This window comes from Streptomyces sp. NPDC090442 (genome assembly GCF_044769405.1).
GTDB lineage: Bacteria > Actinomycetota > Actinomycetes > Streptomycetales > Streptomycetaceae > Streptomyces.
The window spans coordinates 113,744-171,414 of sequence record NZ_JBIVXW010000003.1; the positions used below are offsets into that span (position 1 = coordinate 113,744).

Below are 57,671 nucleotides of genomic sequence, written 5' to 3' on the forward strand. Positions count from 1 at the left end.
GCGGGCTGGGCGTCGCCGTCGCCGCCGCGCTCGGCAACGCCGACACCTCCGCGCTGCGCGAGAAGGCCGCCGACGCGGTCGGACTGGCCGGCGCCGACGTGCACCACGTCAGCCACACCGTCTGGCCCTGGGTGGCCGCCGCCGGCGGTCTGCTGCTGCTCCTCGCCGGCGTGCTGGCCCTGGTCTTCGGCCGCTCCTGGCCCGGGATGTCCGGCCGCTACGAGCGCACCCCCGGCGGCGCCCGCGGCCCGCGGCGCGCCCCGGCCGCCCCGGACCTGGACCGCCCCGAGGAGATCTGGAAGTCCCTGGACCGCGGTGAGGACCCCACCCGGTAAAAGGGTTCCGCCCGGCATCGGTGACAATGGACGACGACATTCCTGCGCCCGCACCCCGGCGCGACTTCAGTAACGAGGAGCACTCCATGTCGAGCAGTGGCCACGGACACACCCCCGCCGCCTGGACCGGCGTCATCATCGCGTTCATCGGCTTCTGCGTGGCCGGTGCCTTCATTGTGGTGGCCAACGTGCCCGGTTTCTGGGCCGGCATGGCGCTGATCGTCGCCGGTGCCGTCGTGGGTGGCGTGATGCGCGCGGCCGGCCTCGGCCAGACGCCGAAGCGTTCCGGCCAGCCCGTCGCGCAGGCCAAGGCCCAGCCGCAGGAGGGCTGAGCCCCGCTCGCCCAGGAGCCCCCGAAGGCGCCGCTTCCCGCCCCGTACGGCCCGCGTCCCGTACGGCGGCGATGAAGCTGCGCCTTCCCGCGTCCGGTAGCACCATCGGCACCGTGAGTGATCCCCTGGTCCCGGCGCGGCCCGCCGGCCCGCTGCGCCGCCTCGCGGCACCGGTCGGCACCCTGGCGGCGGCCGTCGTCGCCTTCGCCTACGTCGGCACCGTCGACCCCAACGAGCCGGGCCACTACCCCGTCTGCCCGCTGCGCCACCTCACCGGCCTGCTCTGTCCGGCCTGCGGCGGACTGCGCAGCGCCCACGCCCTCGCGCACGGCGACCTCGCCGCCGCGCTGGGCGCCAACGCCCCCGCGGTGGCCGGCTACGCCGTGTTCGCGCTCTTCTGGCTCGGCTGGGTGGCCCGCGCGGCGCGCGGCCTGCCCACCGCGGGCCCCCGCCCCCGGCCGGTCCACTGGTGGGCGCTGGGCGGGCTGCTGCTGGTCTTCACCCTCGTCCGCAACCTCCCCGTCGGCGCCGTGCTGCGGCCCTGATCCCCGGCCCTCGCCGCCCCCGGAACGTCCAGGTTGTGGGACCGAGGTCAACCGGATGTGAGACCTGCACCCCGCGGCGGATACCATCGAAAGAAGCCGTCCGGGAACAGCAGGTGCGGTACCCGGACGCTGTCCACCTCCACCGTTCAAGAAGGAGGCCGCTCGCGTGAGCGTGCTCGATGAGATCATCGACGGAGTCCGCGCCGACCTCGCCGAGCGACAGGCGCGCGTCAGCCTCGACGAGCTCAAGGAGCGGGCCCGCAAGGCGCGCCCGGCCATGGACGGCGCCGCCGCCCTGAAGGGCGAGGGCGTGCGGGTGATCTGCGAGGTCAAGCGCTCCAGCCCCTCCAAGGGTGCGCTGGCCGCGATCGCCGACCCCGCGGGCCTGGCCGCCGACTACGAGGCCGGCGGCGCCGCGGTCATCTCCGTCCTCACCGAGCAGCGCCGGTTCGGCGGCTCGCTCGCCGACCTGGAGGCGGTCCGCGCCAAGGTCGACATCCCGGTCCTGCGCAAGGACTTCATCGTCACCGCCTACCAGCTCTGGGAGGCCCGGGCCTACGGCGCCGACCTCGCGCTGCTGATCGTCGCCGCGCTGGAGCAGGAGGCGCTGGTCTCGCTGATCGAGCGGGCCGAGTCGATCGGGCTGACGCCGCTGGTCGAGGCGCACGACGAGGACGAGGTCGCCCGCGCGGTGGCCGCCGGTGCCCGGATCATCGGGGTCAACGCCCGCAACCTCAAGACCCTGGAGGTCGACCGCGGCACCTTCACCCGCGTCGCCCCCGAGATCCCCGACCACATCGTCAAGGTCGCCGAGTCCGGCGTGCGCGGCCCGCACGACCTGATCGCCTACGCCAACGACGGCGCCGACGCCGTCCTGGTGGGCGAGTCGCTGGTCACCGGCAAGGACCCCAAGGCCGCGGTCGCCGACCTGGTCGCGGCCGGCTCGCACCCCGCGATCCGGCACGGCCGGGACTGACCTCCCCCACCACGACAGGGACCCCGACATGACCGCCGTCCCCCGCCGCCCCGAGGCCCGGGTCAGCGCGCTGCCCTCGTGGCACCGCGGCTGCCGGGCCCCCGCGCGGCGGGTGCGGGGGCGTCGGGTCCGGTACCACATCGGCTCCGAACCGGGCCAGATCAACGGGATGCGATGGCGCCGGGGGACCGCGCGCCCCGTGCGGTCGTCCCCGTAAGCGGCGACCCACCGCGACACCGCGCGCACCACCGTCACGTCACCTCCCGCATCACCGGTACCCCCGGGGCGAGGCGCCCCGGTCGAGGAGTGCTCAGATGTCCGTAGGCAGTTCCCGTTTCTTCCTTCCCGATCCGGAAGGCCAAGTCCCCACCGCCGAGGGGTACTTCGGCGCGTTCGGCGGCAAGTTCATCCCCGAGGCGCTGGTCGCCGCGGTGGACGAGGTCGCCGCCGAGTACGAGAAGGCCAAGGCCGACCCGGCGTTCGCCGCCGAGCTCGACGACCTGATGGTCAACTACACCGGGCGCCCCAGCGCGCTCACCGAGGTGCCGCGGTTCGCCGAACACGCCGGCGGCGCCCGGGTGTTCCTCAAGCGCGAGGACCTCAACCACACCGGCTCGCACAAGATCAACAACGTGCTCGGGCAGGCCCTGCTCACCAGGCGCATGGGCAAGACCCGGGTCATCGCCGAGACCGGCGCCGGCCAGCACGGTGTCGCCACCGCCACCGCCTGCGCCCTCTTCGGCCTCGACTGCACCATCTACATGGGCGAGGTCGACACCAAGCGGCAGGCCCTCAACGTGGCCCGGATGCGGATGCTGGGCGCCGAGGTCATCTCCGTGACGTCCGGCAGCCGCACCCTCAAGGACGCCATCAACGAGGCGTTCCGCGACTGGGTCGCCAACGTCGACCGCACCCACTACCTCTTCGGCACGGTCGCCGGCCCGCACCCCTTCCCGGCGCTGGTCCGCGACTTCCACCGGGTCATCGGCGTCGAGGCGCGCCGGCAGATCCTTCAGCGCGCCGGCCGGCTGCCGGACGCCGCGCTGGCCTGCGTCGGCGGCGGCTCCAACGCCATCGGCCTGTTCCACGCCTTCCTGCCCGACACCGACGTCCGCCTGATCGGCTGCGAGCCCGGCGGCCACGGCGTCGAGACCGGCGAGCACGCCGCCACCCTCACCGAGGGCACCCCCGGCATCCTGCACGGCTCCCGCTCCTACGTCCTCCAGGACGAGGACGGCCAGATCACCGAGCCGTACTCGATCTCGGCCGGCCTGGACTACCCCGGCATCGGCCCCGAGCACTCCTACCTCAAGGACGTCGGCCGCGCCGAGTACCGCGCGGTCACCGACGACGAGGCGATGCAGGCCCTGCGGCTGCTCTCCCGCACCGAGGGCATCATCCCGGCCATCGAGAGCGCCCACGCGCTGGCCGGCGCCCTGGAGGTCGGCCGGGAACTGGGCCCCGACGGCCTGCTGCTGGTGAACCTCTCCGGCCGCGGCGACAAGGACATGGACACCGCCGCCCGCTACTTCGGGCTCTACGACGACAGCCGCACCGACGAGGGGGACAAGTGATGGCGGGCAACCTCGAACTCCTCGCCTCCGTACTGGCGCAGGCCAAGGCGGAGGACCGGGCGGCCCTGGTCGGCTACCTGCCGGCCGGCTTCCCCACCGTCGACGGCGGCATCCGGGCGCTGACCGCGATGCTGGACGGCGGCTGCGACATCGTCGAGGTCGGACTGCCGCACAGCGACCCGGTGTTGGACGGCCCGGTGATCCAGACCGCCGACGACATCGCGCTGCGCGCCGGCGTCAAGATCGTCGACGTGCTCCGCACGGTCCGCGAGGCGCACGCCGCCACCGGCGCCCCGGTGCTGTGCATGACGTACTGGAACCCGGTCGACCGCTATGGCGTCGAGCGGTTCGCCGCCGATCTCGCCGAGGCCGGCGGTGCCGGCTGCATCCTGCCGGACCTCCCGGTCGAGGAGTCCGAGGTCTGGCGGAAGGCCGCCGAACAGCACGGCCTGGCCACCGTCTTCGTGGTCGCGCCGAGCAGCCGGGACGAGCGGCTGGCCAAGATCACCGCGGCCGGCAGCGGCTTCGTCTACGCGGCCTCCCTGATGGGCGTCACCGGCACCCGCGAGTCCGTCGGCCGCGAGGCGGAGGACCTGGTGGCCCGCACCCGCGCCACCACCGACCTGCCCGTCTGCGTCGGACTCGGCGTCTCCAACGCCGAACAGGCCGCCGAGGTGGCCCACTTCGCCGACGGTGTGATCGTCGGCTCGGCGTTCGTCAAGTGCCTCCTGGCCGCCGACGGCGACCTTGACGCCGGCCTCGCCGCGGTCCGGGCGCTCGCCGGCCAACTCGGCGAAGGGGTGCGCCGGGGCGGCGCGACCGGTAACTGACGCACCACGCTCGCTCGTTCGGGCGAACCTTGGAGCGGAGGGGTGCGACTGCGCCCCTCCGCTTCGTTGTCCCCGGGCGTGAACCAGAAGAACCATGACGGCCAGAACCGTGACGGAACGAGCAGCGCCCGCGAGCGACTTCAGGCAGAGCGGGTCAAGGAGAAGACGCGCGACCGGCGGGTCCGCCAGGCGGTCGTCGCCGGGGCGGTGATGGTGACGCTCGCGGTGGCCGGCGGGATCGCCGTCTGGGTGTCCTCCGGCGGCGGCACCGGCAGCATCACCGACAGCGCGTTCGCCCTCCCCAAACAGGCCAGCGACGGCGACAAGCCCGCCGTCAAGGTGGGCGTGGCCGGTGCCCGCTCCACCCTCACCGTCTGGGAGGACTTCCGCTGCCCGGCCTGCCAGCAGTTCGAGACCGGCTTCCGCCCGGTGATCCACGAGCTGGAGGACGCCGGCAAGCTCAAGGTCGAGTACCACCTCGCCACCCTCATCGACGGCAACGGCGGCGGCAGCGGCTCGCTGAAGGCCGCCAACGCCGCCCTGTGCGCCCAGGACGCCGGGAAGTTCCGCCAGTACCACGACGTGCTCTACGCCAACCAACCGCCCGAGCAGCAGGACCGCTTCAGCGACAAGAACTACCTGATCCAACTGGCCGGCAAGGTCGGCGGCCTGGTGAACGACACCTTCACCTCGTGCGTCAAGAGCGGCCGCTACGAGGGCTTCGTCCGCAAGTCCAACGCGGCCTTCACCGCCGGCGGCTTCCGCGGCACCCCGACCGTGCTGCTCAACGGCAAGGACCTGGCCCAGACCAAGGGCGGCCGACTCACCCCCGCCGACCTGAAGAAGATGGTCGAGGAGGCCGACCAGGGGAAGCCGCACGGCAAGGGCTGACCCGGCCGGCGGTCACCGCCGGTCCCCACCGGGGTCGTTACGCAGCCGTAGCCGGGCGGGTTGTCGTCAACCCGGCCCGGCGCGGTAGCGTCGGTCCTGCCATGGACCTCGCATTCATTCCCAGCCCGTCGACCGGTGTCGTCCACCTCGGTCCGATCCCGCTACGCGGCTACGCGTTCTGCATCATCATCGGCGTGTTCGTCGGCGTCTGGCTCGGCAACCGGCGCTGGGTGCAGCGCGGCGGCCGCTCCGGCACGGTCGCCGACATCGCCGTGTGGGCGGTGCCCTTCGGCCTCGTCGGCGGCCGCCTCTACCACGTCATCACGACGTACGAGCCGTACTTCGGCAAGAACGGCCACCCGCTCGACGCCTTCAAGGTCTGGCAGGGCGGCCTCGGCATCTGGGGCGCGGTGGCGCTGGGCGCGCTCGGCGCCTGGATCGGCTGCCGCCGCCGGGGCATCCCGATGCCCGCCTACGCCGACGCGCTGGCGCCGGGCCTGGCGATCGGCCAGGCGATCGGCCGCTGGGGCAACTGGTTCAACCAGGAGTTGTACGGCAAGCCCACCGACCTCCCGTGGGCGCTGAAGATCGACCCGGACCCGGCGATCGGCCGGATCGGCGGCACCTACCACCCGACGTTCCTCTACGAGTCCCTGTGGTGCCTGGGCGTCGCGGCCCTGGTGATCTGGGCGGACAAGCGCTTCCGCCTCGGCCACGGCCGGGTCTTCGCGCTCTATGTCGCCGCGTACTGCGCGGGCCGCGCCTGGATCGAGTACATGCGCGTCGACGAGGCGCACCACATCCTCGGCCTGCGGCTCAACGACTGGACGTCGCTGATCGTCTTCGTCCTGGCCGTCGTCTACCTGGTCGTCTCCGCGAAGAGGGCCCCGGGCCGCGAGGAGATCGTCGAGCCGGAGTGGCAACTCGGCGAGGGCGCGCAGGACGGGGCCACGGGGACCGGGAGCAGCAAGGGCGCCAAGGACAGCAAGGACGGCGGCAAGGGGGCGGACGCCGAGCCGGGCGCCGCGTCCGAGGCGCCGAAGGCCGCCGGGAGTTCGGGCGGCGCGAAGCCCTGACGCCGACACCGGCCACTCTGCCGACCGGAGCGCCGGGCGGACCCGCTCACACCGGGACCGCCCGGCGCTCCGCCGTCTGCGCGGGCGCCCCTCAGCGCCCGCTGGCCTCGGTCATCGCCACCCGCGCCGCGAGGGTGGTGAACGCCTGCTCGTGGCGGAGCCGGCGGCCCTGGTCGCGGGCGAAGACCTCGCGGGCGACGGCGGCCAGCGCGGCGGCCGGCGCGTGCAGGTCGAGCCGGCCGGCCCGGGCGACCTCGGCGCTCCACTCGGCGGGCACCGCCGCCGCGCCACCGAGGGCGCCGGCGAGCGCGCCGGCCATGGTCGCGATGGCGGCGCAGCCCCGCCCGTAGTTGACCGCGCCCAACACGGTGGCCCGGTAGTCGCCGTCGGCGGCCAGCAACAGGCCCAGCGCGACGGGGAGTTCCTCGACGGCGTGTAGCCGGGAGGGCCGGCGGGCGCCCAGCGACGGTTCGCGGTAGTCGGGGCCGACAGTGTCGAAGGGCGCGACCGCGGCCCGCAACGGCACCAGCGCCGACGCGTGGTCGGTGCCCGCCGCGGCGACGTCACGGACCGCCTCGATCGCGGCCCGGGTGCCGTCCTTCGCCAGCCGCAGCGCATGCTCGACGACCGAGGCCGGGGTGGCGTCCGGGAGGAACGCGGCGGCCACCGCGGCGGCGAACGCCCCGGCCGCCTCCCGCCCGTAGGAGGACTGGTGGGCGCCGGCGACGTCCAGCGCCTCGGCGTAAGCCCGGTCCGGATGGCCGGCGTTGACCACACCGACCGGTGTCATGTACGTCGCCGCACCGCAGGTGACGGTGTTTCCGACGCCGGCCTCGCGCGGGTCGGCGTGGCCGTAGTGCAGCCGCGCCACGATCCACTTCTCGGCGAGGAAGATCCGCTGCAACGGCGGTGCCTCCGCCTCCGGTTCGGGGATCCAGCGGGGAGTGCCGATCAGGTCCGGGACGAGGCGGTCGGCGACGGCGTAGGCGTCGAGGTGGTCGCGGACGGTCTCGTAGACGCGGACCAGGGCGTGGGTCATCAGGGTGTCGTCGGTGGGGTGGCCATGGCCCTTGGGGCGCGGGGAGTGGGGGCTGGCGGTGGGCCGGTCCTGGTGGAGCGGGCCGACGATGCCCTCGACGCGGCCGCCGTGCCGGGCCACGATCTGCTCCGGCGTCAGGCCCTCGACCGGTGCGCCGAGCGCGTCGCCGACCGCGGCCCCGACGAGCGCGCCGGCCGCCCGGTCCTCCAGGGGCGCGACCTCGGGCGGTGCGGCGGCGTGGGGGATCGGGGGCCGGGTGGGATCCGGGGGTTCGGGGTCCGGTCGGGTGGTGGCGGTGGCGTCGGTCATCTGTGGTCGTGTCCTTTCGACGGAGTCCCTTCGCGGTGGGCCGGGCGGGGTGCGGTCACCCGGATCCGGTATCCGTCCCCCGCGGCGGCCCGGCTCTCCTCCCGGGGGCGGCAGGGTCACCCGGATCGCCTCCCGCGGGCGGGCGCGGGGGAGTCAGGTGAGCCTTTGTGACCCGGATCACGAACTTCTCGCCTCGATGAAACCGCAGGTCAGCGCGGTAAGTTCGGCCTTCCTTGCTAGCGGAGGAGGGTAATTCGCGCATAGCTTCGAGGTGTTGAAGGGGGAAGCGCCGTCATCGGCCCACACCTCGCAGAGCAGGGAGCAGGTCCTGATATGTCGGTCATGGAGATCATGGATGTCGGCGCCGCGACGCATGTGGCGCACCGCGACAACCACACCCACCGCGACGTCAACGGCGGCTGGCTGCGCCCCGCCGTCTTCGGCGCGATGGACGGCCTGGTGTCCAACCTCGCGCTGATGACGGGCGTGGCCGGCGGCGCGGTGTCGCAGCAGACGATCGTGATCACCGGGCTCGCGGGGCTGGCGGCCGGCGCGTTCTCGATGGCCGCGGGGGAGTACACCTCGGTGGCTTCGCAGCGTGAACTGGTCGTCGCGGAGCTGGACATCGAGCGGGCCGAGTTGCGCAAGCACCCGAAGGACGAGCAGGCGGAGCTGGCCGCGCTCTACGAGTCCCGCGGGGTGGAGCCGGAGCTCGCCCGGCAGGTCGCCGAGCAGCTCTCCCGCGACCCCGAGCAGGCGCTGGAGATCCACGCCCGCGAGGAGTTGGGCATCGATCCCTCGGACCTTCCTTCCCCCACCGTCGCCGCCGTCTCCTCCTTCGGATCCTTTGCACTGGGTGCGCTCCTGCCTGTTCTTCCCTTCCTGCTGGGCGCCAGTGCGCTCTGGCCCTCGCTGCTGCTGGCGCTGCTCGGGCTCTTCGCCTGCGGCGCCGTGGTGGCGCGCGTGACGGCCCGCTCCTGGTGGTTCAGCGGGCTGCGTCAGCTCGCGCTGGGCGGCGCCGCGGCGGCCGTGACGTACGGCCTGGGGTCGCTGTTCGGGACGGTGGTGGGTTGACGTCTCATACGGGTGACCGCATGATGGCCGCGTTACCCAGCGGTTTCGGCTCGTTGACGACCGGGCATAAGCCCCTGGCGTCGCGGGCAACGTCGCTCGCCGAACGCCACCGCTTCAGGGCGGCCCGTGTCCGTCCGCATTCCCCTTAGATTCGCCTCGCCATCGGTGCGGCGTCCGTATGTTGGAAGGCATCTTCCGCTTTTCGGGAAGCGGGCCATCCTGTAACCTGCACGAAATTTCAGCGGAGGGCCAGCGTCGTCCCTCGGCACCGCCAATGCCACGACGACGTTGGGAGCGCCGATGCGCCACGCGTCCACGCACTCCGCGACCACCAGCAGCGCCGCCGCCTGGTCGCCCATGGACGGCCGCCCCGCCCAGCAGGGGATGTACGACCCCCGGAACGAGCACGACGCCTGCGGCGTCGGCTTCGTGGCCACCCTCACCGGCGAGGCCAGCCACGACCTGGTCGAACGGGCCCTGACCGTGCTGACGAATCTGGAGCACCGCGGCGCCACCGGCTCCGAGCCCGATTCGGGCGACGGTGCCGGCATCCTGCTCCAGATCCCGGACGCGTTCCTGCGCGAGAACGTCACCTTCGAGCTCCCCGAGGCCGGCGGCTACGCCGTGGGCCTGGCCTTCCTGCCGTCCGACGCCCACGCAGCGGCCGAAGCCGTCTCACGGATCGAGACGCTCGCCGTCGAGGAGGGCCTTGAGGTCCTCGGGTGGCGGGTCGTCCCGGTCGCCCCGCAGCTCCTCGGCAACGGCGCCCGCGCCACCATGCCGGCCTTCTCCCAGCTCTTCGTCGCGGACAGGCACAGCGACACGGACCGCAAGAGCACCGGGCTGGCGCTGGACCGCAAGGCGTTCGCGCTGCGCAAGCGCGCCGAGCGGGAGGCCGGGGTCTACTTCCCCTCGCTGTCCGCCCGCACCCTCGTCTACAAGGGCATGCTCACCACCGGCCAGCTGGAGCCCTTCTTCCCGGACCTGTCCGACCGCCGGTTCGCCACCGCCATCGCCCTGGTCCACTCCCGGTTCTCCACCAACACCTTCCCGAGCTGGCCGCTCGCCCACCCGTACCGGTTCGTCGCGCACAACGGCGAGATCAACACCGTCAAGGGCAACCGCAACTGGATGCGGGCCCGCGAGTCGCAGCTCGCCTCCAAGCTGTTCGGCAGCGAGGACCTGGAGCGGCTGTTCCCGATCTGCACGCCGGACGCCTCCGACTCCGCCTCCTTCGACGAGGTCCTGGAGCTGCTCCACCTCGGCGGGCGACCGCTGCCGCACGCGGTGCTGATGATGGTCCCCGAGGCGTGGGAGAACGCCGCCGCCATGGACCCGGCCCGGCGGGCGTTCTACCAGTACCACTCCACGATGATGGAGCCCTGGGACGGCCCGGCCTGCGTCACCTTCACCGACGGCACCCAGGTCGGCGCGGTCCTGGACCGCAACGGCCTGCGCCCGGGCCGCTACTGGGTCACCGACGACGGCCTGGTCGTGCTCTCTTCCGAGGTCGGCGTCCTGGACATCGACCCGTCCAAGGTCGTCCGCAAGGGCCGCCTCCAGCCGGGCCGGATGTTCCTCGTCGACACCGCCGAGCACCGGATCATCGAGGACGACGAGATCAAGGCCCAACTGGCCACCGAGCACCCCTACCAGGAGTGGTTGGACGCCGGCCTGATCGACCTGGCCGACCTGCCCGAGCGCGAGCACATCGTGCACACCCACGCCTCGGTCACCCGCCGTCAGCAGACCTTCGGCTACACCGAGGAGGAGCTGCGGGTCATCCTCGCGCCGATGGCCAAGTCCGGTGCGGAGCCGATCGGTTCGATGGGCACCGACTCGCCGATCGCCGCGCTCTCCGAGCGCCCCCGGCTGCTCTTCGACTACTTCACCCAGCTCTTCGCGCAGGTCACCAACCCGCCGCTGGACGCCATCCGGGAGGAGCTGGTCACCTCCCTGATCTCCTCCCTCGGCCCGCAGGGCAACCTGCTGAGCCCCACCGCGGCCTCCTGCCGCAGCGTGTCCCTGCCGTTCCCGGTCATCGACAACGACGAGCTGGCCAAGCTGGTCCACATCAACGCCGACGGCGACATGCCCGGCATGAAGGCCGTGACCCTCTCCGGCCTCTACCGGGTCTCCGGTGGCGGTCAGTCGCTGGCCGACCGGATCGAGGAGATCTGCGCCGAGGCCGACGCCGCCATCGCCGACGGCGCCCGGCTGATCGTGCTCTCCGACCGGCACTCCGACGCCGAGCACGCGCCGATCCCGTCGCTGCTGCTGACCGCCGCGGTCCACCACCACCTCATCGCCACCAAGACCCGCACCCAGGTGGGGCTGTTGGTCGAGGCCGGCGACGTCCGCGAGGTGCACCACGTCGCGCTGCTCATCGGCTACGGCGCCGCCGCGGTCAACCCGTACCTGGCGATGGAGTCCGTCGAGGACCTGGTCCGGGCCGGCACGTTCATCCAGGACGTCCCGGGCTCGGACGCCGACGCCGCCATCCGGAACCTCATCAAGGCGCTCGGCAAGGGCGTGCTCAAGGTGATGTCCAAGATGGGCATCTCCACCGTCGCCTCCTACCGGGGCGCGCAGGTCTTCGAAGCCGTCGGCCTGGACGAGGAGTTCGTCGCCAAGTACTTCCACGGCACCGCCACCAAGATCGGCGGCGCCGGCCTGGACGTCATCGCCCAGGAGGTCGCGGCGCGGCACGCCAAGGCGTACCCGGCCACCGGCATCACCGCCACCCACCGCGCGCTGGAGATCGGCGGCGAGTACCAGTGGCGCCGCGAGGGCGAGCCGCACCTGTTCGACCCGGAGACCGTCTTCCGGCTCCAGCACGCGACCCGGGCCCGCCGCTACGACATCTTCAAGAAGTACACGGAGCGGGTGAACGAGCAGGCGGAGCGGCTGATGACGCTGCGCGGCCTGTTCTCCTTCGCCTCCGACCGTCCGTCGATCCCGCTGGACGAGGTCGAGCCGGTCTCCGAGATCGTCAAGCGGTTCTCCACCGGCGCGATGTCCTACGGCTCGATCTCCCGCGAGGCCCACGAGACCCTCGCCCTGGCCATGAACCAGCTCGGCGCCAAGTCCAACACCGGCGAGGGCGGCGAGGACCCGGAGCGCCTCTACGACCCGGCGCGCCGCTCCAGCATCAAGCAGGTCGCCTCCGGTCGGTTCGGCGTCACCTCCGAGTACCTGGTCAACGCCGACGACATCCAGATCAAGATGGCCCAGGGCGCCAAGCCCGGCGAGGGCGGCCAACTGCCCGGCCACAAGGTCTACCCGTGGGTGGCGAAGACCCGGCACTCGACGCCGGGCGTGGGGCTCATCTCCCCGCCGCCGCACCACGACATCTACTCCATCGAGGACCTCGCCCAGCTCATCCACGACCTGAAGAACGCCAACCCGGCCGCCCGCATCCACGTGAAGCTGGTCTCCGAGGTCGGCGTCGGCACGGTCGCCGCGGGCGTCTCCAAGGCGCACGCGGACGTGGTCCTCATCTCCGGCCACGACGGCGGCACCGGCGCCTCGCCGCTCACCTCCCTCAAGCACGCCGGCGGCCCCTGGGAGTTGGGCCTGGCCGAGACCCAGCAGACGCTGCTGCTCAACGGCCTGCGCGACCGGATCGTGGTGCAGACCGATGGCCAGCTCAAGACCGGCCGCGACGTGGTCATCGCCGCGCTGCTGGGCGCCGAGGAGTTCGGGTTCGCGACCGCCCCGCTGGTGGTCTCCGGCTGCGTCATGATGCGCGTCTGCCACCTGGACACCTGCCCGGTCGGCATCGCCACCCAGAACCCGGTGCTGCGCGAGCGGTTCAACGGCAAGGCCGAGTTCATCGTCAACTTCTTCCAGTTCATCGCCGAGGAGGTCCGCGAGCTCCTCGCCGAGCTGGGCTTCAGGACCCTGGACGAGGCCGTCGGCCACGCCGAGGTCCTCAACGTCGCCCGCGCGGTCACCCACTGGAAGGCCCAGGGCCTGGACCTCGCGCCGCTGCTGCACGTCCCCGAGCTGCCCGACGGCGCGGTCCGGCACCGGATCACCGAGCAGGACCACGGCCTGGCGAAGGCGCTGGACAACGAGCTGATCAAGCTGGCCGCCGACGCGCTGGCCGCGGACACCGCCGAGGCCGCCGAGCCGGTCCGCGCCCAGGTCCCGATCCGCAACATCAACCGGACCGTTGGCACCATGCTCGGTCACGAGGTCACCAAGAAGTTCGGCGGCGCCGGCCTGCCCGACGACACCATCGACCTCACCTTCACCGGCTCCGCCGGCCAGTCGTTCGGCGCGTTCCTGCCCCACGGCATCACCCTCCGCCTGGAGGGCGACGCCAACGACTACGTCGGCAAGGGCCTGTCCGGCGGGCGGATCGTGGTCCGCCCGGACCGCGGCGCGGACCACCTCGCCGAGTTCTCCACCATCGCCGGCAACACCCTCGCCTACGGCGCCACCGGCGGCGAGCTGTTCCTGCGCGGCCGGGTCGGCGAGCGGTTCTGCGTCCGCAACTCCGGCGCCACGGTGGTCTCCGAGGGCGTCGGCGACCACGGCTGCGAGTACATGACCGGCGGCAGTGCCGTCGTCCTGGGCGAGACCGGACGCAACTTCGCGGCCGGCATGTCCGGCGGCTTCGCCTACGTCATCGACCTCGACCCGGCCAACGTCAACAAGGAACTGGCCGATGCCGTCCGCCCGTTGGACGACAACGACAAGCAGTGGCTGCACGACGTGGTGCGCCGCCACCAGGAGGAGACCGGCTCCACCGTGGCCGCCAAGCTCCTCGCCGACTGGGATGCCGCCGCGGCGCGCTTCTCCAAGGTCATCCCGTCCACGTACCAGGCAGTGCTCGTCGCCAAGGAGGCCGCCGAGCGGGCCGGGCTCTCCGAGCCCGAGACCCACGAGAAGATGATGGAGGCGGCGACCCATGGCTGACCCCAAGGGCTTCCTGAACCACGGGCGCGAGGTCGCCGAGACCCGGCCCGTCGAGGAGCGCGTCAAGGACTGGAACGAGGTCTACCAGCCCGGCTCCCTGCTGCCGATCATCACCAAGCAGGCGTCGCGCTGCATGGACTGCGGCATCCCCTTCTGCCACAACGGCTGTCCGCTGGGGAACCTCATCCCCGAGTGGAACGACTACGCCTACCGCGAGGACTGGACGGCGGCCAGCGAGCGGCTGCACGCCACCAACAACTTCCCGGAGTTCACCGGGCGGTTGTGCCCCGCGCCCTGCGAGGCGGCCTGCGTGCTGGGCATCAACCAGCAGCCGGTCACCATCAAGAACGTCGAGGTCTCCATCATCGACAAGGCGTGGGACGCCGGCGACGTCACCCCGCAGCCGCCGGAGCGCCTCTCCGGCAAGACCGTCGCCGTCATCGGCTCCGGGCCGGCCGGTCTGGCCGCCGCCCAGCAGCTGACCCGGGCCGGCCACACCGTCGCCGTCTACGAGCGCGCGGACCGGATCGGCGGCCTTCTCCGCTACGGCATCCCCGAGTTCAAGATGGAGAAGCGGCACATCAACCGCCGCATCGAGCAGATGCGCGCGGAGGGCACCAAGTTCCGCACCGAGGTGGAGATCGGCCGCGACATCGACGCGGCGAAGCTGCGCAAGCGGTACGACGCGGTGGTCATCGCGGCCGGCGCCACCACCTCCCGCGACCTGCCGGTGCCCGGCCGCGAGCTGAACGGCGTGCACTTCGCCATGGAGTACCTGCCGCTGGCCAACAAGGTCCAGGAGGGCGACCTGACGGTCTCCCCGATCACCGCCGAGGGCAAGCATGTGATCGTCATCGGCGGCGGCGACACCGGCGCGGACTGCGTGGGCACCGCGCACCGCCAGGGCGCCGCCTCGGTGACCCAGTTGGAGATCATGCCGAAGCCGGGCGAGGAGCGCAGCGCGGGCCAGCCCTGGCCGACCTTCCCGATGCTCTACAAGGTCACCTCCGCGCACGAGGAGGGCGGCGAGCGGGTCTACTCCGTCTCCACCACCCACTTCGAGGGTGACGAGGACGGCAACGTCCAGTGGCTGCACCTGATCGAGGTGGAGTTCAAGGACGGCAAGCTGGAGCAGAAGCCGGGCACCGAGCGCCGCATCCCGGCCCAACTGGTCACCCTGGCCATGGGCTTCACCGGCACCGACCGGGAGAACGGCCTGGTCGAGCAGTTCGGTCTGGAGCTGGACGAGCGCGGCAACGTCGCCCGGGACGCCGACTTCGCCACCAACGTCCCCGGCGTCTTCGTCGCCGGCGACGCTGGTCGCGGCCAGTCGTTGATCGTGTGGGCCATCGCCGAGGGCCGCTCCGCCGCCCGCGGTGTGGACCGCTTCCTCACCGGAGCCAGCGCCCTGCCGGCCCCGATCAAGCCGACGGACCGCGCCCTGACGGTGTGAGCGTCCGTCACCGGATGTCCCGTACAGCGTCGTACGGAGGCACGGGGGCCGGGTGAACAGCCCGGCCCCCGTAACAGCGACGCCTGTCCCTCCACCCCGACCGGAGGGCAGGCGCCGCGCTGTCATGTCGGGCGCCCGGCTGTCCCGTTGGGCGCCTAGCCGTCCCGTTGGGCGGGGAAGCGGCGGCCCAACTGCCGGGCCAGATCCCGGGCGGGTACGGGGACGGCCCGCGGCGGGGGAGTGACCGGCGGCCGGAAGTCGTGCACCGGCGCGCTCCAGCCCGACATGTCGAGGGAGCCGTCGCCCAGCGGCAACACCCGGCGCGGGTCCGCGTGCACCCGCAGCACCTGTGCCTCGATCTGCGTCCAGGCGCCGTCGGTGAGCGTCCGCTCGCCGACCCGGCGGGCCTCCAACTGGACGGGACAGTGCGTCAGTCGGGGCGGCCGGACCAGCTCGGACGGCTCGGTCCAGGGCTCCTCCGCCTCGGGGCCGATGCGCGTCCCCTCCTCGGCGGCCCCCTCGGGCGGCAGGTTGAAGACCACGTCCGGGCGTAGCGCGAGATTCTGTGCGGTGCGGCCGCGGGCGGGTAGCCAGACGCTCACCACCGGGCCGAGTTCCCACCGGATCTGCAGCGCCACCAGCACGAACGTTCCGTCGTCGTTCTCCGTGGACAGCAGCGCCGGCACCACCGAACTGCTCTTCTCCAGCGCGGATTTCATGTTCCAGAGGATAGAAGCCGGACGATTCGGTTCTCACCGAAGTGTTATATGTGATTACGCTCTGCACATGATTCGATGGGACGCCGATCACGTAAACACCGCCGAAACCCCCGATCTGGCCGCCCTGGCCGCGCTGCTCGCGGACCGCACCCGCGCCGCCATCTGCATCGCCCTGCTCGACGGCGGCACCTGGACCGCCGGCGAGCTGGCCGAGTACGCCGGGGTGGCCCCGTCGACCGCGACCGAGCACCTCAACCTCCTGGTGACCGGCGGCCTGTTGGCCGAGGAGCGGCAGGGGCGCCGGCGCTACGTCCGGCTGGCCGGGCCGGACACCGCCGAGACGCTGGAGAACCTCGCCGGCCTCGCCCCCTACCGCCAGGTGCGGATCCGCTCGCTGGCCGAGGCCAACCACCGCCGGGCCCTGCACCACGCCCGCACCTGCTACGACCACATCGCCGGCGCGCTGGGCGTGGCCATCGCCGCGACGATGACCGAACGCGGCCTGCTGGCGCGGCAGTACGGGCTGGAGCTGACCGCCGCGGGCACCGCATGGCTGGCCGACCTGGGCATCCCGGAGGCCGGCCACTCGCCGGCCCACCGGGCGCACGTGCGCACCTGCCTGGACTGGACCTCGCGCCGGCAGCACCTCTCCGGCGCGGTCGGCGCCGCCCTCTACCGGCACGCGGTGGAGCAGCGCTGGATCATCAAGGCCCCGGCCAGCCGGATCCTCGCGGTCACTGAGGCCGGCCGGGCCGGCTTCCGGAGTCAACTGGGGCTGCCCGCCGAGGTGCTCACGCCCGCCCCGGCGGTGGCGCCGGCGCGCGAGCGGACGTGAGGAGGTGCCGCGCCGGCCGGGCCCCGGCCCTCAGCCCTCGCCGACGTGGGTGATCCGGTCGTCGCCCAGCCGGTGTTGGACGTCCTGGAGGAGGAGCCGTAGCAGCCCGGTGAGCTGTTCCTGCTGCGCGGGGTCCAGGGACTGGAGCAACTCCGCCTCGCGGCCCAGGACCTGGTCGACGGTGGACTCGACCAGGTCGTGGCCGGCCGGGGTGAGCTCGACCAGGACGGTGCGCGGGCGCCCCTCGCCGGGCCGGCGGGCGACCAGGCCCTCGCGCTCGGCGCGGGCCACCCGTTGGGAGATCGCCCCGGCGGTGATCAGGGAGCGCCGGCTCAACTCCCGGGTGCTCAGGGTGTACGGCGGGCCGCCGCGGCGCAGCACGCTCAGCAGGTCGAGGGTGGCGGTGTCCACCCCGGCCCGGGCCAGCACCCGCCGCCGGTCGTCGCCCAGCAGCTTCGCCAGCCGCCACAGGGGCGTGACGATCCCGATGGAGGAGACCGGCGTGCCGGGCCGCTCGCGCTGCCAGGCGGCGGCGATCTCCTCCACGGGGTAGGGCGAAGTGCGGTCCGGCGTACGGTCGTTGTCGCCGTCCGGCGGCTTGGGTGTGCTTGCCACGGGGCCTCCCGGGGGTGTTATGTTCAGGTCTAAATTTAGCCCTGAACATAAGGGTCGCACCACCCCGCGTACGGAGATCCACACAAGACGGACGGAGCTCACCCCATGGCACGCACTATCCTGGTCACCGGCGGTGGCACCGGCATCGGCCGCGCCCTCGTCGAGCACTTCGCGGCCCACGGCGACCGGGTCTTCCTCACCGGCCGCCGCCCCGGCCCCCTGAAGGACGTCACCGAGGCCCTCCCCGCGGTGACGGCCCTGGTCTGCGACCACACCGACCCCGCGGCGCTCACCGACCTCGTCGCGGCGCTGCCCGAACGCCTCGACGTACTGGTCAACAACGCCGGCGGCAACACCGACTTCGACGCCGACGGCTCGGCCGACCTGGCCGCCTACGCCCGGGACTTCCGCGCCAACCTCGACGCCAACCTCGTCAGCGCCGCGCTGACCACCCGGGCCCTGAGCGGCCGACTGGCGGCCGACGGCGCGGTGATCCACATCGGGTCCATCGCCGCCGACCAGGGGGCGGGCGCCTACGGCGCGGCCAAGGCCGGGCTCGCCTCCTGGAACGTCGACCTGGCCCGGGAGCTCGGCGCCCGCCGGATCACCGCCAACGTCGTCTCGCCCGGCTACATCGCCGGCACCGAGTTCTTCCGCGACCGCCTCGCCGACGCCCGCCGGGAGCAGCTGATCGCGGCCACCGCCACCGGCCGCCCCGGCGCCGTCGACGACATCACCGGCGCGGTCGCCTTCCTGGCGTCCCCGGCCGCCCGGCACCTCACCGGCCAGGTGCTGAACGTCAACGGCGGTGCGCACCCCACCCGTTGACGTCCGGCCGGTGCCGGGTCAGGCGCCGTCGCCCGCCACCAGCCGGGCCGGGAACCCGCCGGTCGCGATCGGGCCCCAGCGCCGCGGGGTCACCCGGATCAGGGACTTGCCCTGCTTGCGCATCGCGGCGCGGTACTCGTCCCAATCCGGGTGCTCCCCGGCGATGTTGCGGTAGTACTCGACCAGCGGCTCGATGGAGTCCGGGGCGTCGACCACCTCGGCCTCGCCGTCGACCTGCACCCACGGTCCGGTCCACTCGTCGGACAGCACCAGCACGCTGACCGACGCGACCCGGCGCACGTTGCGGACCTTGGCCCGCTCCGGGTACGTCGACATCACCAGCCGACCCGAGTCGTCCACCCCGCAGGTCAGCGGCGAGCCCTGCGGGGTGCCGTCGGAGCGGCGGGTGAGCAGGATCGCGTGGTGCCGGGGGCGGACGAACTCCAGCAGCTCGGACAGGTCGACGCGGGTGGTGGTGGCGATGGAAGGGCTCATGGACGCGAGCCTAGGGCTTCGAGGACGCTCCATGGCGAACCCCGCGGCTGCCCGCCACCCGGGTCGCGGCCCCGGGCTTGCCGGCTCAACCCTTCAGCAACTGCCTGCCGGTGGCCGCGTCCACCACCTTGCGGCCCGCCAACGGACCGTTCAACCGCACCTGCGTCTTGTGGGTGGCCAACTGGTCGGTGCACATGGCCTTGGGGTTCTTCTTCGTGCCCCAACCGGAGACCACCACCAGGTCCTTGGACTCCAGGACGCGGGCGCCGTAGTCGGCGTCGCAGGCGCTGTGGCCGACGGTCACCGTGAGCGCCCGGGCGTCCGCGGTCGCGGGGCGGTCGGCGCCGGCCAGCGGCAGCAGCGCCTCCTGCCGGCCGGGAACCGGCGCGACCTTCGGCCAGTCCCGCACGATCTGCGCGGCCCGCTTGTCGAAGGCGTCCGCCTGGTGCTGCGGCGGCGAAGTGTGCACGGTCTGCGTGGCCCTGCCGCAGCCGGCGAGCGCCAGGGCGCCGGTCGCGGCGAGGCAGCCGACCAGGGTGGTGGTCAGGGTGCGGGAGCGATGCGTGGTGTGCTGCATGACGTGCCTCCTCGGGGTCGGTCGCGGATGGGACGTGACAGGGGCACGACGGGTTCCGCCCCGGTCGCCCGGCCGTCCCGTTTCGTCGTGCGCTCAATCCGCCCAGGGCGCAAACCCCGCCGCACCCGGCCGACGGCGGTTAGCGTCCGATCATGGACGCACTCACCCGGATCACCTCGCACATCTGGCAACTCCCGTTCCCCGTGGGCCATGTGTACCTCGTCGCTCTGACCGACGGCGGCTTCGCCGCGGTCGACACCGGCATACCGGGCTCGGCCCCGGCGATCCTCGACGCGCTGGACCGGCTCGGCGGCGGCCCCGCCGCGCTCCGGCAGATCGTGCTCACCCATCACCACCTCGACCACATGGGCTCCGCCGCCGACCTGGTCGCCGCCACCGGCGCCCGCGTCCTGGCCGGCGCCCTCGACGCCCCTGTCATCAGCGGCGCCCGCCCCGAGCCGCCGCTCGACCTCGTCCCCGGCGAACGGGTCGTGCACGAGGGCGTCATGGCCGGACTCGCGGCCGGCGCGATGCCGCCGCTGCGCCACGTCGGGGTGGACACCCCACTCCACGAGGGCGACACCCTCGACGACTGGCCCGAGCCGGTCCGGGTGCTGCACGTCCCCGGCCACACCGAGGGCGCCCTCGCCCTCCATCTCCCGCAGAACCGGCTGCTGTTCCCCGGCGACACCATCGCCACCGACCCCACCGGCTCCCGGGTCCTGTTCGGCCCCTTCAACGTCGATCGCGCGCGGGCCCTGGCCTCGTTCCGGCGGCTGACGACGCTGGACGACGTCGATACGGTCTGCGTCCCGCACGGCGTGCCGATCCGCACCGGCGCCCGCGCGCTCCTGGCGGCGGCCACACCGGAGACGGACTGGCGGTGAAGTCGCGGTGGTGCGGCGGAAGTTGACGGGGAAGCCGCTCGGATCCGCGGCCGGGGCGCGCGGTGGGGCGCGGCCGGCGCCGCGCCGCTTACGCCCTCCCCACCACCGGCACGTGTACTTTCGGCCGTCACGGCCCCACCGGGCCGTCAGCGGGCCCGGAGCGGGCGGCAGACGAGCGGGAGAGAGGCACGGCATGCAGTTGCACACCCACGAGTGGGGCGCCGGCGACCGGATCGCGGTGCTGATCCACGGGATCATGTCCGACCACCGCACCTGGCACCGGGTCGGCCCGGCCCTCGCCGACCGGGGCTACCGCGTCATCGGCGTCGACCTGCGCGGCCACGGCCGCAGCCCGCGCGGCGACTACGGCCCCGAACTCTTCGCCGACGACCTGGTGGACACCCTGCCGACCGACGTCGAGGTCGTCGTCGGGCACTCGTTGGGCGGGCTGGCGCTGGCCCTGGCCGTCGAGCGGCTGCGGCCGCGGCGGGCGGTCTACTGCGACCCGGCGTGGTCGCTGGCGGGCGTGGGGCAGGCGGTCGACCCGGCGGTGTTCGTGACGTTCAAGACCGCGGACCAGGCGCGGGTGCGGGCCTTCAACCCGGGCTGGGACGACGCCGACGTCGACGTCGAACTGGCCACCCTCGCGGACTGGGACACCGGGACGGCGCTGGCCCTGTCCGGCGGCCATCTGCGGGACCGGACGCCGGCGCGGCCGATGGTGCCGTCGCTGGTGCAGATCGCGGGGAGGGGGTTCCTGTTCACCGAGGAGGCGGCGAAGGAACTGGCCAGCCGGGGCTTCACGGTCCGGACCGTGGCCGGCGCCGGGCACACCATCCACCGGGACGACCTGCCGGGGTTCCTGGCCGGGCTGGAGGGCTGGATCTGAACCGTCGCGCTGCCCGGCGCGGCGTCAGGTGTCGCAGTCCAGCAGGGTCTTGCACAGGCCGCAGCGGGCCTGGAGGCGGCCGCGCACCGGGACCCGGATGCGTTGGCAGCAGGTCGGGCAGGGGAACGAGACCCGCAGCGTCGTGCCGGGGCCCGCGGACTCGAAGGCGTAGCCCCCGCCCGGGCCGGCGGTCGGCGCGGTGGTGCGGGGGCGGGCCTGGACCGCGCGGCGGTCCTTGGCGTAGCGGAGCCGGGCGGCGAGGCCGGCGCCGGCCAGCGGCGGCCGGCGGGCGTCCTGTCGGGACCGGGCCCGCCCCGCGGTGTACGCGTCGTACGCCTGCGGGCTGGTGAACCACGGCGACGGGTCCTCGTCGAAGAAGTCGGCGCGCTTGGCCAGCACATAGCCGAACTCCTCGGGCGTGAGGTAGCCCAACTTCTGGGAGAACGGGCCGTGTTCGCGGTAGGCGTCGAGCAGCAGCCAGCCGGCGCCGAGGTAGGTGGCGGCGGTGTCGGTGAGGATCTCGTTGTCGCGGGTGCCGGGGAAGGACAGGTCCAGCCGGTGCAGCCAGACGTGGGTCACCTCGTGGGCCAGGGCGGCGCCGATGTCCTTGCGGTGCCGGCGGAAGCGGTCGTTGAGCTCGATGAAGTACTCGGGGCCCGCGGTCAGTTCGACGGTCGCGGCGTGCTCCATCTCGCGGAAGGTGAGCACGATCCGGGCGTCCGGCAGATGCAGGTGGCGGACCATGGCGCGGGCCACCCGCTGGGCGCCCAGGTGGATGTCCTCGGCGTCGTCGAAGGCCACGTCGACGGGGAGCACGCTGGTGGGAAAGGTGCTCACGGTGTCGTGGGACAGCCGGCGGAAGAGCGCGGTGAGCGCCGCGCGGGCGGTGTCGAGATGGGGGAAGCCGTGCGCGATCCCGCTGCCACCGGTGGTCATCCGCTCACTCTACGACCGGCGCCGGCGCGACGGCACCGGGGCCCACCGGGCGCGCGGGGTGCGGGAGTTGGCCGGATGTTGACCCTTGTCACTCTGTTCCCGCACTCCACATAATCACAGGGCGCTTTACGGGTTCATTGCCAAGGCGCCCGGATGTTTTGCCGGGTACTGCCGTCGTACCCACGGATTTTGCGGGGCCGTGCCCGGCGCCGGGTTTGGCATGAGCCTGCCATGACGCTTCGTTTCTCCACCCCCCACGGAAGGAAGCACGTTGCGCACCCACCACAAGCACCTCAAGAGAGCCACCGCCGCCGGCGCGATCGCCCTGGCCGCCGTCAGCCTCCAGCCCGTCGCCGCCCAGGCCGCCCCCGCCCCCACCCCCGGCGGCTCCGTGCACTCCCACGTCGTCGGCGGCACCCGCGCCGACCAGGGCGAATTCCCGTTCATGGTGCGGCTGTCGATGGGCTGCGGCGGCGCCCTCTACGCCAAGGACATCGTGCTCACTGCCGCGCACTGCGTCGACGGCAGCGGCCCCGACACCTCCCTCACCGCCACCGGCGGCGCCGTCGACCTCCAGGACCCCGCCGCCGTCAAGGTCAACTCCACCCAGGTCCTCCAGGCCCCCGGCTACAACGGCAAGGGCAAGGACTGGGCCCTCATCAAGCTGGCCAGGCCGATCGACCAGCCCACCCTCAAGACCGCCGACAAGGACACCTACAACAAGGGCGACTTCACCATCGCCGGCTGGGGCGCCGACAAGGAAGGCGGCGACCAGCAGCGCTACCTCCTCAAGGCCGCCGTCCCCTTCATCGACGACGCCGCCTGCCAGCAGGCGTACGGCGACTCGCTCACGCCCGGCGAGGAGATATGCGCCGGCAAGCTGGACACCGGCGGCACCGACACCTGCCAGGGCGACTCCGGCGGCCCGATGTTCCGCAAGGACGACGCCGGCCAGTGGATCCAGGTCGGCATCGTCTCCTGGGGCGAGGGCTGCGCCCGGCCCGGCAAGCCCGGCGTCTACACCGAGGTGAGCACCTTCGCCGCCGACATCGCCAAGGCCGCCGGCCAACTCGGCTGACCCCGCACCACCGGCGCAGGGGCCCGGCCACCCCCCCCCGCGGGCCCCTGCCCGTACCACCATCCGCCGCCGCGGCTTGCGGGCCGCCACCGCCACCGGTCCGATGGAGCCATGCCGATCAGCGTGGTCATCGCCGACGACCAGGAGATGGTCCGGACAGGCTTCCGGATGATCCTGGAGAGCCAGCCCGACATCGAGGTCCTCGCCGACGTCACCGACGGCGACGCCGCCCTGGAGGCCGCCGAACGCCTCCGCCCCGACGTGCTGCTGCTCGACATCCGGATGCCCGGACCCGACGGCCTGGAGGTCACCCGCCGGCTCGCCGAACGCGCCGCCGATCAGCCCGAACTCCACGGCCGCCCCAAGATCGTCATCGTCACCACCTTCGACCTCGACGAGTACGTGCACGCCGCCCTCCGCAACGGCGCCTGCGGCTTCCTCCTCAAAGACGCCAGCCCCGCCCTGCTCGTCGAGGGCGTCCGTGCCGCGGCCGCCGGAGACGCCCTGGTCTCACCCGCCATCACCCTGCGCCTGCTGCGCCAACGCACCCCCACCACCGGCCGCGCCCCCGCCCGACAGCCCGCCGAACCCCTCACCGACCGCGAGGAACAGGTCGTCCGCGCCCTGGCCACCGGCCGCACCAACGCCGAGATCGCCGACGCCCTGCACGTCTCGCTCTCCACCGTCAAGACCCACCTCGCCAACGTCCAGGCCAAACTCGCCGCCCGCAACCGCGTCGAGATCGCCGCCTGGGCCTGGGAGACCGGGCTGGCCACCGAGGAATGAGCCCGCTGACCGGGTGGGCCCGCGCGCACCCCCACAAGGCCACCGCCGCCAAGGCCGCCCTCGCCGCCGTCCTGCTCTTCCTCGTCGGCTTCGAAACCGTCGCCCTGGCCCGACAACCCACCCACCCGCACGCCATCGTCGTCGCCGCCGCCGTCGTGGTCTGCCTGTGCGCCGTCCCCTCCCGCCGCATCCCGCTGACCCGCCGCGCCGGCCTCGCCGTCGCGGTCTCCCTCGCCGCCTCCGTCGTCCTCATCGCCGGCCAGCACGCCCTGCGCGTCTGGGGCCTGGGCGAGGGCATCGCCCTGCTCGTGCTGCTCACCGCGGTGGTGCAGCGCGCCCCCGCCCGCACCGCCGCCGTCCTCGGTCCGCTGCTCGGCCTGTCCTGCGTCCTCGCGCCCATGCGGGACATCCGGATGGGCGTCTTCACCGTCGTCTACGGCGTGCTCACCGTCGTCGTCACCGCCTACTCGATGATCCTGCGCTGGCAGGACGCCGCACGGCTGCGCGACCTGGCCGCCGTACGGGACGCCGAACGCCTGGAGTTGGCCAGGGAACTGCACGACGTCATCGCCCACCACGTCACCGGCATCGTCGTCTCGGCCCGCGCCGCCCGCTTCACCGCCCTCGACGGGCCGCGCGCCGGCGACGCCTTCGCCCGGATCGAGACCGCCGGCGACGAGGCCCTCGGCGCCATGCGTCGCCTGGTCCGGGTGCTGCGCGAGGGCGAGGCCCGCACCACCCCCGTCGCCGGACTCGCCGAGGTCCGCACCCTCGCCGACGCCTTCACCCGCACCGGCCCGCCCGTCACCCTCGACCTCGAACCCGGCCTCGACCGCGCCCTGCCGCCCGAAGTCGCCGCCGCCGTCCACCGCATCGTCCGCGAATCCCTCACCAACGTCCGCAAGCACGCCCCCGACGCCACCGCCGTCCGCGTCACCGTGCACGCCACCCCCCACGGCACCGAACTGCGCATCGCCAACGACGGCGGCACCCCCGCCCGCCCGACCGAACAGCAGTCCCGCGGCGGCGGCTTCGGACTGGCCGGCCTCACCGAACGCGCCGAGGCCCTCGGCGGCACCCTCACCGCCGGCCCCGCCCCCGAAGGCGGCTGGCAGGTCACCGCCCTCCTCCCGCCGGCCGGCCGCACCGACCACTGAGCCGCCCCCGGTCGCATCTGTCCAACACCCGGCACCCCTCAGTCCATGGGCTCGCGCCCCGCCCTGCCCGCACGCTGTCCGCCGACAAGGCCGCACCGCCACCGAGGAGGACGCGCGTGAGAGCACAGCCCGGACCCAGCCGCAGACAACTCGTCGCCGCCACCGCACTCGCCGGTGTCGCCACCGCCCTCCCCCTCGGCACCCGCACCGCGACCGCCGCACCCCGCACCGCCCCGACGGTCCTGCGCTCCACCGCCCTGGAGGTCCGCGTCGACCCCGCCTTCCCCCGCATCGTCTCCTACACCGACCGCGCCACCGGCGCCGTCCTGCACGGCCAGGAAACCCCCGTCAGCCAACTCCTCGTCGACGGCCGCCCGCACACCCCCCGCGTCACCCAGCGCGCCCGCACCGACCGCGCCACCTACACCCTCGCGCTCGACGGCGGCACCACCCTCACCGTCGAGATCGCCGTCCACGACTGGCAGGTCACCTGGCGCCTGACCGACCTCACCGACACCCCCCAACTCCGCGTCGGCACCCTCCAGATACCCGACCTCGCCCTACTCAGCGTCCGCAGCGACCAGCCCGGCGCCCACCTCCTCGCCGCCCGCCTCCAACTCGACAAGGCCACCAGCGGCGACACCCTCATCGAGCTCACCGACCACACCCCCGTCGAGGCCGCCCCCACCGGCTGCGCCTACGCCGTCGTCGCCACCGGCCAACTCGCCGCCGCCATCGAGACCAACACCGTCTACGACACCCCCACCGCCCCCACCGCCTGGGAGAACGGCCGCCTCTGGCACCAGACCCGGCGCGTCGACGACCACCTGACGGCCCGACTCGCCCCCGGCCAATGGACCCACCGCGCCGCCGGCCAACCCACCGACGCCACCGAACCCCTGCCGTACGCCACCGTCATCCTCACCCGCGACCGCAACGGCGACGGCCGCACCGACTGGCAGGACGCCGCCCTCGCCCTCCGCGACATCATGGTCAACCCGCTCGGCGCCGACACCCAGCACCTCCGCGTCGTCCCGCACATCCCCTTCAACTTCGCCAGCCAGGCCACCAACCCGTTCCTCGCCACCCTCGACAACGTCAAACGGATCGCCCTGGCCACCGACGGCCTGCGCCAGTTCACCCTCCTCAAGGGCTACCAATCAGAGGGCCACGACTCCGCCCACCCCGACTACGGCGGCAACTACAACGAGCGCGCCGGCGGCCTCGCCGACCTCAACACCCTGCTGCGCGCCGGGAAGAAGTGGCACAGCGACTTCGCCGTCCACGTCAACGCCACCGAGTCCTACCCCGTCGCGCACGCCTTCTCCGAACGGCTCGTCAACAAGCACGACAAGCAGTGGGACTGGCTCGACCAGTCCTACCGCATCGACGCCCGCCGCGACCTGGTCTCCGGCGACATCGCCGCCCGCTTCGCCCAGCTCCGCCGGGAGACCGACCCCGCCCTGAACACCGTCTACCTCGACGTCTTCCGCGAATCCGGCTGGAACTCCGACCGCCTCCAACGCCATCTGCGCGACCAGGGCTGGCGGGTCGCCACCGAATGGGGCCACGGCCTGGAACGCTCCGCCCTCTGGTCCCACTGGGCCAACGAGACCGACTACGGCCCCGACACCTCCCGCGGCATCAACTCCCAGCTCATCCGCTTCCTCCGCAACCACCAGAAGGACGTCTTCGCCGACAAGTGGCCCACCCTCCTCGGCGCCCCCCGCATGGGCAACTTCGAGGGCTGGACCGGCAAGAACGACTGGAACGCCTTCCAGGCCATCGTCTGGAACGACGCCCTGCCCGCCAAATACCTCCAGGCGTACCCCATCCGCACCTGGAGCGCCCACGAGATCACCTTCGAGGGCCCCACCCGCACCGCCGTCACCGACACCGGCGGCACCCGGCGCATCACCACCGACGGCCGTCTCGTCTACGACGGCGGCAGCTACCTGCTGCCCTGGGAACCCCGCCGCGCCACCGACCCCGCCAAGCTCTACCACTACAACCCCCGGGGCGGGCGGACCAGTTGGCGACTGCCCCGCGGCTGGACCGGCACCCGGACCGTCCACGCCTACCGCCTCACCGACCAGGGCCGCACCGACCACCGGTCCGTCCCCGTCACCGGCGGCCGGATCACCCTCACCGCCCGCCCCGACACCGCCTACGTCCTCTACCGCACCGAGGCCCCGGCCCCGCCCGACCCCCACTGGGGCGAGGGCACCCCCCTGACCGACCCCGGCTTCCACGCCGGCGACCTCACCGCCTGGCGGACCACCGGCCCCGCCACCGTCCAACGCAACGACCGCGGCGACTACGAACTCGTCATCGGCCCCGGCCCCGCCGCCACCGTCGCCCAACGCCTGGCCCGCCTCGCCCCCGGCGACTACGCCGCCTCCGTCCAGGTCGAGGTCGGCGCCACGGCGGGGGAGCGGCGCCGGGCCGCCCTGGAGATCCGCACCCCCGACGGCGTCACCGCCGCCAACTGGACCGAGACCTCCACCGCCCCCAACCACGTTGCCGCCGACCGCAAGACCGGCACCCGCTTCCAGCGCCTGACCACCCGCTTCACCGTCCCCGACGGCGGCGGTCCCGCCACCCTCGCCCTCACCGCCGCCCCCGGCCGCCCCCGCGTCCGCTTCGACAACGTCCGCATCGTCCCCGCCCCGCGCCCCACCACCGGGCCCGGCACCCTCGTCCACGAGGACTTCGAGGCCGTCCCCCAGGGCTGGGGCCCGTTCGTCAAGGGCGACGCCGGCGGCTCCACCGACCCCCGCACCCACCTCGCCCAGCGCCACGCCCCGTACACCCAACGCGGCTGGAACGACAAGGCGATCGACGACGTCATCGACGGCACCCAGTCCCTGAAGTCCCGCGGCGAGAACACCGGCCTCGTCTACCGCACCGTCCCGCACACCGTCCGCTTCGTCCCCGGCCACCGCTACCGCGTCACCCTCCGCTACGAGAACGAGAAGGCCGACCAGTACGCCTGGGTCACCGCCGTCGACGTCCCCGGCGCCCGTGAGCTCAGCCGGCACCCGCTACCGGTCGCCACCCAACCCACCACCCTCGACTACGCGTTCACCGCGCCGGAGGAGGGCGAGGTCTGGGTCGGGCTGCGCAAGACGGGCGGGGACGGGACGGCCGAGTTCGCCCTCGACGCCTTTCGGGTGACCGAGGGGTGAGGCGGGCGGGAGGCGGCCGGGGGCCGGGGGCCCGGGGCCTTGGCCTCGCGTTCAGGCACCCGGCCCGTGGGGCCCGCGGACTGGGACCCTCACGGCACCAATCGCGGCGCCCCTGCCGTCCCTGTCGCCCCCTCGGCCCCGTCCGGCCCCTCCAGCTCCAGCACCAGCACCTCGTTCGCCCCCTCCCGCAACACCGGACCCGGCACGAACAACCCCCGCTGCGGCCCCACCGACCAGTACCGCCCCACCGGAAAACCCCCGATCCACACCAACCCCCGCGTCCACCCGGGCAGTTCCAGCACCGCGTCCCCCACCCCACCCGGCGGCACCGTCACCGTGCCCCGGTGCACACCCCGCGCCCCCGGCCGCGGCCCACCGAACCCCAACCCGGCCACCGCCGCCGCGCCCGCCGCCCCCTCCAACGCCTCCCACCGCAGCCCCCGCGCCCGCACCCCGTGCAGATACTGCCGCTCGTGCAGCACCCCGCCCGTGATCCCCTTCGCCTCGCCCAGCCGCGGCCCGTAGTTGACCCGCCCCAACGACTCCACCCACAACTCCACCTCCGCGGGCCCCGCCACCCTCCCCAACACCGCAACCTCCCCATCCCTCTCGTTCCCCTCCACCAACACCGGCCCCCGCACCCCGTCCACCACCGTCACCGCCCGGTCCCGCAGCCCCACCACCCGCAACGGATACGGCTCCCGCGGCCCCGGCACCGCCACCCGATACCGCACCACCCCCCGCTCCACCCCCAACTCCTCGAACGTCGGCGGCACCCCCGCGCAGACCTCCGGACCTCCCAGCCCCGCCAGCACCGCGTCCATCCCCAGCCACCCCGACAACTCGACCTCCACCGCCCCCGCCAACACCGGCTGCGTCTCCGGCACTTCCGGCAACGGCCCCACCGCGTACTCCGCCAACACCTCCCGCATCCGCCAGAACAGCTCCGTCGGCCGCCCCCGCTCGTCCACCGGCGCCCCGTAGTCATACGACGTCACCGTCGGCAACAACGCCCCGTCCTGCACCTCACCCGCCCGGTTCGCCCCCGCCCACCCGCCGAAACTCGTCCCCCCGTGCGCCATGTAGACATTCACCGACGCCCCGCACGCCAGCACCTCCCGCAACTGCGCCGCCACCTCCGCCGCCCCCCGCGGCTCCGCCGCCGCACCCCAGTGCGCGAACCACCCGCACCAGAACTCCATGCACATCAACGGCCCCCGCGCCCGATGCCGCCGCAACGCCGCGAACGCCTCCCGCGCCCCCGACCCGAAGTTCACCGTCGCCAGCACCCCCGGCACGCTCCCGCCGGTCAGCATGTGGTCCTCCGCCCCGTCCGACGTGCACAGCGGCACCGACACCCCCAACTCCCGCAACTTCCGCGCCAGATGCCCCAGATACTCCGCATCCGACCCGTACGACCCGTACTCGTTCTCCACCTGCACCAGCACCACCGGCCCGCCCCGGCCGCACTGCCGCGCCACCACCTGCGGCAGCACCACCTCCCACCACCCGTCCACCGCCCGCAGGAACGCCGGCTCCCGGGTCCGCACCCGCCGCCCCAACGCCCCCGTCAACCACCACGGCAACCCCCCGTTCTCCCACTCCGCGCAGATGTAGGGACCCGGCCGCACGATCGCCCACAACCCCGCCGCCGCCACCGCGTCCAGGAACCGCCCCAGTGCCCCGACGTCCCGCAGCTCACCCGGCCGCGGCTCGTGCCAGTTCCACGGCACGTACGTCTCCACGCAGTTCAGCCCCATCGCCCGCACCATCGCCAACCGGTGCCCCCACTGCGCCTCGTGCACCCGGAAGTAGTGCAACGCGCCCGACAGCAGCCGCACCGGCCGCCCGTCCACCTCGAACTCCCGCTCCCCAACGGCAAACCGCACCCCGCGCCTCCCGCCTTGTCGCTCCCGATCGCCTCCCCCACGCTCGCCCTCTGGCGGCCGGCCGGTCCATGGACAAAGATCGATGCCCATTGGACGGATCGCCGCCGGGCGCTTCGCGCGAGCCGAGGCGCGCGTCGGGCGCCCGCCCGGGGCGCCGGCGGGGCGCCGCCCCGACGCGGTGGCGGCGAACGGCGAGGGGAGGACCGCCCGGCATGTACCGCACCTGGATGCGCTACTTCACCCCGAGCCCGCTCCACCACCGGCTCGGCCTGGTCTGCCTGGGCGTCGGCCTGCAACACGGCACCCTGCCGCCGGTCGGCCCGCGCACCCTCGACCACCACGTCGCCGTCGTGCTGTGCGCCGGCCGCGGCTGGTTCACCACCCCCGACGGGCGCCGCCACACCGTCACCGCCCCCGCCCTGCTCTGGCTCGTCCCCGGCGTCGAGCACCACTACGGCGCCGACCCCGACACCGGCTGGGACGAGGGCTTCGTCGACTTCACCGGCCCCGCCGCCGCCACCTACACCGAACTCGGCTACATCGAGCCGCAGCACCCCCTCGTCCCGCTCACCGACGCCGGGCCGGCCCGCGCCGCGATCGGCCGCATCGCCCGCGCCGCCCGCCGCGGCAACCCCCTCCTGGAGGTCGAGACCGCCGCCGCGGTCCACGAACTCCTCGTCGCGCTGCGCCGCGCCCGCGCCGACACCGGCGCCGACGGCGAACCGGTGCTGGCCGCCCTGGCCCGCGACGCGTTCCTCCCGCTCTCGATCGCCGAACACGCGGCCCGGCGCGGCATGACCCCCGCCGCACTCCGCGCCGCGGTGCGCCGCGGAGCCGGTTGCAGCCCCAAGGACTACCTCCTCGGCATCCGCCTGGGCCGCGCCAAGGAGCTCCTCGTCGCCACCGAACTCCCCGTCGCGGCCGTCGCCCGCCGCGTCGGCTACGACGACCCCGCCTACTTCAGCCGCCTCTTCACCCGCCGCGTCGGCCTCGCCCCGGCCCGCTTCCGCGACCGCCAGATCCGCTCCGTCCCCGGCGGCTGGTCCACCCACGTCCCCGACCCGGCGTTCCCACCCCACGTCGACGGATGACCCCTCCTCGCACGCTCCGCCGGCCCCGGCCGGTGCGCGGCGGCGGGGTGGGGTGGTGAGCGGCCGCACCGCGCTGCGGTCCGCCCGGCTACGTGCCCACCGCACCCCCGACGCGGGAAGCCCGACATGACAAGCTCGCCCCATGCTGCAACGCCCCGAAGCCGAAGCCCGCGCCCAGTTGCTCGACGTCCACCGGTACGAGGTCGCGCTCGATCTCACCCGCGGCGACGAGGAGTTCGCCTCCCGCACCGCCGTCCACTTCACCGCCCGCGAGCCGGGCGACACCTTCGTCGAGATCAAGCCCGCCGCCCTCCACGCCGCCACCCTCGACGGCCACCCCCTGGACCCCGCGGCCCTGGACGGCAACCGGCTGCCCCTCACCGGCCTGGCCGCCGGCCCGCACGAGCTGCGCCTCGACGCCACCATGCGCTACTCCCGCACCGGCGAGGGCATGCACCGCTTCACCGACCCCGCCGACGGCGAGAGCTACGTCTACACGCAGTTGTTCATGGACGACATCCAGCGCGTCTTCGGCGCGTTCGACCAGCCCGACCTCAAGGCCGTCTTCGAGCTGACCGTCACCGCCCCGCCCACCTGGACCGTGCTCGCCAACGGCCGCACCGAGCAACTCCCCGACGGCACCTGGCGGGCCGCCGCCACCCCCCGCATCAGCACCTACCTCGTCGCCGTCGCCGCCGGCCCCTGGCACTCCGTCCGCACCGAACACGCCGGCCTCCCCTTCGGCCTGCACTGCCGCCGCTCCCTCGCGCCCCACCTCGACGCCGACGCCGAGGAGCTCTTCGACCTCACCCGCCGCTGCTTCGACCGCTACCACCGGATCTTCACCGAGCCGTACCCCTTCGACTCCTACGACCAGGCGTTCGTCCCGGAGTTCAACGCCGGCGCGATGGAGAACCCCGGACTGGTCACCTTCCGCGACGAGTTCGTCTTCCGCTCCGCCGTCACCGACACCGAACGCCAGACCCGCGGCATGGTCATCGCCCACGAGATGGCCCACATGTGGTTCGGCGACCTGGTCACCCTCCGGTGGTGGGACGACATCTGGCTCAACGAGTCGTTCGCCGAGTACATGGGCTACCAGGTCCTCTCCGAGGCCACCCGCTTCACCGGCACCTGGACCGACTTCGCCGTCGCCCGCAAGGGCTGGGGCTACGACGCCGACCAGCGCCCCTCCACCCACCCGGTCGCCCCCGCCCCGAAGGACGTCCCCGACACCGCCTCCGCCCTCCTCAACTTCGACGGCATCTCCTACGCCAAGGGCGCCTCCGCCCTGCGCCAACTCGTCGCCTGGATGGGGGAGAAGGACTTCCTCGCCGGCATCAACGACCACCTCGCCCGGCACCGCTTCGGCAACGCCACCCTCGCCGACTTCATCGACTCCCTGGCCCGCGCCACCGACCGCGACGTCCACGCCTGGGCCGAGCGCTGGCTGCGCACCACCGGCGTCGACACCCTCACCCCCACCCTCGTCGAGGACGCCGGCACCTGGCACCTGGACGTCGCCCACACCGGCAGCCGCCCGCACCGCATCACCGTCGGCGCCTACGACCCGGACCCGGACCACACCGACCGCCTGACCCTGCGCGACCGCTTCGACCTCGACGTCCCGGCGGACGGCGACCCCGCCCGGCGCACCTTCGCCCAGGCCGCCCCCGCCCTCGTCGTCCTCAACGACGGCGACCTCAGCTACGCCAAGGTCCGTTTCGACCCCTCTTCCTGGGAGACGGTCGCCCGCGCCCTGTCCGCCCTGCCCGACCCGCTGACCCGCGCGGTCGTCTGGAACGCCGCCCGCGACCTGGTCCGCGACGGCGAACTGGCGCCCACCGCCTACCTGGACGTGGCCCGCGACCACCTCCCGCACGAGAGCGACCTCGCCGTCGTCCAGGGCGTGCTCGCCTTCGCCCGCACCCAGATCGCCGACCGCTACCTCCCCCCGGAGGCCCGGCGCACCGCCCTGGACACCCTCACCGCCCTCAGCCACGCGATCCTGCGCCGCACCGAGGGCCCCGGCGACGGCCCCGAGGCCGGCCTGCGGCTGACCGCCGTCCGCGTCCTCATCGACAGCGCCACCACCGCCGAGGCCATCCGGGGCTGGCTCGACGACGGCAGCGTCCCCGGCGGCCCCGCCCTCGACCACGAACTGCGCTGGCGCATCCTCGGCCGGCTCGCCGCCCTCGGCGCCACCACCCCCGAGGCCATCGACGCCGAACTCACCGGCGACCAGAGCGCCACCGGCCGTGAGGGCGCCGCCCGCTGCCGCGCCGCGCTGCCCGACCCGGCCGCCAAACAGGCCGCCTGGGACGCCCTGTTCACCGCGGACGCCGACGCCGAACTCTCCAACTACCTCTTCACCGCCACCGCCACCGGCTTCTGGGCCCCCGAGCAGCAGGACCTGCTCCGCCCCTACGTCGCCCGCTACTTCGCCGAGGTCCCCGCCCTCGCCGCCCGCCGCGGGCCGGCCCTCGCCAAGGCCGCCGGCCGGTACGCGTTCCCCGCCGCATGCGTCGAGGAGGCCACCCTCCGCCTCGGCGAACGCTGCCTGGCCGAGGGCGACCCGACGCCCGCCCTGCGGCGCGCCCTCGACGACCAACTCGACGATCTGCGGCGGGCGTTGCGGGTTCGGGAGGCCCGCGCCAACGCTGAGGGGTAACACGGGACGAGGGGACTGACGCGGGTGTCGTCGGGCGGTCGGAGGCCGTCGGCGGCACCCGCGTCGCGTCCGCGTCAACTCCCCGACACCCGCCCTTCGACGGGGCGCAAGACCGCAGGCAACCGAACACCTGCGGGACAGCCGTCCCACGAACGGGTGGTAGTGGCGCAACGGGTGGATACCCGCCGTACCGGACCAGTAACTTAGGGCGGCCTAAGACCGGACCCCTGCGCAGTCAACTCCCGTTGAAGAAGAGCCCACTTGATGTCAGTCGCCCCTGCCGGCACCGCCCTCGCAGGCGGCACCGACGGCCCCCGCGCGCTCCGCCCCCTCCTTGACACCGTCCTCGACGCCCTCACCACCGGCGCCCAGGACCGCTCCGGCCCCCTCCCGCCCGGAGGCCCCGACGCCGTCGCCCGCGCCGTGCGCGACACCTGCCTCCCCCTCCTCCCCGACGAGGGCACCGACCCGCACACCGCCCTGCGCACCCTGGTGCACACCCTCGCCGTCGGCGCCGCCGACCCCGCCGACCCGCACTGCGCCGCCCATCTGCACTGCCCCCCGCTGGCGTTGGCCACCGCCGCCGACCTCGCCGCCAGCGCCCTCAACCCCTCGATGGACTCCTGGGACCAGGCCCCCGCCGCCTCCGAACTCGAAGCGCACACCGCCCGCGCCCTCGCCGCCCTCGTCTACCCCGCGGCCGCCGCACCCGACGCCCTGGTCACCACCGGCGGCACCGAGTCCAACCAACTCGCCGCCCTGCTCGCCCGCGAGGCCCCCCGCCCCCCGGGCGCCACCGGCCCCCTGCGCATCGTCTGCGGTGCCAACGCCCACCACAGCGTCCACCGCGCCGCCTGGCTCCTCGGCCTCCCCGAACCCCTCACCCTCCCCACCCCCCACGGCACCCTCGACCCCGCCACCGTCCACACCTGCCTCGCCGAACTCACCGGACGCGGCGGCTGCACCGGTCAGGTCCTCCTCGTCGCCACCGCCGGCACCACCGACGCCGGCGCCCTCGACCCCCTCCCGGCCCTCGCCGACCTCGCCGACCACCACGGTGCCCGGCTCCACATCGACGCCTCCTACGGCGGCCCCCTCCTCTTCAGCACCACCCACCGCACCGTCCTCACTGGCCTCGCCCGCGCCCACACCGTCACCCTCGACCTGCACAAACTCGGCTGGCAACCGGTCGCCGCCGGCCTCCTCGCCGTCCCCACCCCCGCCGCCCTGACTCCCCTCGCCCACCAGGCCGACTACCTCAACGCCGACGACGACACCGAAGCCGGCGTCCCCGACCTCCTCGGCCGCTCGCTGCGCACCACCCGCCGCCCCGACATCCTCAAGATCGCCGTCACCCTCAAGGCCCTCGGCCGCCAGGGACTCGGCGACCTCGTCGACCGCACCCTCGCCGTCGCCCAGACCCTCGCCGACCTCATCGACGCCCACCCCGGCTACGAACTCCACTCCCGCCCCACCCTCACCACCGTCCTCTTCCGCCCCACCGGTGCCGACGACGCCACCCTCGCGACCATCCGCCGCACCCTCCTCGCCGAAGGCCACGCCGTCCTCGGCCGCGCCACCACCCCCACCGGCCTCTGGCTCAAAGCCACCCTCCTCAACCCCCACACCCAACCCGGAGACCTCACCCACCTCCTCAAACTCGTGGAAGGCCACACCCCGCGATGAACACCCCACCGCACAACGACCCCGACACCACCGCCGACGCCCCCGGCCCCGACGAGCCCCTCGACCTCGCCGGCATCGGCATCGGCCCCTTCAACCTCTCCCTCGCCGCCCTCGCCCACCCCCTCACCCAGCTCCGCACCGCCTTCTACGACCAGCACCCCGCCTTCCACTGGCACCCCGGCCTCCTCATCGACGGCACCACCCTCCAAGTCCCCTTCCTCGCCGACCTCGTCACCCTCGCCGACCCCGCCAGCCCCTGGACCTTTCTCAACTACCTCAAGACCCGCGAACGCCTCTTCCCCTTCTACTTCGCCGAGCGCTTCCACATCCACCGCGCCGAATACGACGCCTATTGCCGCTGGGTCAGCGAGAACCTCCCCGCCCTCCACTTCGGCCACCACATCGACGCCGTCCGCTGGAACCACGAACGCAACCTCTTCGAGGTCGACTTCACCCAACTCGACGCCGACGGCGAGGCCGAGGCCCTCGGCCGCACCTACGCCCGCAACCTCGTCCTCGGCATCGGCACCGCCCCCCACGTCCCCATCCCGCTCCGCCCCCTCGCCGAGGCCCCCACCGTCCCCGTCATCCACTCCGCCGACTACCTTGACCACCGCGAACGGCTCCTGGCCGCCGAGCACCTCACCGTCATCGGCGCCGGCCAGTCGGGTGCCGAGATCTTCCTCGACCAACTCCGCGCCCGCCCCGAAGGGCGCGAGCACCTCCACTGGCTCGCCCGCACCCCGGCCTTCGCACCCATGGAATACAGCAAGCTCGGCCTGGAACAGTTCACCCCCGACTACACCCGTTACTTCCACGGCCTCTCGGAACGCGTCCGCGACGAGCTCCTCCCCGCCCAGTGGCAGCTCTACAAGGGCATCGACCACGACACCCTCGCCGCCATCCACGACGAGCTCTACCGCCGCACCCTCGACGGCGGCTGGCCCAACGCCGTCCTCACCCCCGGCGTCCAGGTCCGCACCGCCGGCCGGGTCGGCACCACCAAGGTCGAACTCCACCTCGAACACGCCCAACAGGGCAGCCGCTCCCGCCTCACCACCGACGCCGTCGTCCTCGCCACCGGCTACCGCGAGCGCCGCCTCGACACCCTTCTCGCCGCCCTCGACCCCTACCTCCGCCGCGACGCCTCCGAACGCCCCCGCATCGACGAGCACCACCGCCTCGTCCTTGACCCCGCCATCACCGGCTCCGTCTACGTCCAAAACGCCGAACGCCACACCCACGGCGCCGGCACCCCCGACCTCGGGCTCGCCGCCTGGCGCAGCGCCACCATCCTCAACTCCCTGACCGGCAACAGCCCTTACACCCTCCCGGGCCGCACCGCCTTCACCACCTTCGGCCTCAGCCAGCCCCCACCCCGCCGCTCGGGCACCGTCCCCCGCCAGGGCTCCACCCTCGTCCCCCGGCACTGAACGCCACCGCCCCTCCCACCCGCCCGAACGGGAACGGGGGAGAGGGGCGGCCCGCACGGCACGCGGCACCGACCCGTGGCTAGAACACCGGGACCCCGTCCCGCGTCAACCGCCACTCCACCTTCGCGAACACCGCCGGATCGATCACCCCGCTCGCCTTCACCCACGCGATGATCAGATTCCGGATCTCCTCCGACGTCTGCCACACCTGCTCCGCAGACGCCACGTGCGGGAAGCCACCCCCGCCGCTCGCCCGGTAGTTGTTCACCGCCAGCACGAACCGCGCCGCGTCCGCCACCGGCTTCCCGTCGAACGTCAGCTTCCCGATCCGCTGCCCCACCGGCTTGGCGATATCGATCTCATACGCCACCCCGCTCACCGCGTCGTAGTTGTAATCGGGCGTGTTGTCCGCATTGGTGATCCGCGTCGGATCCACCGGACCGCCCGGCGCCGTCCGCACGTAGTAACGCGCCGAGAACTCCAGGTATTCCCGCAACTGCTTCCCCGTCAACACCCGTGCCTCCAGGGTGTTGTCGAACGGGTACAGCGCCGCCATCGACCGGATCGACACGTCCCCCGCCGGCACCTTCGCCGTCCGCGAGAAACACGACGCCTGCGACAGCACCGGCAACGACGCGTGCGCCGACCCCACCAAAGCCTTGCGCACCGCCTCCGCCTGCACGTACGCGATGAAGTCCAGGATCGGGGTGTCCTGCACCGGCGCCTGCTGCGCCGACATCTCCGCCTTCGACTTCCCGATCACCTGGTTCACATACGCCACCACCTTGCGGTGCTCGGCCCGCAGCAGCGTCGTGATCCGCGGATCCTCCGCCACCGTGTTGGAGTTGAGCACCTTCGCCCCCACCGCGTCGACCTCCCAGCGGCCCCGGCGCCACTCCACCGCCACGTCGAACAGCGTCAGCCGCTGCCCCCACTTCAGCGGTTCCGACAGCACCACCTCGCGGCCCGTCGCCTTGTTCACCACCCGCCGCTCCGGGATCTCCACATGCGCGTGCCCCACCAGGATCGCGTCGATCCCCGGCACCTGCTCCGCCACCAGCGCCGCCGCGTTCTCCACGTACGGCAGTTGATCCCCGTACGACGAGGTGCCGCTGGCCCCCGAGTGCGCCGCCACGATCACCACGTCGGCGCCCATCGACCGCAGCCGCGGTACCCACTTCGCGGCCTGCTCGGGAAGGCCCGGGAAGGTCAACTTCCCCTGCACGTTGGCCTTGTCCCACAGCGCGATCCCGGGGTTGGTCAGCCCCAGCACCGCCACCCGCACGTCCCGCCCCCGCGGCGTCCGCAGCCGCTTGATCACGTACGGGCGGAACGCCGGCCGCAGCGTCCGCGCGTCCAGCGCGTTGGCGCCCAGCAGCGGGAAGCGGCAGTTCTCCTCGAACTTCCGCAGCACCGGGATCCCGTAGTTGAACTCGTGGTTCCCCAGCGCCGCCGCGTCATAGCCGATCGCGTTCATCGCCCGGGCCATCGGATGCACCGGCCCGCGCGGACCGGTGATCGGGTCCACCTTCGCGTAGTAGTACGCCAGTTGCGTGCCCTGGATGGTGTCGCCGGCGTCGATCAGCAGGGTGTTCTCCCGCCCCCGCGCCCGACGGACGTCGTCCACCAGCGTGGCGACCTTCGCCAGCCCCACGTCGTTGTGGTCCGGGTCGTCGAACTCCGCATCGGTGGCGTAGTCCCAGTTGAAGACGTTCCCGTGCAGGTCCGTCGTCCCCATGACGGTGAACGCGTAGCGGTCCCGACGCCGTTCGGCGCCGCCCGGCCCGGCCGGTGCCGCCGACGCGGCCGGTGCCCCCGGTCCGCCGAGCACCACCCCCGCCCCCGCCACCACGGAACCACCCAGGAACTTCCTTCGGTCGAAACCCATCCCAACTCCCCTGAAAGACACGGCACATGCTCCGGCGGCGCGGCACGGCCCGGGCGTCCGACCCGGGCAACGCGCGTAGATTCTGACGCAGTCACCCCTCGCGCAACACCCCCCACAGGTTGCGATCCGATGACCAACCCGCCTCCCGCCCCTGTGCCACCCTGCAACCCCAAGAACCCCGCACCACACCCACCGCCACAGAAGGGCATCCGCCACCCATGACCGACCCCACGCCCCCCACCGCACTGCCCTACGGGACCCCCGACGCCCCCCGCCTCGCCGTCCGCGGCGAGGCCCACCTCGAAGTCGACCCCGAAATCGCCCGCATCACCATCACCGTCAACGCCCGCGGCACCGACCGCAAAACCGCCCTCACCGACCTCACCCGCCGCAACGAACACGCCCTCACCCTCGTCAAGAGCTACGGCCCCGCCGTCGAACACCTGGAGACCGGCAGCTTCACCCTCACCCCCCAACTCACCGAGAAGGGCCGCCACGAACGCGTCCGCGCCTACCAGGGACACGTCACCCTCACCGCCACCCTCAACGACTTCACCGCCCTCGGCGAGCTCACCACCCGCCTCGCCGACCTCGAACTCACCCGCGTCGACGGCCCCTGGTGGGACCTGCGCCCCGACTCGCCCGCCCACCGCACCGCCCGCACCCGGGCCGTCCAGGAGGCCGTCCAGCGCGCCCGCGAATACGCCGAGGCCCTCGGCGCCCGCCTCGACGCCGTCCTCGAAATCGCCGACCTCGGCGCGGACGGCCAACCCCACCAACAGGGCTACGGCTTCGCGGCCGGCGGCGCCGCCCGCAGCGCCCCCTTCGAGGCCGCCCCCGCCCTCGACCTCGAACCCCGCCGACAGACCGTCCGCGCCGGCGTCAACGCCCGCTTCACCATGACCCGTCCGGTGCTCTGAACCCTCCGCGCGAGGCCCCCGGTCTGCTCATCGGAGCGGCCTCGCGCCCATTCCATTACTTGTCAACAGCCTTTCACCGAGCGGTCGTTGAGCAGTCATGTCGCCACAGCTCCCTACCGCCGGGTAGGTCATAGGCTCGAAACATGCGCCGAGCAAAGATCGTCTGCACACTGGGACCCGCCACCGACTCGTACGAGCAGATCAAAGCCCTCGTCGACGCCGGCATGGACATCGCCCGCTTCAATCTCAGCCACGGCACCTACGCCGACCACGAAGCGCGCTTCGACCGGGTCCGCAAAGCCTCCGAAGAGTCCCACCGCAGCGTCGGCATCCTCGCCGACCTTCAAGGCCCGAAGATCCGCCTGGGCCGCTTCCACGAAGGCCCCGTACTTCTCGAACGCGACGACGCGTTCACCATCACCGTCGAGGACGGCGTCGAGGGCGACCGGCGGATCTGCGGCACCACCTATCCCGGCCTCGCCGCCGACGTCACCCCCGGCGAACGCGTCCTCGTCGACGACGGCAAGGTCACCCTCGAAGTCACCGCCGTCGAAGGGCCCCGCGTCCACACCAAGGTCATCGAGGGCGGCATGGTCTCCGACCACAAGGGCCTCAACCTCCCCGGCGTCGCCGTCTCCGTCCCCGCCCTCTCCGAGAAGGACCAGGACGACCTCCGCTGGGCCCTGCGCTACGGCGCCGACGTCATCGCCCTCTCCTTCGTCCGCAGCGGCCGCGACATCCACGACGTCCACCGCATCATGCGCGAGGAGAACCGCTTCCTGCCCGTCATCGCCAAGGTCGAGAAGCCCCAGGCCGTCGAGCACATCGACGACATCGTCGCCGCCTTCGACGGCATCATGGTCGCCCGCGGTGACCTCGGCGTCGAAATGCCCCTGGAGACCGTCCCGATCGTCCAGAAGCGCGCCGTCAAACTCGCCAAGCGCAACGCCAAGCCGGTCATCGTCGCCACCCAGATGCTCGACTCGATGATCGACAACTCCCGCCCCACCAGGGCCGAGGCCAGCGACGTCGCCAACGCCGTCATCGACGGCACCGACGCCGTGATGCTCTCCGGCGAGACCAGCGTCGGCAAGTACCCCACCGAGACGGTCCGCACCATGAGCCGCATCGTCGAGGCCGCCGAGGAGGACATCCTCGCCAAGGGGCTCCCGCCGCTGACCGAGCGCAGCAAGCCCCGCACCCAGGGCGGCGCCGTCGCCCGCGCCGCCGCCGAAATGGGCGACTTCCTCGGCGCCAAGTTCCTCGTCGCCTTCACCCAGTCCGGCGACACCGTCCGCCGCCTCTCCCGCTACCGCTCGCCCATCCCCCTCCTCGCCTTCACCCCCGACCCCGCCACCCGCTCCCAACTCAACCTCACCTGGGGCGTGGAGACCTTCCTCGGCCCCACCGTCAACTCCACCGACGAGATGGTCGCCCAGGTCGACGAACAGCTCCTGAAGATCGGCCGCTGCCAGAAGGGCGACCTCGTCATCATCACCGCCGGCTCCCCGCCCGGGGTCCCCGGCTCCACCAACCTCGTCCGCGTCCACCGCATCGGCGAGGCCGACACGCACAAGTAGCCCCACCCGCACCCGAACCCGCTGGGCCGAGGAACTGACCGCCGTCCGCGTCAGTGCTTCGGCCCGATGTGTTGGTCCATGAGCGCCACGGAGCCACGACGCGCGACGGAGATGTTGTATGGCTCGCTCCCGCGCCGGGTCACCTTCCACTCGACGCCGACCCTGTCCAACGCCGCCGCGTAGAGCCCCCGGATGTCCGCGGACTTGTTGGTGAAGAAGTATCGCGGGTACGCGTACCGCTTGCGCTCCCCGCCGACTCTCCGCACCGTCCAGTTGGTGATCCGACAACCGTCGGAGTGCACGAGGCCGCGGATGAACTCCCGGGGATGCGCCTCCACGATCCGCCGCTGCCACGGCTCCAGCGCGATCCGCCGCTCATGCTTCTTACCGGGGCCGTGCTGGGGGAAGAGGCACCAGAGGTGCTTCGAGTAGACCTTCACGTTGTGGCAGCCGGTCCGGCTCACTCGGCACACCGAGTTGTCGGGGAAGACGGCCCGCATCGCCGCCTCGCAACCGTCCATGAGGCCGGGCCAGTTGTCGTCGCACGTGATCATGAGGCTCGGCACCCGGTGCGCGGAGTGCTGGATGATGTGGCCGTCGCCGAGGTAGAGGGCCAGGAGGTAGGAGTACGCCGCGCGGTCGAGTGCGCGGTCGTCGCAGTGGGGGCACTGTGGTTGACGTCGCCCCGGACACGCACCGCGTTTGGCCCGGTCCATATGTCGCCAATAACTGATGGTGCCGAGCGGGATGCCCAGGGCGCGGGCGACGTCGGCGTTCCTCGCGCCCGCGCGGAGTCGGACGATGGCCTGCTGTCGTACGTCTGTGCCGTGAAATCGCATACTGTCACTGTGCGTGAGGATGCGTGCGCATGGGGCGATCGGCCGGGAATTTCACGAGAACGTGAAATTCCACTTGGGTGGAGAGTGCCGGGTGCGGGATTCGAACCCGCAAGCCCTTTCGGGCAGATGTGTTTGAGACATCCGTGTATGCCATTCCACCAACCCGGCCGGCGGCATGAGACACCATACCGTGTGAGTAAGGCTGGTCGCCCCTAGGTAGGCTTCAATGGCACCACCTGCCTGGAACGAGGAGTCCCCTTGAGTGCCGCCGAGCCCCAGCAGCCCGTTGCCGATGGCGACCAGTCGCACGTCCCGCCGTTGACCACGCGCGTCGTGATCGCCGAGGACGAGGCGCTGATCCGCCTCGACCTCAAGGAGATGCTGGAGGAGGAGGGCTACACCGTCGTCGGTGAGGCCGGAGACGGTCAGAAAGCCGTCGAACTCGCCCGCGAGCACCGTCCCGATCTGGTGATCCTGGACGTGAAGATGCCGATCCTGGACGGCATCTCGGCGGCCGAGAAGATCGCCGAGGAGAGCATCGCCCCGGTCCTGATGCTGACCGCGTTCTCGCAGCGCGAACTGGTGGAGCGGGCCCGCGACGCGGGCGCGATGGCCTACCTGGTCAAGCCGTTCAGCAAGAGCGACGTGGTGCCGGCGATCGAGATGGCGGTGAGCCGGTTCACCGAGCTGAGGGCGCTGGAGAAGGAGGTCGTCGACCTCACCCAGCGGCTGGAGACCCGGAAGCTGGTGGACCGGGCGAAGAGCATCCTGCAGACCCAGTACGGGCTGGCGGAGCCGGCCGCCTTCCGGTGGATCCAGAAGACGTCGATGGACCGCCGGCTGTCGATGCATCAGGTGGCCGAGGCGGTCATCGAGGACGCGGCGGAGCGCCAGCAGCAGAAGGAACAGAAGAAGGACCAGGGGAAGGACCAGTAGGCGGGAGGTCCGGCCCGTAGTCCCGGGGCCGGCAGGGGCGTTGGGCGTCCCTGTGCGGCCTGTTGAACGCCGGTGGTGCCCGAGTTGGGCGCCACCGGCGTTGTGGTGCGCGGGGTGGTCAGGCGCGGTACATGGCGGGGTCGGCGTCGCGCAGCAGGCAGGTCAGGCGGGCGGTGCAGACCCGCTTGTCCTGCTCGTCGGTGATGACGATCTCGTAGGTGGTGGTGGACCGGCCGCGGTGTACGGGGGTGGCGGTGCCGGTGACGAGCCCGGAGCGGACGCCGCGGTGGTGGGTGCAGTTGAGGTCGACGCCGACGGCCGCCTTGGTGGGGCCGCCGTGCAGCATCGCGCCGACGGAGCCCAGGGTTTCGGCCAGGACGGCGGAGGCGCCGCCGTGCAGCAGCCCGTAGGGCTGGGTGTTGCCCTCGACGGGCATGGTGCCGACGACCCGTTCCGGGGCGGCGTGGGTGACCTGGACGCTCATCCGCTCGCCGAGGTGGCCGGCGGAGAAGAGGGCGGGCAGGTCGACCCCGATGCCGGCCCACTGGTCGAGGATCTCCTGCGGGAAGGTGGTCGTGCTCTGCTCTCCCATGGACTGCTCCGTTTCGCTCGCCCTTGACGGCGCCTGTGGCACGTGGCCTTGTCAGCGGTCTTGATCGTGGCCGATCTGCGCCTGTTCCTATCAGGCGGCTGTGCGGGCGCCGGCCGCGGGGTGGCCGCCGTCGGCCGGCGGCCGCCCCGCAGCGGCTGCCGGCCAAGGGGGCCCGCCGGCCCGTCCGTCAGGCTTCCTGTGCGGTCTCCAGGCGGACGACGACGGACTTGGCGGCGGGGGTGTTGCTGGTGTCGGCGGTGTGGTCCAGCGGGATCAGGACGTTGGTCTCGGGGTAGTAGGCGGCCGCGCAGCCGCGGGCGGTGGGGTAGTGGACCACGCGGAAGCCGGGGGCGCGGCGTTCGCTGCCGTCGGTCCATTCGCTGACGAGGTCGGCGTAGGTGCCGTCGGCGAAGCCGAGTTCGGCCGCGTCGTCGGGGTGGACGAGGACGACGCGGCGGCCGTTCTTGATGCCGCGGTAGCGGTCGTCGAGGCCGTAGATGGTGGTGTTGTACTGGTCGTGGGAGCGCAGGGTCTGGAGGAGGAGTCGGCCTTCGGGGGCGGTGGGGTATTCCACGGGGGCGGCGGTGAAGTTGGCCTTGCCGGTGGCGGTGGGGAAGCTGCGGCTGTCCCGGGGGGCGTGCGGGAGGGTGAAGCCTCCGGGGCGGGCGACCTTGGCGTTGAAGTCCTCGAAGCCGGGGATGACGCGGGCGATGCGGTCCCGGATGGTGGCGTAGTCCTTCTCGAACTCTTCCCAGGGGGTGGGGCTTTGGGGGCCGAGGACGCGGCGGGCGAGGCGGGCGACGATGGCCGGTTCGGAGAGGAGGTGGGGGCCGGCGGGTTCGAGGCGGCCGCGGGAGGCGTGGACCATGCCCATGGAGTCCTCGACGGTGACGAACTGGTCGGTGCTCGTCCCGTCCGGGCGGACTTGGCGGTCCCGTTCGGTGCGGCCGAGGGTGGGCAGGATCAGGGCGCGGGCGCCGGTGACCGCGTGGGAGCGGTTGAGTTTGGTGGAGACGTGCACGGTGAGGCGGGCGCGGCGGACGGCGGCTTCGGTGACGTCGGTGTCGGGGGTGGCGGCGACGAAGTTGCCGCCCATGGCGAAGAAGACCTTGGCGTGGCCGTCCCGTAGGGCGCGGATGGCGCGGACGACGTCGTAGCCGTGGTCGCGGGGCGGGGCGAAGCCGAATTCCTTTTCCAGGGCGTCGAGGAAGGCGGGTGCGGGGCGTTCGAAGATGCCCATGGTGCGGTCGCCCTGGACGTTGCTGTGGCCGCGTACGGGGCAGACGCCGGCTCCGGGGCGGCCGATGTTGCCGCGCAGCAGGAGGAAGTTGACGACCTCGGCGATGGTGGGGACGGAGTGCTTGTGCTGGGTCAGGCCCATGGCCCAGCAGACGATGGTGCGCCGGGAGGCGAGGACCATGGCGAGGGCGCGGTCGATCTCGTCCTGGGTGAGTCCGGTGGCGCGCAGGGTCTCGGCGTCGTCGGTGGCGTCGGCGAGGGCGGCGAACGCGTCGAAGCCGTGGGTGTGTTCGCGGATGAAGTCCGTGTCGAGGGCGCCCTCGGTGGCCAGGAGGCGGTGGTTGAGGGCGCGGAAGAGGGCCTGGTCGCCGCCGAGCCGGACCTGGAGGAAGAGGTCGGTGAGGGCGGTGCCGCCGCCGGCGAGGCCGCGGGGGGTCTGGGGGTTCTTGAAGCGTTCGAGGCCGGCTTCGGGGAGCGGGTTGATCGAGATGATCTTTGCGCCGCCGGCCTTGGCCTTCTCCAGGGCGCTGAGCATCCTGGGGTGGTTGGTGCCGGGGTTCTGGCCGGCGACGATGATCAGGTCGGCCTGGTAGAGGTCTTCCAGGAGGACGCTGCCCTTGCCGACGCCCAGGGTGGCGGTGAGTGCGGAGCCGGAGGACTCGTGGCACATGTTGGAGCAGTCGGGGAGGTTGTTGGTGCCGAATTCGCGGGCGAAGAGCTGGTAGAGGAAGGCGGCTTCGTTGCTGGTGCGGCCGGAGGTGTAGAAGACGGCCTCGTCGGGGGTGTCGAGGGCGGTGAGTTCCTCGGCGATGAGGTCGAAGGCACGGTCCCAGGTGAGGGGTTGGTAGTGGTCGGCGCCTTCGGGGAGGTACATGGGGTGGGTGAGGCGGCCTTGTTGGCCGAGCCAGTAGCCGCTGCGGGTGGCGAGGTCGCTGACGGGGTGGGCGGCGAAGAAGTCGGGGGTGACGCGGCGGAGGGTGGCTTCCTCGGCGACGGCCTTGGCGCCGTTCTCGCAGAACTCGGCGGCGTGCCGTTTGTCGTCCTCGGGCCAGGCGCAGCCGGGGCAGTCGAAGCCGTTCTTCTGGTTGACGCGGAGGAGGGTGAGGGCGGTGCGGCGGACGCCCATCTGTTGTTGGGAGATCTTGAGCGCGTTGGTGATGGCGGGGATGCCGACGGCGGAGTGCTGGGGCGCGCCGACCTCGGGCGCGTCCTGGACGGGGTCCGATGCGGGCGGCTTGCCTGCCATGGCGCTCTCCCTGGGGTCGTGTGCCGGACGGGATCGCCGGGCGCGGCGGGTCGTTGCCGTGCACATGTGAGTGGTGCGGTGCCGATCCTGTCATGGCGGGGGTGCGGGGAGTAAGGGAGTGTGCGCCGGTGGGTGGGGTGTGGCGGGTCGGTGCGTCGCTGCCGCGGCGGGGATTGTCAGTGGGCCGTGGCAGGATCGGGGGCGTGGCAGGAAAGGCAGTGAAGATGAGCGAAGCGACCGGCACCGAGGCGGCGGCGGGTGGCCGTCCGCGCCTGCTCCTGATGGACGGGCATTCCATGGCATACCGGGCGTTCTTCGCCCTGCCCGTGGAGAATTTCACCACCGCGACCGGACAACCGACCAATGCGATCTACGGCTTCGCGTCGATGCTCGCGAACACCCTGCGTGACGAGGCCCCCACGCACTTCGCGGTGGCGTTCGACGTCTCCCGCAAGACGTGGCGCTCGGAGGAGTTCCCGGAGTACAAGGCGAACCGTTCCAAGACGCCCGACGAGTTCAAGGGCCAGGTCGAGCTGATCGGCGAGCTGCTGGACGCGATGCACGTCAAGCGCTTCGCGGTGGACGGCTTCGAGGCGGACGACGTGATCGCCACTCTTGCCACACAGGCCACGGCCCTGGGCTTCGAGGTCGCGATCGTCACCGGCGACCGGGACTCCTTCCAGCTGGTCTCCGAGGACGTCACGGTGCTCTACCCGACCAAGGGCGTCTCGGAGCTGACCCGCTTCACCCCGGAGAAGGTCGCCGAGAAGTACGGCCTGACCCCTGCCCAGTACCCGGACTTCGCGGCCCTGCGCGGCGACCCGTCGGACAACCTCCCCGGCATCCCGGGCGTCGGCGAGAAGACGGCCACGAAGTGGATCAACCAGTTCGGTTCGTTCGCGGAGTTGGTGGAGCGCGTCGACGAGGTCAAGGGCAAGGCGGGGCAGAACCTCCGCGATCATCTGGAGTCGGTGAAGCTGAACCGCCGGCTGACCGAGATGGTCCGGGACGTGGAGCTGTCCTGCGGCCCCGCCGAGCTGACCCGCGAGCCCTACGACCGCGAGGCGCTGAAGGTCTTCCTGAACGCCCTGGAGATCCGCAACCAGGGCCTGCGGGACCGCCTGTTGGCGGTGGACCCGGGTTCCGCCGAGAGCGCACAGGAGGCCGAGCCGGCGGCCGGCGTCGAGGTGGACGGCACGGTGCTGGGCACCGGCGAGCTCGCCCCGTGGCTGGCCGAGCACGGTGCGGGCCCGTTGGGCGTGGCCACCGTCGACGTGTGGTCGTTGGGCGGCGGCAGCGTCGCCGAGGTGGCGCTGGCCACCGGGCACGGTCCGGCCGCGTGGTTCGATCCGGCGCAGTTGGACGAGGTGGACGAGCGGGCCTTCGCCGCCTGGAGCGCGGACGCCGAGCGGCCCAAGGTGATGCACAACGCCAAGGGGCTGATGCGGGTCTTCGGCGAGCACGGCTGGCGCATCGAGGGCGTGGCCATGGACACCGCGCTCGCCGCCTATCTGGTCAAGCCCGGTCGCCGTTCCTTCGCGCTGGACGCCCTGTCCATCGAGTATCTGGGCCGTGATCTGGCGCCGGCGGCGGCCGGGGACGGCCAGTTGGCGTTCGGCGTGGACGAGCAGGCCGAGGCGGAGGCGCTGATGGCGCAGGCCCGTACGGTCCTCGATCTGGGGACGGCGTTCGGGACGAAGCTGGCGGAGGTCGGCGCGGTCGATCTGCTGCGCGAGGTGGAGCTGCCGACCAGCGAGTTGCTGGCCCGTATGGAGCGGGCCGGGATCGCCGCCGACCGGGGCTGGCTGGAGCGGATGGAGCAGCAGTTCGCCGCCGCCGTACAGCAGGCGGTGAAGGAGGCGCACGCCGCGGCCGGTCACGAGTTCAACCTCGGCTCGCCCAAGCAGCTCCAGGAGGTGCTGTTCGGGGAGCTGGGCCTGCCCAAGACCAAGAAGACCAAGACCGGTTACACCACCGATGCCGATGCGCTGGCGTGGTTGGCGTCGCAGACCGACAACGAGCTCCCGGTGATCATGCTGCGCCACCGGGAGCAGGCCAAGCTGCGGACCACGGTCGAGGGCCTGATCAAGGCGATCGCCGCGGGCGGCCGGATCCACACCACCTTCAACCAGACCGTGGCCGCCACGGGCCGGTTGTCGTCCACCGACCCCAATCTGCAGAACATCCCGGTGCGGACGGACGAGGGCCGGGCGATCCGCCGCGGCTTCGTCGTCGGCGAGGGCTTCGAGACGCTGCTGACGGCCGACTACAGCCAGATCGAGCTGCGGGTGATGGCCCATCTCTCCGAGGACGAGGGCCTGATCGAGGCGTTCACCTCCGGTGAGGACCTGCACACCACGGTCGCCTCGCAGGTCTTCTCGGTCGCCAAGGACGAGGTCGACCCGGAGATGCGCCGCAAGATCAAGGCGATGTCGTACGGGCTGGCCTACGGGCTGTCGGCGTTCGGGCTCTCCCAGCAGTTGGGCATCCAGCCGGACGAGGCCCGCAAGTTGATGGACACCTTCTTCGAGCGGTTCGGCGGGGTGCGGGACTACCTCCAGCGCGTCGTGGAGGAGGCCCGGGCCACCGGGTACACCGAGACGATCCTGGGGCGCCGCCGCTACCTGCCCGATCTCAACAGCGACAACCGCCAGCGCCGCGAGATGGCCGAGCGGATGGCGCTGAACGCCCCCATCCAGGGCACCGCCGCGGACATCGTGAAGATCGCGATGCTGCGGGTCGACGCGGCGCTGCGGGCGGCGGAGCTGTCCTCGCGGATGCTGCTCCAGGTCCACGACGAAATCGTGGTCGAGGTGGCTCCGGGCGAGTGCGCCCGGGTCGAGGAGCTGGTCCGCAGGGAGATGGCCGCGGCCGTCGAGCTCCGCGCCCCGCTGGACGTCTCGGTCGGTCACGGCACGGACTGGGAGTCGGCGGCGCACTGACGGCCGGCCGGGGGTCCGCTTCGCGCGTACCCCCGGGCCGCTCAGGCGGTCCCGGCCTCGGCGTGGCCGTTCGCCGCGGCCGGGGTGCGTCGCGTCCTGCGGCGGCCCAGGAGCCGGGTCCCCGCCGCGCTGACCAGCAGCCCGGGTACGAGCCCGGCGCCCGCCCCGAAGAGCAGGTCCGGCAGATAGTCGAACCACCCCACGGTGGCCCCGTGGACGGCGTAGGCCCGCAGGGTGCGGTAGCCGGCGCCGAGCAGCACGCCCAGGGCGATCGGGGTGGCGAGCAACAGCCGTGCCCGGACGGGCAGTTCGGGAGCGGTGGGGGCGGCGCCGGCGGGCCCGGCCGCGGGGCCCTCCCGTAGCGCGGCGTGGAGGAACCAGCCGAGTGCCGGCAACGCCAGCGCGGAGGTGGCGTACTGGAGGTACATGGCCAACGGCCGGTCGCCCAGCACCGTGTTGAGCGCGGGCAGCAGGTGGCTGCCCCAGCGTCCGGGGTGGGTGAAGGCGTCCCAGACCACGTGGGTCACCGCGCCGAGCACCGCCGAGGCGTAGAACCAGCCCGCCAGTGCGGCCCGTTCGCGGGTGGTGCGCGCTCGCCGGGGCCGGCCGCGGGCGAACGCCCCGACCCGTTCCCGCCCGGCCGGCGGCAGCAGCGCCGGCAGTGGCTCGCGCACCCACCGCCAGCCGGCGACCAGCACCGCGGTGAGCAGCGCGTCCACGGTCAGCACGCCGGGCAGGGAGTGGGTGACCGTGCCGAAGGCCATGCCGCCCGGGATCACGGTGTCCGCGTAGTACGTCACGTCGGGGGCGAACGAGCCGGCGACCAGGGCGGAGGCGATCAGGGGACCGCGGGCCGTACCGGTGCGGCGGATGAGCGGGAGCACGGCGGCGGCATGGCTCAGTGTGAACGGCATCTGGCCCTCCTTGATCGATTCGGATCATTATGTGGCCGAGGGGAGTGGTGGCTGTGCGGCCCGAGTTGTCGTAATGTCGCCGGAGTTGAGGTACGGGGAGCGCGGTACGACGACGCGCGTGGGATGCCGGGCACCGGCAACAGGTACGCACGCGGTTGGTCGACGGAGGGGACACCAGGTATGGCAGCCACATTCCGGCGGCGACTCCAAAGAGGAGTGGCCTCCACGGCCGTGGCAGCGGCGGCGCTGGCCGCGCTGACCGCCTCGCAGGCGCCCGGTGCCGCGGAGCATCCGACGGCCCACGCGGTGCGCCCCCCGGCGCCGCCCGCCGACAACCCCATCGACGGCGGCTCGCCTTACTACACCGATCTGCCGCCGCTCAACAGCCCCGTCCCACCGAACGGTTCCGGCCACCACGGCGGCCCCGAAAGTGGCGTGCACGGCCCCTCCCAAGCGGGCATTCCGGCCACCGTGCTGGCCGCCTACAAGGAGGCCGAGGCCCGGCTGCGCGTCTCCCAACCGGGCTGCCACCTGCCCTGGCAACTGCTCGCCGGGATCGGCGAGGTGGAGTCCGGCCACGCCCGCGGCGGCGCGGTGGACGCCGAGGGCACCACCCTCCGGCCGATCCTCGGCCCGGTGCTCGACGGCAACGGCTTCGCCCTGATACCCGACACCGACGGCGGCCGCTACGACGGCGACCCGGTCCACGACCGGGCCGTCGGTCCGATGCAGTTCATCCCCTCCACCTGGGCGGACTGGGGCGCCGACGGCAACGGCGACGGCATCAAGGACCCCAACAACGTCTACGACGCCACCCTCGCCGCCGGCCGCTACCTCTGCGCCGACAGCCGCGACCTGTCCGACCAGACCGACCTGGACCGGGCCGTCCTCGGCTACAACGACTCCACCGCATACCTGCGGACGGTGCTGTCCTGGTACGCGTTCTACCGGAAGGGCACGTTCGAGGTACCGGACGGCAAGGGCGCGCTCCCCGTACGGCGCGGTGGCGGCACCACATCCACCGGGAAGCCGAGCCACGGTGGCGCCGCGACGGGCACGCACCCGGGGAAGCCCGCCGGACCGGCCGGCCAGCAGCAGCCCAACACGCCCTCGCCGCCCGGTGGTTCGTCCGGCAACGGCACCTCCGGGCCCTCGCACGACGGCGGTACTCCCACGCCGTCCCCGAAGCCCACCCCGGGCGACCCGAAGCCCGCGCCGACCCCGACCCCGACGCCCACCCCGAAGCCGCCGCCCGCCAAGCCCGCCCCGCTCACCGCCCTCGAACCGGCCGGCGACCAGGGCGGCAAGGACCTCACGGCCACCGCCGGCACCGACTTCACCACCCCCGTGCGGGTCCGCGCCAAGGACGCCCACGGCAGGCCGGTGGCCGGCGCCGCGATCCGCTTCACCCTCACCGGCACCACCGGGACCAGCTTCCCCGGCGGCGCCACCGAGGTCACCGTCAAAACCGGCAAGGACGGTCTGGCCACCGCCCCGACGCTGCACGCCGGCGACACCCCGGGCGCGCTCACCGTCCGCGCCACCGCCGTCGGCCGCACCGTGCCGCCCGTCGACGCCAGGGGCACCGTCACGGCGAAGCCCGCCCCGAAGGCCGACGGGCTGGCCCGGACCTCCGACCGGCCGCTGACGGTGGCGGCCGGCAGCCCCTACGCCGACGACGCGGTCCAACTCAAGGCGACCTACCGGGGCAAGGCCGCACCCGGCGTCGCGGTCACCGCCACCATGGTCACCGACGACCCCGAGAAGCCTGTCGAGAACGACCGCGGCCCCTACTTCAAGGATCCCAAGGCCACCGGCGCCGCCAAGGACAAGCCGGTCCGCACCCTCACCGGCCTCACCACCGACGCCGACGGCCTGCTCACCCTCCCGAAGATCTACACCGACGGCCACCCGGGCACCTTCCGGCTCCAGTTGACCACCGCCGACGGCGTCGCGTTGACCGTCACCCTCACCGTGACGGCGCCCGCCGCCCCCTGACCGCCGGGCCCCGCCCACACCGCCACCGCCGTCCCGCCCGTACACCCGGGCAGGGGCGGCGGTGCCACGTGTTCTCATCTTCGCCGCCCGTTGCTACCGTGCCCCCGCCCTGACGCTGCATCAGCCCAGTTCTCCGGGAGGACGGCCATGCGCGCCCTGACAGCAGCCGCGATCGGCCTGGCCGCCGCGCTCGCCCTGGTCTTCACGATCACCGCGATCGGTGCCCCCGAAGGCCACACCTCCCCCAAGCCGCTGCTGACCACCGTGCCCGCACGCCCCTGAAGGGAGGGTCGCCACCGCCATGCGCCGAACTCCGCCCGGTACCGGGACGCATCCGCCGAGGCCGCAGAGGGGGATGCGCCGCACCGCGAGCCTCGTCCTGCTCGGGCTCGCCGCCTTCTTCACCGCCCTGTCCCCCCTGATGCGGTGGTACGCCTTCCCCCGCCTCGCCAAGATCCCGCCCAGCCAGTACCAGGCCATGGTCCTGGAGGCCAGGCCCGCCACCCTCCTCGACTACGGCACCATGAAGGCCCGGCAGGTCCCCGAGGTCACCATCGTGCAGACCCTCAAGGGCAACGTCGACGAGGCCCACCGCGTCGCACGGGCCGTCGGCCGCGACGTCGTCGTCTGGGACGCGCTGTCCTATGTGGCCGGCCCCGACGGCAAGATGGTCTCCGAGATCCCCGAGCGCTACGTCTTCGACGCCCACTCCCAGGAGCCCGTGCACGCCGCGGGGGAGATGGTCGACGGCGACCCCGTGCGCCGCTCGGGCATCGAGTACAAGTGGCCGTTCCTCACCGAGAAGCGCGACTACGCCTACTTCGACCCGCAGACCCGCACCTCCGCCCCCATCCACTACAAGGGGACCCGCACCTTCCACGGCCTGGAGGTCTACTACTTCGAGCAGACCATCCCCTGGACCAGGGTCCCGCTGCCCAAGAAGATGCCGGTCAAGGGCATCACCCCGCAGGCCGTCGAGAAGATGGGCACCACCCGCTGGTACTCCACCACGCGGATGTTCTGGGTCGACCCGGTCACCGGCGCCCCCGTCAACGGCGAGGAGATCCACAAGGAGGAGCTGCGCGGCGGCCAACTCCTGCCCGGCGGCGGCAAGGTCACCGCCTTCGCCGGCCATGTGAAGATGCGCGCCGACTACGTCGACTCCACCGTCGCCCTGGTCTCCGCGCAGCGCACCCTCGTCCTGCTGCTCACCAGCTATCTGCCCTGGGGTTTCCTGGCCCTCGGCGCCGCCCTCCTCGCCGCCGGCCTGCTCCTCGAAGCCCGCGCGCGGCGGCCCCGCACGGGCCCGGCGGCGTCGGGCGGGGGCATTGTCAGTGGCGGTCCGTAACGTGGAGACATGACGCTGACCAACCGCCCCCTCACGCTGACGAACTGCCCCGCGACCCCGACGAACCGCCCCATGGCGCCGACGAGTCGACTGACGGTCCGGTCGACGAGTCGCCAAACCGCCGTATCCGTAAGGGAGGTGACGCGCCCCGCCGTCCCGGAGGGAGTTCGCCCGCGGGCCCGTGCGCCCCGCGGCGGGCCCGCCCCGCCGGGCGGGGGCTCACCCCCGCCGCAGCCGGGCCGTGGTGTGCCGGGTCGGCTCGGCCGTCGAAGGGTCCTCCGGCCAGGGGTGCTTGGGGTAGCGGCCGCGCAGCTCCGCCCGCACGGCCCGGTAGCCGTCCCGCCAGAAGGAGGCCAGATCCGCGGTGACCGCGGCCGGCCGCCCCGCCGGCGACAGCAGATGCACCAGCACCGGCACCCGCCCGCCCGCCACCCGCGGCGACTCCCGCAGTCCGAACAACTCCTGGAGTTTCACGGCCAGTACGGGCTGCCCGCCGCCGTAGTCCACGCGCACCCGGGAGCCACTGGGCACCTCGATCCGCTCCGGTGCCAGCTCCTCGAAGCGCACCGCCTCGCCGGTCGCCCACGGCAGCAGCCGGGTCAGTGCCTGCCCCGCGTCGATCCGCGCCAGATCGGCCCGCCGCCGGGCCCGCCCCAACTCCGGCCCCAGCCAGTCCTCGACGCGCTCCAGCAGCGCCGCGTCCGACACCTCCGGCCACGGCGCCCCCAACTCCCGGTGCAGAAAGGCCATCCGCTCCCGCACCGCGGCCGCCCCCGGCGTCCACCGCAGCAGTCCGAGCCCCTCCCGCCGCAGCCCGTCGACGACCGCGTCCCGCAGCAGCCCGGGATCCGGCGCGGACAGCGGCCGGGCCGTCAGCTCGACGGCGCCCAGCCGGCTCACCCGCCGGGCCACCACCTCCCCGTCCGCCCAGCGCACCTCCTCCCCGGAGGAGTACAGCGCCCCGGCCGCGGCGCGGGCGGTCGCCTCGTCGATCACGGCCGCGAGCCGGATCCGGGCGGACGCCGCCGCGAGGGGCCGGTCCGCCACCGCGACCGCCAACCAGGCCGCGTCCCGCAGCCGCGACCCGTCGCCGGCCCGGCCCCCGGAGGCCGCCCCGGCCAGCTCGGCGCCGGTCCCGGACGCCATCAGATAGCTGCCGGCGCCGCGCGCCCTGGCCACCCGCTCTGGGAAGGCCAGCGCCGCGATCAGCCCGGCCGCCGCGTCCTCCGGCATCGCACCGGCCGCCGGCCGTTCGGCGGGCTCCCGCCCCGGCTCCCCGGCCGCCGCCGCGAGCCGCCGCGCCTCCTGCCGCCACCGCCCGGCGTAGGCGTCGCCGCCCCGCCGCGCGGTGCGCCAGGCCGCCGCCAGGTCGTCCCCGTAGGACCGCGGGGGCTCCTCGCTCAGCAGCGCCACCACCTCCGCGGCGCGCCGCGCCCCGACCTCCGGCGCACCGTCCAACAGGGCGCGGGCCAGCCGTGGATGGAGCCCGAGCCGCGCCATCCGTACGCCCCGCTCGGTGGCCCGCCCGGCCTCGTCCACCGCGCCGATCGCGGTCAGCACCTCGCGGGCCGCGGCCAGTGCCCCGGCCGGCGGGGCGTCGAGCAGCGCCAGCCCGCTCGCGGACGGATCGCCCCAGCAGGCCACCTGGAGGGCGAACGCGGTCAGATCCGCGACCCTGATCTCCGGGTCGGGGAAACGCGGCAGTCGTCCGTCCTCCCCTTCCGCCCAGCAGCGGTAGGCCACCCCGGGCCCCTGCCGGCCGGCCCGCCCGGCCCGCTGCCGCGCCGCCGCCCGCGAGGCCCGCACGGTCGTCAGCGCGCTCAGCCCCCGCGCATGGTCCATCCGCGGCACCCGCGCCAGCCCGCCGTCCACCACGACCCGCACCCCCGGCACGGTCAGGCTGGACTCCGCCACCGCCGTCGCCAGCACCACCCGCCGCCGACCGTCCCCGCCGGCCAGCACCGCGTCCTGCACCTCGGCCGGTGCCCGCCCGTGCACCTGCAGCACCTCGGCGTCCACACCGTCCAACTGCCCAGCGACCCGGGCGATTTCCCCGACCCCGGGCAGGAAGCACAGCACATCGCCGTCCCGCTCCCTCAGGGCCCGGCGGACCACGGCGGCGACGTGCGCCAGCAGCGCCGGGTCCACCCGCATCCCGTGCGCCGGCGCGACCGGCCGCTCCGGCGGCGCCCACACGGTCTCCACGGGGTACGAGACCCCCTCCGCCGTCACCACCGGAGCCGGCTCGTCGGCGCCGCCCAACAGCCGCGCCCAGCCCTCCGCGTCCGTCGTCGCCGAGGCCGCCAGCAGGTGCAACTCCGGCCGCAGCGCGGCCCGTACGTCCAACAGGAAGGCCGCGCAGGTATCGGCGTCCAGGTGCCGTTCGTGGCACTCGTCCAGCACCACGACGTCCACCCCGGCCAGCTCCGGATCGCGCTGCAACCGCTGCAACAGCACCCCGGTGGTCACCACCTCCACCGCGGTACGGGGCCCGACCCGCCGCTCCCCGCGCACCGTGAAGCCGACGCTGTCGCCCACCCGCTCGCCCAGCAGCCAGGCCATCCGCCGGGCCGCCGCACGGGCCGCGATCCGCCGCGGCTCGGCGACCACCACCCGCCGCCGCGGCCCCGCGCCGAGCAGCCCGGCGAGCTCCAGCGGCACCAGGGTCGTCTTGCCGGTGCCCGGCGGCGCGCACAGCACCGCGGCACCGGCGGTGTCCAGGGCGCTGCGCAGCGCGGGCAGCGCGCTGCGGACGGGCAGTTCGGCGAGGGCCGCACCGGCGGCCGGGGAAGGGGTGAGGCTCACCGCTCCAGTCTGCCGCCCGGACACCACGCGCCGGCCGCCCGCCCCGAAGAGATCGACTCCCGGAGTGCTACGCCCCGTCCACCTCGCACACGAAGATCGCCGTCCCCGGGATCAGATGCCCCCGCAGCGGCGACCAGCCGCCCCACTCCTGGGTGTTCCATTCCGGCCATTCCGGTTCGACGAGATCCACCAGCCGGAAACCGGCCGCCACCACGTCCCGCACCCGGTCACCCACCGTCCGGTGGTGCTCCACGTACACCGCGCGCCCGTTCTCGTCCTGCTCGACGTACGGCGTGCGGTCGAAGTAGGAGGCCGCCACCGACAGGCCCTCCGGCCCCGGCTCGTCGGGGAACGCCCAGCGGATCGGGTGCGTCACCGAGAAGACGAACCGCCCGCCCGGCCGCAGCACCCGCCGGACCTCGCGCAGCACGTGCACCGGATCGGCGACGAACGGCAGCGCCCCGTAGGCGGAACAGGCCAGGTCGAAACTGCCGTCGCGGAACGGCAGCGCGCCCGCGTCCGCCTCCACCAACTCGACCGCGTCGCCGGCGTCGTCGTTGATCCGCAGCGCGTGCTGGAGCTGCCGGTGGGAGAGGTCCAGCGCCACCGGCAGCGCCCCCTGAGTCGCCAGCCAACGGGAGCACTGGGCCGCACCGGCCCCGATCTCCAGGACGCGCCGCCCCTTCAGCTCCGCGGCCGGCCCCAGCAGCGCGGCGTCCGCCTCGTCGAGCCCCTCCGGACCCCAGACGAACCGGTCGTCCCCGAGGAAGGAGCCGTGCTCCTGCTGATAGTCGTCCGCATTGCGGTCCCACCAGCCACGGTTGGCCCGGCTGCTCTCGGTGTCCGAGGCGTCACGTCGGGTCGCCTCCGGCTCGTGGTCTTGGTTCATCGCGCCCGTCGTCGTAGTCTTCGCACTGCTTGTCGCAGCGGGGGGCTGCGAGGTCCTACGACCTCGCGGAACATCGCGTGTGCCGGGTATGGAGCGTTCTGTCCCAGGTGTGCGCCTTTCGCGCATTGACCCTGTCCGGCTGCCCCCGTATGCTACAAGTTGCGCTGCGGGCCTGCGTGCCTCGGACGGAGCAGGCCGCGCTCGCATCTGTATGAATGTCCCCTCGGTTTTGAGGCGTTTCGGGTAGCTCCGGTTTGCGGGGCCTCCGGAGGATGCGCCTTAGACGCTGTCCGGTCTGATGCAGAGGCGATACGGGCTCTCGGCGTAGCAGTACCTACGACTTCAATGTCCGTACCGGAGCCCTTTCCCACATGACGAGCAGCACCGAGACCACCGCCACCACCCCGCAGGTTGC

46 protein-coding genes and 1 tRNA gene (2 of these 47 running past the window's edge) are annotated in these 57,671 nt (G+C 73.2%); 32 read left to right on the plus strand and 15 right to left on the minus strand.

The features are described from left to right. From ACIQU6_RS03940 to lgt, 9 genes are all read left to right on the plus strand, one after another. A protein-coding gene (locus ACIQU6_RS03940; protein WP_403480031.1) for a TIGR02234 family membrane protein crosses the window boundary here: on the plus strand, nucleotides 1–335 show its 3' portion. Its footprint begins 319 nt before the window's first position; the window shows 335 of its 654 coding nt (coding positions 320–654); the start codon falls outside the window, past its left edge; the stop codon is at nucleotides 333–335. Between the two features lie 86 nt (nucleotides 336–421). After that, nucleotides 422–667 carry an HGxxPAAW family protein gene (locus ACIQU6_RS03945; RefSeq protein WP_403480133.1) on the plus strand — a complete coding sequence of 82 codons (246 nt, stop codon included), beginning with the start codon at nucleotides 422–424 and terminating at the stop codon, nucleotides 665–667. A gap of 113 nt (nucleotides 668–780) precedes the next feature. Further along, nucleotides 781–1,212 carry a DUF2752 domain-containing protein gene (locus ACIQU6_RS03950; protein ID WP_403480032.1) on the plus strand — a complete coding sequence of 144 codons (432 nt, stop codon included), beginning with the start codon at nucleotides 781–783 and terminating at the stop codon, nucleotides 1,210–1,212. A gap of 166 nt (nucleotides 1,213–1,378) precedes the next feature. Continuing rightward, nucleotides 1,379–2,188, plus strand: coding sequence for an indole-3-glycerol phosphate synthase TrpC (gene trpC, locus ACIQU6_RS03955; protein WP_403480033.1), 810 nt, complete (start codon nucleotides 1,379–1,381; stop codon nucleotides 2,186–2,188). A 28-nt stretch (nucleotides 2,189–2,216) separates the two neighbouring features. Then, on the plus strand, nucleotides 2,217–2,405 hold the full coding sequence (gene trpM, locus ACIQU6_RS03960; RefSeq protein WP_403480034.1) for a tryptophan biosynthesis modulator TrpM: 189 nt from the start codon (nucleotides 2,217–2,219) through the stop codon (nucleotides 2,403–2,405). Nucleotides 2,406–2,502: 97 nt separating this feature from the next. After that, a complete protein-coding gene (gene trpB / locus ACIQU6_RS03965) occupies nucleotides 2,503–3,762 on the plus strand; it encodes a tryptophan synthase subunit beta (RefSeq protein WP_403480035.1) in 1,260 nt (419 codons plus the stop codon). Next, complete coding sequence (gene trpA / locus ACIQU6_RS03970) at nucleotides 3,762–4,592, plus strand: tryptophan synthase subunit alpha (protein ID WP_403480036.1); 831 nt, start codon at nucleotides 3,762–3,764, stop codon at nucleotides 4,590–4,592. Before trpB ends, trpA begins: the two co-directional genes overlap by 1 nt. Nucleotides 4,593–4,670: 78 nt before the next feature. Further along, entirely contained in the window at nucleotides 4,671–5,483 is an 813-nt protein-coding gene (locus ACIQU6_RS03975; protein WP_403480037.1) for a DsbA family protein, read from the plus strand. 101 nt (nucleotides 5,484–5,584) lie between these two features. After that, complete coding sequence (gene lgt / locus ACIQU6_RS03980; protein ID WP_403480038.1) at nucleotides 5,585–6,559, plus strand: prolipoprotein diacylglyceryl transferase; 975 nt, start codon at nucleotides 5,585–5,587, stop codon at nucleotides 6,557–6,559. Between the two features lie 91 nt (nucleotides 6,560–6,650). Here lgt and ACIQU6_RS03985 read toward each other — a convergent pair whose 3' ends face one another. Further along, a complete protein-coding gene (locus tag ACIQU6_RS03985) occupies nucleotides 6,651–7,907 on the minus strand; it encodes an ADP-ribosylglycohydrolase family protein (protein WP_403480039.1) in 1,257 nt (418 codons plus the stop codon). A gap of 342 nt (nucleotides 7,908–8,249) precedes the next feature. Between ACIQU6_RS03985 and ACIQU6_RS03990 the strand changes: the two genes are divergently transcribed. The 3 genes from ACIQU6_RS03990 (at nucleotide 8,250) to ACIQU6_RS04000 (ending at nucleotide 15,360) form a co-directional block, all read left to right on the plus strand. Next, a complete protein-coding gene (locus ACIQU6_RS03990; protein ID WP_403480134.1) occupies nucleotides 8,250–8,981 on the plus strand; it encodes a VIT1/CCC1 transporter family protein in 732 nt (243 codons plus the stop codon). Nucleotides 8,982–9,281: 300 nt separating this feature from the next. Then, the gene (gltB, locus tag ACIQU6_RS03995) at nucleotides 9,282–13,907 is read left to right on the plus strand and encodes a glutamate synthase large subunit (RefSeq protein ID WP_403480040.1); all 4,626 of its coding nucleotides are present in this window, start codon (nucleotides 9,282–9,284) and stop codon (nucleotides 13,905–13,907) included. Beyond that, nucleotides 13,900–15,360 carry a glutamate synthase subunit beta gene (locus ACIQU6_RS04000; protein ID WP_403480041.1) on the plus strand — a complete coding sequence of 487 codons (1,461 nt, stop codon included), beginning with the start codon at nucleotides 13,900–13,902 and terminating at the stop codon, nucleotides 15,358–15,360. The genes gltB and ACIQU6_RS04000 overlap by 8 nt, the downstream gene beginning before the upstream one ends. 155 nt (nucleotides 15,361–15,515) lie before the next feature. Here the strand turns inward: ACIQU6_RS04000 and ACIQU6_RS04005 are convergent, their stop codons facing one another. Further along, a complete protein-coding gene (locus ACIQU6_RS04005; protein ID WP_403480042.1) occupies nucleotides 15,516–16,079 on the minus strand; it encodes a hypothetical protein in 564 nt (187 codons plus the stop codon). A 67-nt stretch (nucleotides 16,080–16,146) separates the two neighbouring features. Between ACIQU6_RS04005 and ACIQU6_RS04010 the strand changes: the two genes are divergently transcribed. Further along, nucleotides 16,147–16,914, plus strand: a complete 768-nt coding sequence (locus tag ACIQU6_RS04010; protein WP_403480043.1) for an ArsR/SmtB family transcription factor — start codon at nucleotides 16,147–16,149, stop codon at nucleotides 16,912–16,914. 30 nt (nucleotides 16,915–16,944) lie between these two features. On the opposite strand, the gene ACIQU6_RS04015 is transcribed toward ACIQU6_RS04010, so the two are convergent. Next, nucleotides 16,945–17,529: a MarR family winged helix-turn-helix transcriptional regulator gene (locus ACIQU6_RS04015; protein ID WP_403480044.1), complete on the minus strand. Its 585-nt coding sequence runs from the start codon at nucleotides 17,527–17,529 to the stop codon at nucleotides 16,945–16,947. Between the two features lie 105 nt (nucleotides 17,530–17,634). Here ACIQU6_RS04015 and ACIQU6_RS04020 point away from each other — a divergent pair, with 105 nt between their 5' ends. Next, complete coding sequence (locus tag ACIQU6_RS04020) at nucleotides 17,635–18,357, plus strand: SDR family NAD(P)-dependent oxidoreductase (protein ID WP_403480045.1); 723 nt, start codon at nucleotides 17,635–17,637, stop codon at nucleotides 18,355–18,357. Between the two features lie 18 nt (nucleotides 18,358–18,375). Here ACIQU6_RS04020 and ACIQU6_RS04025 read toward each other — a convergent pair whose 3' ends face one another. Beyond that, nucleotides 18,376–18,852 carry a PPOX class F420-dependent oxidoreductase gene (locus tag ACIQU6_RS04025; protein WP_403480046.1) on the minus strand — a complete coding sequence of 159 codons (477 nt, stop codon included), beginning with the start codon at nucleotides 18,850–18,852 and terminating at the stop codon, nucleotides 18,376–18,378. 85 nt (nucleotides 18,853–18,937) lie between these two features. Further along, nucleotides 18,938–19,429: a hypothetical protein gene (locus ACIQU6_RS04030; protein WP_403480047.1), complete on the minus strand. Its 492-nt coding sequence runs from the start codon at nucleotides 19,427–19,429 to the stop codon at nucleotides 18,938–18,940. A 152-nt stretch (nucleotides 19,430–19,581) separates the two neighbouring features. Between ACIQU6_RS04030 and ACIQU6_RS04035 the strand changes: the two genes are divergently transcribed. Further along, on the plus strand, nucleotides 19,582–20,316 hold the full coding sequence (locus ACIQU6_RS04035) for an MBL fold metallo-hydrolase (protein ID WP_403480048.1): 735 nt from the start codon (nucleotides 19,582–19,584) through the stop codon (nucleotides 20,314–20,316). Between the two features lie 193 nt (nucleotides 20,317–20,509). Then, complete coding sequence (locus ACIQU6_RS04040) at nucleotides 20,510–21,205, plus strand: alpha/beta fold hydrolase (protein WP_403480049.1); 696 nt, start codon at nucleotides 20,510–20,512, stop codon at nucleotides 21,203–21,205. 24 nt (nucleotides 21,206–21,229) lie between these two features. On the opposite strand, the gene ACIQU6_RS04045 is transcribed toward ACIQU6_RS04040, so the two are convergent. Further along, entirely contained in the window at nucleotides 21,230–22,141 is a 912-nt protein-coding gene (locus ACIQU6_RS04045; protein WP_403480050.1) for a hypothetical protein, read from the minus strand. A gap of 271 nt (nucleotides 22,142–22,412) precedes the next feature. Here ACIQU6_RS04045 and ACIQU6_RS04050 point away from each other — a divergent pair, with 271 nt between their 5' ends. The 4 genes from ACIQU6_RS04050 (at nucleotide 22,413) to ACIQU6_RS04065 (ending at nucleotide 28,350) form a co-directional block, all read left to right on the plus strand. Continuing rightward, complete coding sequence (locus ACIQU6_RS04050) at nucleotides 22,413–23,219, plus strand: S1 family peptidase (protein WP_403480051.1); 807 nt, start codon at nucleotides 22,413–22,415, stop codon at nucleotides 23,217–23,219. Between the two features lie 111 nt (nucleotides 23,220–23,330). After that, nucleotides 23,331–24,005 (plus strand): response regulator, encoded by a 675-nt coding sequence (locus ACIQU6_RS04055; RefSeq protein ID WP_403480052.1) that lies wholly within the window; start codon nucleotides 23,331–23,333, stop codon nucleotides 24,003–24,005. Nucleotides 24,006–24,010: 5 nt separating this feature from the next. Continuing rightward, on the plus strand, nucleotides 24,011–25,162 hold the full coding sequence (locus ACIQU6_RS04060) for a sensor histidine kinase (RefSeq protein ID WP_403480135.1): 1,152 nt from the start codon (nucleotides 24,011–24,013) through the stop codon (nucleotides 25,160–25,162). 116 nt (nucleotides 25,163–25,278) lie between these two features. Beyond that, nucleotides 25,279–28,350: an endo-alpha-N-acetylgalactosaminidase family protein gene (locus ACIQU6_RS04065; protein ID WP_403480053.1), complete on the plus strand. Its 3,072-nt coding sequence runs from the start codon at nucleotides 25,279–25,281 to the stop codon at nucleotides 28,348–28,350. 89 nt (nucleotides 28,351–28,439) lie between these two features. On the opposite strand, the gene ACIQU6_RS04070 is transcribed toward ACIQU6_RS04065, so the two are convergent. After that, entirely contained in the window at nucleotides 28,440–30,239 is a 1,800-nt protein-coding gene (locus ACIQU6_RS04070) for a beta-galactosidase (protein ID WP_403480054.1), read from the minus strand. 212 nt (nucleotides 30,240–30,451) lie between these two features. Here ACIQU6_RS04070 and ACIQU6_RS04075 point away from each other — a divergent pair, with 212 nt between their 5' ends. The 4 genes from ACIQU6_RS04075 (at nucleotide 30,452) to ACIQU6_RS04090 (ending at nucleotide 37,120) form a co-directional block, all read left to right on the plus strand. Further along, a complete protein-coding gene (locus ACIQU6_RS04075) occupies nucleotides 30,452–31,330 on the plus strand; it encodes a helix-turn-helix domain-containing protein (RefSeq protein WP_403480055.1) in 879 nt (292 codons plus the stop codon). Nucleotides 31,331–31,472: 142 nt separating this feature from the next. Next, nucleotides 31,473–34,001: an aminopeptidase N gene (gene pepN, locus ACIQU6_RS04080; protein WP_403480056.1), complete on the plus strand. Its 2,529-nt coding sequence runs from the start codon at nucleotides 31,473–31,475 to the stop codon at nucleotides 33,999–34,001. Nucleotides 34,002–34,265: 264 nt separating this feature from the next. After that, nucleotides 34,266–35,687 (plus strand): pyridoxal phosphate-dependent decarboxylase family protein, encoded by a 1,422-nt coding sequence (locus ACIQU6_RS04085; protein WP_403480057.1) that lies wholly within the window; start codon nucleotides 34,266–34,268, stop codon nucleotides 35,685–35,687. After that, a complete protein-coding gene (locus ACIQU6_RS04090; RefSeq protein WP_403480058.1) occupies nucleotides 35,684–37,120 on the plus strand; it encodes a lysine N(6)-hydroxylase/L-ornithine N(5)-oxygenase family protein in 1,437 nt (478 codons plus the stop codon). Before ACIQU6_RS04085 ends, ACIQU6_RS04090 begins: the two co-directional genes overlap by 4 nt. Before the next feature lie 79 nt (nucleotides 37,121–37,199). Here ACIQU6_RS04090 and ACIQU6_RS04095 read toward each other — a convergent pair whose 3' ends face one another. Then, on the minus strand, nucleotides 37,200–39,008 hold the full coding sequence (locus tag ACIQU6_RS04095; RefSeq protein WP_403480059.1) for a bifunctional metallophosphatase/5'-nucleotidase: 1,809 nt from the start codon (nucleotides 39,006–39,008) through the stop codon (nucleotides 37,200–37,202). 218 nt (nucleotides 39,009–39,226) lie between these two features. On the opposite strand from ACIQU6_RS04095, the gene ACIQU6_RS04100 reads away from it, so the two are divergent. Both ACIQU6_RS04100 and pyk read left to right on the plus strand, forming a co-directional pair. Continuing rightward, a complete protein-coding gene (locus ACIQU6_RS04100) occupies nucleotides 39,227–39,928 on the plus strand; it encodes an SIMPL domain-containing protein (RefSeq protein WP_403480060.1) in 702 nt (233 codons plus the stop codon). A 143-nt stretch (nucleotides 39,929–40,071) separates the two neighbouring features. Then, nucleotides 40,072–41,508 carry a pyruvate kinase gene (gene pyk, locus ACIQU6_RS04105; protein ID WP_403480061.1) on the plus strand — a complete coding sequence of 479 codons (1,437 nt, stop codon included), beginning with the start codon at nucleotides 40,072–40,074 and terminating at the stop codon, nucleotides 41,506–41,508. A gap of 50 nt (nucleotides 41,509–41,558) precedes the next feature. Here the strand turns inward: pyk and ACIQU6_RS04110 are convergent, their stop codons facing one another. Together ACIQU6_RS04110 and ACIQU6_RS04115 are read right to left on the minus strand one after the other, a co-directional pair. Then, nucleotides 41,559–42,347: a helix-turn-helix domain-containing protein gene (locus tag ACIQU6_RS04110; protein WP_403480062.1), complete on the minus strand. Its 789-nt coding sequence runs from the start codon at nucleotides 42,345–42,347 to the stop codon at nucleotides 41,559–41,561. A gap of 85 nt (nucleotides 42,348–42,432) precedes the next feature. Further along, nucleotides 42,433–42,515 (minus strand) — tRNA-Leu (locus ACIQU6_RS04115). A gap of 90 nt (nucleotides 42,516–42,605) precedes the next feature. Here ACIQU6_RS04115 and ACIQU6_RS04120 point away from each other — a divergent pair. After that, nucleotides 42,606–43,283 (plus strand): ANTAR domain-containing response regulator, encoded by a 678-nt coding sequence (locus ACIQU6_RS04120; protein ID WP_403480063.1) that lies wholly within the window; start codon nucleotides 42,606–42,608, stop codon nucleotides 43,281–43,283. A 118-nt stretch (nucleotides 43,284–43,401) separates the two neighbouring features. Here ACIQU6_RS04120 and ACIQU6_RS04125 read toward each other — a convergent pair whose 3' ends face one another. Further along, complete coding sequence (locus ACIQU6_RS04125; RefSeq protein WP_403480064.1) at nucleotides 43,402–43,875, minus strand: PaaI family thioesterase; 474 nt, start codon at nucleotides 43,873–43,875, stop codon at nucleotides 43,402–43,404. A 187-nt stretch (nucleotides 43,876–44,062) separates the two neighbouring features. Further along, nucleotides 44,063–46,360: an FdhF/YdeP family oxidoreductase gene (locus tag ACIQU6_RS04130; protein ID WP_403480065.1), complete on the minus strand. Its 2,298-nt coding sequence runs from the start codon at nucleotides 46,358–46,360 to the stop codon at nucleotides 44,063–44,065. A 224-nt stretch (nucleotides 46,361–46,584) separates the two neighbouring features. Here ACIQU6_RS04130 and polA point away from each other — a divergent pair, with 224 nt between their 5' ends. After that, entirely contained in the window at nucleotides 46,585–49,302 is a 2,718-nt protein-coding gene (gene polA / locus ACIQU6_RS04135) for a DNA polymerase I (protein ID WP_403480066.1), read from the plus strand. A 41-nt stretch (nucleotides 49,303–49,343) separates the two neighbouring features. Here polA and ACIQU6_RS04140 read toward each other — a convergent pair whose 3' ends face one another. Further along, nucleotides 49,344–50,216: a DUF4184 family protein gene (locus ACIQU6_RS04140; RefSeq protein WP_403480067.1), complete on the minus strand. Its 873-nt coding sequence runs from the start codon at nucleotides 50,214–50,216 to the stop codon at nucleotides 49,344–49,346. Between the two features lie 180 nt (nucleotides 50,217–50,396). Here ACIQU6_RS04140 and ACIQU6_RS04145 point away from each other — a divergent pair, with 180 nt between their 5' ends. The 3 genes from ACIQU6_RS04145 to ACIQU6_RS04155 all read left to right on the plus strand — a co-directional run bounded on the left by ACIQU6_RS04145 (nucleotide 50,397) and on the right by ACIQU6_RS04155 (nucleotide 53,562). Further along, a complete protein-coding gene (locus ACIQU6_RS04145) occupies nucleotides 50,397–52,214 on the plus strand; it encodes a lytic transglycosylase (RefSeq protein WP_403480068.1) in 1,818 nt (605 codons plus the stop codon). Nucleotides 52,215–52,361: 147 nt separating this feature from the next. Beyond that, complete coding sequence (locus ACIQU6_RS04150) at nucleotides 52,362–52,496, plus strand: SPW_0924 family protein (protein WP_274916229.1); 135 nt, start codon at nucleotides 52,362–52,364, stop codon at nucleotides 52,494–52,496. Nucleotides 52,497–52,569: 73 nt separating this feature from the next. Continuing rightward, the gene (locus ACIQU6_RS04155) at nucleotides 52,570–53,562 is read left to right on the plus strand and encodes a DUF3068 domain-containing protein (protein WP_403480069.1); all 993 of its coding nucleotides are present in this window, start codon (nucleotides 52,570–52,572) and stop codon (nucleotides 53,560–53,562) included. 219 nt (nucleotides 53,563–53,781) lie between these two features. On the opposite strand, the gene hrpB is transcribed toward ACIQU6_RS04155, so the two are convergent. Both hrpB and ACIQU6_RS04165 read right to left on the minus strand, forming a co-directional pair. Then, nucleotides 53,782–56,367, minus strand: coding sequence for an ATP-dependent helicase HrpB (gene hrpB / locus ACIQU6_RS04160; RefSeq protein ID WP_403480070.1), 2,586 nt, complete (start codon nucleotides 56,365–56,367; stop codon nucleotides 53,782–53,784). 67 nt (nucleotides 56,368–56,434) lie between these two features. Continuing rightward, nucleotides 56,435–57,382 (minus strand): class I SAM-dependent methyltransferase, encoded by a 948-nt coding sequence (locus ACIQU6_RS04165; protein WP_403480071.1) that lies wholly within the window; start codon nucleotides 57,380–57,382, stop codon nucleotides 56,435–56,437. Between the two features lie 245 nt (nucleotides 57,383–57,627). On the opposite strand from ACIQU6_RS04165, the gene rpsA reads away from it, so the two are divergent. Continuing rightward, nucleotides 57,628–57,671, plus strand: partial view of a 30S ribosomal protein S1 gene (rpsA, locus tag ACIQU6_RS04170; RefSeq protein WP_016575406.1) — the start only. Its footprint extends 1,468 nt past the window's final position; the window shows 44 of its 1,512 coding nt (coding positions 1–44); the start codon lies at nucleotides 57,628–57,630; the stop codon falls past the right edge of the window.

Coding starts and splice junctions, on each gene's coding strand:
- ACIQU6_RS03945 (WP_403480133.1), top strand. CDS start 422: ATGTCGAGCAGTGGCCACGGACACACCCCCGCCGCCTGGACCGGCGTC.
- trpM (WP_403480034.1), top strand. CDS start 2,217: ATGACCGCCGTCCCCCGCCGCCCCGAGGCCCGGGTCAGCGCGCTGCCC.
- trpB (WP_403480035.1), top strand. CDS start 2,503: ATGTCCGTAGGCAGTTCCCGTTTCTTCCTTCCCGATCCGGAAGGCCAA.
- trpA (WP_403480036.1), top strand. CDS start 3,762: ATGGCGGGCAACCTCGAACTCCTCGCCTCCGTACTGGCGCAGGCCAAG.
- lgt (WP_403480038.1), top strand. CDS start 5,585: ATGGACCTCGCATTCATTCCCAGCCCGTCGACCGGTGTCGTCCACCTC.
- ACIQU6_RS03985 (WP_403480039.1), bottom strand. CDS start 7,907: ATGACCGACGCCACCGCCACCACCCGACCGGACCCCGAACCCCCGGAT.
- ACIQU6_RS03990 (WP_403480134.1), top strand. CDS start 8,250: ATGGAGATCATGGATGTCGGCGCCGCGACGCATGTGGCGCACCGCGAC.
- gltB (WP_403480040.1), top strand. CDS start 9,282: ATGCGCCACGCGTCCACGCACTCCGCGACCACCAGCAGCGCCGCCGCC.
- ACIQU6_RS04000 (WP_403480041.1), top strand. CDS start 13,900: ATGGCTGACCCCAAGGGCTTCCTGAACCACGGGCGCGAGGTCGCCGAG.
- ACIQU6_RS04005 (WP_403480042.1), bottom strand. CDS start 16,079: ATGAAATCCGCGCTGGAGAAGAGCAGTTCGGTGGTGCCGGCGCTGCTG.
- ACIQU6_RS04010 (WP_403480043.1), top strand. CDS start 16,147: ATGATTCGATGGGACGCCGATCACGTAAACACCGCCGAAACCCCCGAT.
- ACIQU6_RS04020 (WP_403480045.1), top strand. CDS start 17,635: ATGGCACGCACTATCCTGGTCACCGGCGGTGGCACCGGCATCGGCCGC.
- ACIQU6_RS04025 (WP_403480046.1), bottom strand. CDS start 18,852: ATGAGCCCTTCCATCGCCACCACCACCCGCGTCGACCTGTCCGAGCTG.
- ACIQU6_RS04030 (WP_403480047.1), bottom strand. CDS start 19,429: ATGCAGCACACCACGCATCGCTCCCGCACCCTGACCACCACCCTGGTC.
- ACIQU6_RS04035 (WP_403480048.1), top strand. CDS start 19,582: ATGGACGCACTCACCCGGATCACCTCGCACATCTGGCAACTCCCGTTC.
- ACIQU6_RS04040 (WP_403480049.1), top strand. CDS start 20,510: ATGCAGTTGCACACCCACGAGTGGGGCGCCGGCGACCGGATCGCGGTG.
- ACIQU6_RS04045 (WP_403480050.1), bottom strand. CDS start 22,141: ATGACCACCGGTGGCAGCGGGATCGCGCACGGCTTCCCCCATCTCGAC.
- ACIQU6_RS04055 (WP_403480052.1), top strand. CDS start 23,331: ATGCCGATCAGCGTGGTCATCGCCGACGACCAGGAGATGGTCCGGACA.
- ACIQU6_RS04075 (WP_403480055.1), top strand. CDS start 30,452: ATGTACCGCACCTGGATGCGCTACTTCACCCCGAGCCCGCTCCACCAC.
- pepN (WP_403480056.1), top strand. CDS start 31,473: ATGCTGCAACGCCCCGAAGCCGAAGCCCGCGCCCAGTTGCTCGACGTC.
- ACIQU6_RS04085 (WP_403480057.1), top strand. CDS start 34,266: ATGTCAGTCGCCCCTGCCGGCACCGCCCTCGCAGGCGGCACCGACGGC.
- ACIQU6_RS04090 (WP_403480058.1), top strand. CDS start 35,684: ATGAACACCCCACCGCACAACGACCCCGACACCACCGCCGACGCCCCC.
- ACIQU6_RS04095 (WP_403480059.1), bottom strand. CDS start 39,008: ATGGGTTTCGACCGAAGGAAGTTCCTGGGTGGTTCCGTGGTGGCGGGG.
- ACIQU6_RS04100 (WP_403480060.1), top strand. CDS start 39,227: ATGACCGACCCCACGCCCCCCACCGCACTGCCCTACGGGACCCCCGAC.
- pyk (WP_403480061.1), top strand. CDS start 40,072: ATGCGCCGAGCAAAGATCGTCTGCACACTGGGACCCGCCACCGACTCG.
- ACIQU6_RS04110 (WP_403480062.1), bottom strand. CDS start 42,347: ATGCGATTTCACGGCACAGACGTACGACAGCAGGCCATCGTCCGACTC.
- ACIQU6_RS04125 (WP_403480064.1), bottom strand. CDS start 43,875: ATGGGAGAGCAGAGCACGACCACCTTCCCGCAGGAGATCCTCGACCAG.
- ACIQU6_RS04130 (WP_403480065.1), bottom strand. CDS start 46,360: ATGGCAGGCAAGCCGCCCGCATCGGACCCCGTCCAGGACGCGCCCGAG.
- polA (WP_403480066.1), top strand. CDS start 46,585: ATGAGCGAAGCGACCGGCACCGAGGCGGCGGCGGGTGGCCGTCCGCGC.
- ACIQU6_RS04140 (WP_403480067.1), bottom strand. CDS start 50,216: ATGCCGTTCACACTGAGCCATGCCGCCGCCGTGCTCCCGCTCATCCGC.
- ACIQU6_RS04145 (WP_403480068.1), top strand. CDS start 50,397: ATGGCAGCCACATTCCGGCGGCGACTCCAAAGAGGAGTGGCCTCCACG.
- ACIQU6_RS04150 (WP_274916229.1), top strand. CDS start 52,362: ATGCGCGCCCTGACAGCAGCCGCGATCGGCCTGGCCGCCGCGCTCGCC.
- ACIQU6_RS04155 (WP_403480069.1), top strand. CDS start 52,570: ATGCGCCGCACCGCGAGCCTCGTCCTGCTCGGGCTCGCCGCCTTCTTC.
- ACIQU6_RS04165 (WP_403480071.1), bottom strand. CDS start 57,382: ATGCGCGAAAGGCGCACACCTGGGACAGAACGCTCCATACCCGGCACA.